Source organism: Streptomyces sp. NPDC015032, from assembly GCF_043080425.1.
GTDB lineage: Bacteria > Actinomycetota > Actinomycetes > Streptomycetales > Streptomycetaceae > Streptomyces.
In genome coordinates this window covers 1-57,671 of the sequence record NZ_JBIBVN010000034.1, presented here as the reverse complement: position 1 = coordinate 57,671, position 57,671 = coordinate 1, and the positions used below count along the sequence as shown (strand labels likewise).

Annotated in this window: 46 protein-coding genes, 10 tRNA genes, 1 other RNA gene and 1 riboswitch (1 of these 58 running past the window's edge); of the genes, 20 read left to right on the top strand and 37 right to left on the bottom strand. The window is 70.4% G+C overall.

Going from position 1 to position 57,671, the window contains the following annotated elements; all coding sequences use genetic code 11:
• On the top strand, positions 1–681 hold the 3' end of the coding sequence (locus ACF08M_RS32645) for a PrsW family intramembrane metalloprotease (protein WP_392188869.1). It extends 987 nt beyond the left edge of the window; 681 of the gene's 1,668 nt are visible here — the last part of the coding sequence; its start codon lies off the left edge, out of view; it ends in the stop codon at positions 679–681.
• Between the two features lie 174 nt (positions 682–855).
• Here the strand turns inward: ACF08M_RS32645 and ACF08M_RS32640 are convergent, their stop codons facing one another.
• The 6 genes from ACF08M_RS32640 to ACF08M_RS32615 all read right to left on the bottom strand — a co-directional run bounded on the left by ACF08M_RS32640 (position 856) and on the right by ACF08M_RS32615 (position 7,021).
• On the bottom strand, positions 856–1,800 hold the full coding sequence (locus ACF08M_RS32640) for an aldo/keto reductase (protein ID WP_392188868.1): 945 nt from the start codon (positions 1,798–1,800) through the stop codon (positions 856–858).
• Between the two features lie 323 nt (positions 1,801–2,123).
• Entirely contained in the window at positions 2,124–3,281 is a 1,158-nt protein-coding gene (locus ACF08M_RS32635) for a M23 family metallopeptidase (protein WP_392188867.1), read from the bottom strand.
• 11 nt (positions 3,282–3,292) lie between these two features.
• Positions 3,293–3,445: riboswitch (cyclic di-AMP (ydaO/yuaA leader) on the bottom strand.
• Between the two features lie 281 nt (positions 3,446–3,726).
• Positions 3,727–4,890, bottom strand: a complete 1,164-nt coding sequence (locus ACF08M_RS32630; RefSeq protein WP_392188866.1) for a PP2C family protein-serine/threonine phosphatase — start codon at positions 4,888–4,890, stop codon at positions 3,727–3,729.
• A gap of 220 nt (positions 4,891–5,110) precedes the next feature.
• Positions 5,111–5,184 (bottom strand) — tRNA-Met (locus tag ACF08M_RS32625).
• Between the two features lie 204 nt (positions 5,185–5,388).
• Positions 5,389–6,588 carry an SPFH domain-containing protein gene (locus tag ACF08M_RS32620; protein ID WP_392188865.1) on the bottom strand — a complete coding sequence of 400 codons (1,200 nt, stop codon included), beginning with the start codon at positions 6,586–6,588 and terminating at the stop codon, positions 5,389–5,391.
• 211 nt (positions 6,589–6,799) lie between these two features.
• Positions 6,800–7,021, bottom strand: coding sequence for a hypothetical protein (locus tag ACF08M_RS32615; RefSeq protein WP_392188864.1), 222 nt, complete (start codon positions 7,019–7,021; stop codon positions 6,800–6,802).
• Positions 7,022–7,282: 261 nt separating this feature from the next.
• Between ACF08M_RS32615 and ACF08M_RS32610 the strand changes: the two genes are divergently transcribed.
• Together ACF08M_RS32610 and ACF08M_RS32605 are read left to right on the top strand one after the other, a co-directional pair.
• Positions 7,283–7,693: an SHOCT domain-containing protein gene (locus tag ACF08M_RS32610; protein WP_392188863.1), complete on the top strand. Its 411-nt coding sequence runs from the start codon at positions 7,283–7,285 to the stop codon at positions 7,691–7,693.
• A gap of 270 nt (positions 7,694–7,963) precedes the next feature.
• Positions 7,964–9,358 (top strand): FAD-binding oxidoreductase, encoded by a 1,395-nt coding sequence (locus ACF08M_RS32605; protein ID WP_392188862.1) that lies wholly within the window; start codon positions 7,964–7,966, stop codon positions 9,356–9,358.
• Positions 9,359–9,742: 384 nt separating this feature from the next.
• Here the strand turns inward: ACF08M_RS32605 and ACF08M_RS32600 are convergent.
• The 4 genes from ACF08M_RS32600 to ACF08M_RS32585 form a co-directional block, all read right to left on the bottom strand.
• Positions 9,743–9,815: transfer RNA gene (locus tag ACF08M_RS32600), tRNA-Lys, on the bottom strand.
• Positions 9,816–9,896: 81 nt separating this feature from the next.
• Complete coding sequence (locus tag ACF08M_RS32595; RefSeq protein WP_392188861.1) at positions 9,897–11,438, bottom strand: amino acid permease; 1,542 nt, start codon at positions 11,436–11,438, stop codon at positions 9,897–9,899.
• Positions 11,439–11,637: 199 nt separating this feature from the next.
• Positions 11,638–13,842 (bottom strand): DEAD/DEAH box helicase, encoded by a 2,205-nt coding sequence (locus ACF08M_RS32590; protein ID WP_392188860.1) that lies wholly within the window; start codon positions 13,840–13,842, stop codon positions 11,638–11,640.
• Between the two features lie 1,036 nt (positions 13,843–14,878).
• Positions 14,879–15,229, bottom strand: a complete 351-nt coding sequence (locus ACF08M_RS32585; RefSeq protein WP_392188859.1) for a metallopeptidase family protein — start codon at positions 15,227–15,229, stop codon at positions 14,879–14,881.
• A 204-nt stretch (positions 15,230–15,433) separates the two neighbouring features.
• Here ACF08M_RS32585 and ACF08M_RS32580 point away from each other — a divergent pair.
• The 3 genes from ACF08M_RS32580 (at position 15,434) to ACF08M_RS32570 (ending at position 15,718) form a co-directional block, all read left to right on the top strand.
• Positions 15,434–15,506: transfer RNA gene (locus ACF08M_RS32580), tRNA-Glu, on the top strand.
• Between the two features lie 38 nt (positions 15,507–15,544).
• Positions 15,545–15,619 (top strand) — tRNA-Asp (locus ACF08M_RS32575).
• Positions 15,620–15,641: 22 nt separating this feature from the next.
• Positions 15,642–15,718 (top strand) — tRNA-Phe (locus ACF08M_RS32570).
• A 38-nt stretch (positions 15,719–15,756) separates the two neighbouring features.
• Here ACF08M_RS32570 and ACF08M_RS32565 read toward each other — a convergent pair.
• From ACF08M_RS32565 to ACF08M_RS32555, 3 genes are all read right to left on the bottom strand, one after another.
• Positions 15,757–16,605, bottom strand: a complete 849-nt coding sequence (locus ACF08M_RS32565) for a cytochrome c biogenesis CcdA family protein (RefSeq protein WP_392188858.1) — start codon at positions 16,603–16,605, stop codon at positions 15,757–15,759.
• The gene (locus ACF08M_RS32560; RefSeq protein ID WP_392188857.1) at positions 16,602–17,447 is read right to left on the bottom strand and encodes a DsbA family protein; all 846 of its coding nucleotides are present in this window, start codon (positions 17,445–17,447) and stop codon (positions 16,602–16,604) included. The genes ACF08M_RS32565 and ACF08M_RS32560 overlap by 4 nt, the downstream gene beginning before the upstream one ends.
• 64 nt (positions 17,448–17,511) lie before the next feature.
• Complete coding sequence (locus ACF08M_RS32555) at positions 17,512–17,943, bottom strand: hypothetical protein (RefSeq protein WP_392188856.1); 432 nt, start codon at positions 17,941–17,943, stop codon at positions 17,512–17,514.
• A gap of 157 nt (positions 17,944–18,100) precedes the next feature.
• Here ACF08M_RS32555 and hrpA point away from each other — a divergent pair, with 157 nt between their 5' ends.
• From hrpA to ACF08M_RS32540, 3 genes are all read left to right on the top strand, one after another.
• Entirely contained in the window at positions 18,101–22,066 is a 3,966-nt protein-coding gene (hrpA, locus tag ACF08M_RS32550; protein WP_392188855.1) for an ATP-dependent RNA helicase HrpA, read from the top strand.
• A gap of 159 nt (positions 22,067–22,225) precedes the next feature.
• A tRNA-Asp gene (locus tag ACF08M_RS32545) sits at positions 22,226–22,300 on the top strand.
• A 136-nt stretch (positions 22,301–22,436) separates the two neighbouring features.
• A complete protein-coding gene (locus tag ACF08M_RS32540; RefSeq protein ID WP_392188854.1) occupies positions 22,437–22,682 on the top strand; it encodes a DUF6274 family protein in 246 nt (81 codons plus the stop codon).
• A 567-nt stretch (positions 22,683–23,249) separates the two neighbouring features.
• On the opposite strand, the gene bldC is transcribed toward ACF08M_RS32540, so the two are convergent.
• The gene (gene bldC / locus ACF08M_RS32535; RefSeq protein ID WP_003949541.1) at positions 23,250–23,456 is read right to left on the bottom strand and encodes a developmental transcriptional regulator BldC; all 207 of its coding nucleotides are present in this window, start codon (positions 23,454–23,456) and stop codon (positions 23,250–23,252) included.
• 518 nt (positions 23,457–23,974) lie between these two features.
• Positions 23,975–24,820: a hypothetical protein gene (locus ACF08M_RS32530; RefSeq protein WP_392188853.1), complete on the bottom strand. Its 846-nt coding sequence runs from the start codon at positions 24,818–24,820 to the stop codon at positions 23,975–23,977.
• Between the two features lie 176 nt (positions 24,821–24,996).
• Between ACF08M_RS32530 and ACF08M_RS32525 the strand changes: the two genes are divergently transcribed.
• Together ACF08M_RS32525 and ACF08M_RS32520 are read left to right on the top strand one after the other, a co-directional pair.
• Positions 24,997–26,103: a Leu/Phe/Val dehydrogenase gene (locus ACF08M_RS32525; RefSeq protein ID WP_392188852.1), complete on the top strand. Its 1,107-nt coding sequence runs from the start codon at positions 24,997–24,999 to the stop codon at positions 26,101–26,103.
• 317 nt (positions 26,104–26,420) lie between these two features.
• The gene (locus ACF08M_RS32520) at positions 26,421–26,678 is read left to right on the top strand and encodes a DUF3073 domain-containing protein (protein WP_392188851.1); all 258 of its coding nucleotides are present in this window, start codon (positions 26,421–26,423) and stop codon (positions 26,676–26,678) included.
• Between the two features lie 257 nt (positions 26,679–26,935).
• On the opposite strand, the gene purM is transcribed toward ACF08M_RS32520, so the two are convergent.
• From purM to purS, 7 genes are all read right to left on the bottom strand, one after another.
• Positions 26,936–28,009, bottom strand: a complete 1,074-nt coding sequence (purM, locus tag ACF08M_RS32515) for a phosphoribosylformylglycinamidine cyclo-ligase (protein WP_392188850.1) — start codon at positions 28,007–28,009, stop codon at positions 26,936–26,938.
• Between the two features lie 60 nt (positions 28,010–28,069).
• Entirely contained in the window at positions 28,070–29,596 is a 1,527-nt protein-coding gene (gene purF / locus ACF08M_RS32510) for an amidophosphoribosyltransferase (protein WP_392188849.1), read from the bottom strand.
• A gap of 696 nt (positions 29,597–30,292) precedes the next feature.
• A complete protein-coding gene (locus ACF08M_RS32505; protein ID WP_392188848.1) occupies positions 30,293–31,093 on the bottom strand; it encodes a sterol carrier family protein in 801 nt (266 codons plus the stop codon).
• A gap of 202 nt (positions 31,094–31,295) precedes the next feature.
• Positions 31,296–31,934, bottom strand: coding sequence for a TetR/AcrR family transcriptional regulator (locus tag ACF08M_RS32500; RefSeq protein WP_392188847.1), 639 nt, complete (start codon positions 31,932–31,934; stop codon positions 31,296–31,298).
• A 119-nt stretch (positions 31,935–32,053) separates the two neighbouring features.
• A complete protein-coding gene (gene purL, locus ACF08M_RS32495; protein WP_392188846.1) occupies positions 32,054–34,303 on the bottom strand; it encodes a phosphoribosylformylglycinamidine synthase subunit PurL in 2,250 nt (749 codons plus the stop codon).
• Positions 34,300–34,980 carry a phosphoribosylformylglycinamidine synthase subunit PurQ gene (gene purQ / locus ACF08M_RS32490; protein WP_392188845.1) on the bottom strand — a complete coding sequence of 227 codons (681 nt, stop codon included), beginning with the start codon at positions 34,978–34,980 and terminating at the stop codon, positions 34,300–34,302. Before purQ ends, purL begins: the two co-directional genes overlap by 4 nt.
• Positions 34,977–35,237, bottom strand: coding sequence for a phosphoribosylformylglycinamidine synthase subunit PurS (purS, locus tag ACF08M_RS32485; RefSeq protein WP_037695153.1), 261 nt, complete (start codon positions 35,235–35,237; stop codon positions 34,977–34,979). Before purS ends, purQ begins: the two co-directional genes overlap by 4 nt.
• 393 nt (positions 35,238–35,630) lie before the next feature.
• On the opposite strand from purS, the gene ACF08M_RS32480 reads away from it, so the two are divergent.
• The 8 genes from ACF08M_RS32480 (at position 35,631) to ACF08M_RS32445 (ending at position 40,437) form a co-directional block, all read left to right on the top strand.
• Complete coding sequence (locus ACF08M_RS32480) at positions 35,631–35,966, top strand: Lsr2 family protein (protein ID WP_392188844.1); 336 nt, start codon at positions 35,631–35,633, stop codon at positions 35,964–35,966.
• A 183-nt stretch (positions 35,967–36,149) separates the two neighbouring features.
• A tRNA-Gly gene (locus tag ACF08M_RS32475) sits at positions 36,150–36,221 on the top strand.
• A gap of 98 nt (positions 36,222–36,319) precedes the next feature.
• Positions 36,320–36,392 (top strand) — tRNA-Gly (locus tag ACF08M_RS32470).
• A 171-nt stretch (positions 36,393–36,563) separates the two neighbouring features.
• A complete protein-coding gene (locus tag ACF08M_RS32465; RefSeq protein WP_392188843.1) occupies positions 36,564–37,565 on the top strand; it encodes an ABC transporter ATP-binding protein in 1,002 nt (333 codons plus the stop codon).
• Positions 37,562–38,383, top strand: coding sequence for an ABC transporter permease (locus tag ACF08M_RS32460; protein ID WP_392188842.1), 822 nt, complete (start codon positions 37,562–37,564; stop codon positions 38,381–38,383). Before ACF08M_RS32465 ends, ACF08M_RS32460 begins: the two co-directional genes overlap by 4 nt.
• A 13-nt stretch (positions 38,384–38,396) precedes the next feature.
• Entirely contained in the window at positions 38,397–39,734 is a 1,338-nt protein-coding gene (locus ACF08M_RS32455) for a sensor histidine kinase (RefSeq protein ID WP_392188841.1), read from the top strand.
• Positions 39,731–40,342, top strand: a complete 612-nt coding sequence (locus ACF08M_RS32450; RefSeq protein WP_392188840.1) for a response regulator — start codon at positions 39,731–39,733, stop codon at positions 40,340–40,342. The genes ACF08M_RS32455 and ACF08M_RS32450 overlap by 4 nt, the downstream gene beginning before the upstream one ends.
• A 22-nt stretch (positions 40,343–40,364) precedes the next feature.
• Positions 40,365–40,437: transfer RNA gene (locus ACF08M_RS32445), tRNA-Gly, on the top strand.
• Between the two features lie 86 nt (positions 40,438–40,523).
• Here ACF08M_RS32445 and ACF08M_RS32440 read toward each other — a convergent pair.
• From ACF08M_RS32440 to ffs, 6 genes are all read right to left on the bottom strand, one after another.
• Positions 40,524–41,438, bottom strand: a complete 915-nt coding sequence (locus tag ACF08M_RS32440; protein WP_392188839.1) for a phosphoribosylaminoimidazolesuccinocarboxamide synthase — start codon at positions 41,436–41,438, stop codon at positions 40,524–40,526.
• A 180-nt stretch (positions 41,439–41,618) separates the two neighbouring features.
• Positions 41,619–43,082, bottom strand: a complete 1,464-nt coding sequence (locus ACF08M_RS32435; protein ID WP_392188838.1) for a N,N-dimethylformamidase beta subunit family domain-containing protein — start codon at positions 43,080–43,082, stop codon at positions 41,619–41,621.
• A gap of 322 nt (positions 43,083–43,404) precedes the next feature.
• Positions 43,405–45,324, bottom strand: a complete 1,920-nt coding sequence (locus ACF08M_RS32430; protein WP_392188837.1) for a hypothetical protein — start codon at positions 45,322–45,324, stop codon at positions 43,405–43,407.
• A 389-nt stretch (positions 45,325–45,713) separates the two neighbouring features.
• Positions 45,714–46,964 carry a phosphoribosylamine--glycine ligase gene (gene purD / locus ACF08M_RS32425; protein ID WP_392188836.1) on the bottom strand — a complete coding sequence of 417 codons (1,251 nt, stop codon included), beginning with the start codon at positions 46,962–46,964 and terminating at the stop codon, positions 45,714–45,716.
• 164 nt (positions 46,965–47,128) lie between these two features.
• The gene (locus tag ACF08M_RS32420; RefSeq protein ID WP_392188835.1) at positions 47,129–49,300 is read right to left on the bottom strand and encodes a DNA polymerase III subunit gamma and tau; all 2,172 of its coding nucleotides are present in this window, start codon (positions 49,298–49,300) and stop codon (positions 47,129–47,131) included.
• A gap of 74 nt (positions 49,301–49,374) precedes the next feature.
• Positions 49,375–49,469, bottom strand: an RNA gene (gene ffs / locus ACF08M_RS32415) — signal recognition particle sRNA small type.
• Positions 49,470–49,601: 132 nt separating this feature from the next.
• Between ffs and ACF08M_RS32410 the strand changes: the two genes are divergently transcribed.
• A tRNA-Ser gene (locus ACF08M_RS32410) sits at positions 49,602–49,689 on the top strand.
• Between the two features lie 64 nt (positions 49,690–49,753).
• On the opposite strand, the gene ACF08M_RS32405 is transcribed toward ACF08M_RS32410, so the two are convergent.
• The 9 genes from ACF08M_RS32405 to ACF08M_RS32365 form a co-directional block, all read right to left on the bottom strand.
• Positions 49,754–51,031, bottom strand: coding sequence for a tyrosine-type recombinase/integrase (locus tag ACF08M_RS32405; RefSeq protein ID WP_392188834.1), 1,278 nt, complete (start codon positions 51,029–51,031; stop codon positions 49,754–49,756).
• A gap of 96 nt (positions 51,032–51,127) precedes the next feature.
• A complete protein-coding gene (locus ACF08M_RS32400) occupies positions 51,128–51,337 on the bottom strand; it encodes an excisionase family DNA-binding protein (RefSeq protein WP_392188833.1) in 210 nt (69 codons plus the stop codon).
• 184 nt (positions 51,338–51,521) lie between these two features.
• Positions 51,522–52,727 (bottom strand): DUF3631 domain-containing protein, encoded by a 1,206-nt coding sequence (locus ACF08M_RS32395; protein WP_392188832.1) that lies wholly within the window; start codon positions 52,725–52,727, stop codon positions 51,522–51,524.
• Positions 52,724–53,071 (bottom strand): hypothetical protein, encoded by a 348-nt coding sequence (locus tag ACF08M_RS32390; protein ID WP_392188831.1) that lies wholly within the window; start codon positions 53,069–53,071, stop codon positions 52,724–52,726. Before ACF08M_RS32390 ends, ACF08M_RS32395 begins: the two co-directional genes overlap by 4 nt.
• The gene (locus tag ACF08M_RS32385; protein ID WP_392188830.1) at positions 53,068–53,982 is read right to left on the bottom strand and encodes a bifunctional DNA primase/polymerase; all 915 of its coding nucleotides are present in this window, start codon (positions 53,980–53,982) and stop codon (positions 53,068–53,070) included. Before ACF08M_RS32385 ends, ACF08M_RS32390 begins: the two co-directional genes overlap by 4 nt.
• A gap of 88 nt (positions 53,983–54,070) precedes the next feature.
• Positions 54,071–54,241: a hypothetical protein gene (locus ACF08M_RS32380; protein ID WP_392188829.1), complete on the bottom strand. Its 171-nt coding sequence runs from the start codon at positions 54,239–54,241 to the stop codon at positions 54,071–54,073.
• 20 nt (positions 54,242–54,261) lie between these two features.
• Complete coding sequence (locus tag ACF08M_RS32375; protein ID WP_392188828.1) at positions 54,262–54,822, bottom strand: hypothetical protein; 561 nt, start codon at positions 54,820–54,822, stop codon at positions 54,262–54,264.
• Positions 54,823–54,846: 24 nt separating this feature from the next.
• Complete coding sequence (locus ACF08M_RS32370) at positions 54,847–55,041, bottom strand: hypothetical protein (RefSeq protein ID WP_392188827.1); 195 nt, start codon at positions 55,039–55,041, stop codon at positions 54,847–54,849.
• Between the two features lie 256 nt (positions 55,042–55,297).
• Entirely contained in the window at positions 55,298–57,463 is a 2,166-nt protein-coding gene (locus ACF08M_RS32365; RefSeq protein ID WP_392188826.1) for a hypothetical protein, read from the bottom strand.
• Between the last annotated feature and the right edge of the window lie 208 nt (positions 57,464–57,671).

Here is a 57,671-nt window from a genome sequence, read left to right as displayed (position 1 = left end):
CCCGCCTATGCGGCGGCCGGCTGGCTGACCCCGGCCGAGCCGCTCGCCCTCTCCTCGATGCGGGCCCGCGGCATGGCCCGCGACGCGGCACGCCAGCGACACGCGGCGGCGGCCGGGGGAATCCGGGTGGGTCCGTACGGACCGGGACACTGGCCACCACCGTACGCGCCGGTGTACGAGCCGGGACACGGACCCGGGCACGCGCCGGGACACGCGCCGGCATACGGACCCGGATACGGACCGGGGCACGGATACGGGCCGGGGCACGGATACGGGCCGGGGCACGGATACGGGCCGGGGCACGCCCCGAGGCGCGGGCCATCGGCCCAGGTCAGGGCTCATGTCGCAGCGCAGGCCAAGGCCCATGGCAGGGCCGCCGCCCGCGCCGTCGCCGAGTACGAATCGTTCGCGACCTCACTGGCCTCGCTGCGTCGGCAGGCCCGCCGCGGGAGCGCGGGCCCGGACTTCGCCGAGCGCGAGCTGGAGCTGCTGCACCATCTCTGGCAGCGCCGGAACGTGGCCGCTCCCGCCCTGACATACGCGGCGCAGGCGACGGGCCGCCTGCGCCCCCATCGCTTGCCGCCGGCCCCGCACGCCTACCCGTTCCCGCCGCACATGCAGCCCGGCGGGAACGCGTACAACCCCTACCTGAACCCGCACCGGCCACCGCCCCCGCAGTAGAGCCGTTCATGGGCACGGAGAGCGCCCGGGGAACACAGCTCTCCCGGGGCGTTCACAAACAGTCGACCGCGACCACGATCGATGGACGGCCGCCTGTACTCGTACTCGTACCGATGCTGGTGCTCTCGCCCGTGCCAGTGCTCGTGCCCGTGCTCGTGCTCGTGCTCGTGCTCGTCAGGCGGATGCCTCGGTGAGTTCCGCCAGTTCCTGCTCGGTCAGCCGGAGATCCGCGACGGCCACCAGCGCGGGCAGCTGCTCGACCGTACGGGCCGAGGCGATCGGCGCGGCGACGGTCGGCCGGGACGCGAGCCAGGCCAGCGCGACGGTCGCGACCTCGGCGTCGTGCTCCCGGGCGACCTTGTCGAGCGCGGCCAGGACCTTCTGCCCCCGCTCCGACTTCAGGTACTCACCGGCCTTCTCGGCGCGGGCGCTCTCCACCGAAGCACCCGGACGGTACTTACCGGTGAGGAAGCCGGAGGCCAGGGCGAAGTACGGGACGGCGGCGAGCCCGGCCCGGGCCGCCGTGTCCTGGAGCTCGCCCTCGTACGTGTCGCGCGAGACCAGGTTGTAGTGCGGCTGAAGGGCGATGTACCGGGCGAGCCCCTCACGCTCCGAGAAGTCGAGGGACGCCTGGAGTCGCTCGGGGCTGATGTTGGAAGCGGCGATCTCCCGGACCTTGCCCTCCTTCACGAGCTCGTCGAGGGCGGTGATGATCTCCTCGACCCGGACGGTCTCGTCGTCGAAGTGCGTGTAGTAGACATCGATGTGGTCGGTGCCGAGCCGGCGCAGCGACTCCTCGGCCGCGGCCTTGATGTTCGTGGCGGAGAGCCCCTTGTACGAGGGGTGGGCGCCGACCTTGGTGGCAACGACGATGTCGGAGCGGTTGGAGCGGGCCGCGAGCCACTTTCCGATGACGGTCTCCGACTCGCCGCCCTCGTTGCCCGGGATCCAGGCGGTGTAGGCGTCAGCGGTGTCGACGAAGTTGCCGCCCACTGCGGCGTAGGCGTCCAGCACCGCGAACGACTGCGCTTCGTCGGCGGTCCAGCCGAAGACGTTGCCGCCGAGGGCGAGTGGGAAGACCTCGAAATCGGAAGAGCCCAGCTTACGAAGAGAAGTCATAAACGGGTCAACGGATTCCGGCGGCACCACTATTCCGACGGGCCGACCGCTCCGACGGGCCGACCTCCCCGGTGGGCCAGCCACTCCGGCGACTGTGCCGCTCCGGCGGCTGTGCTGCTCCGCCAGACCGGCAGTCCCGACATCGGGAAGGCCCGGCAGACCGGCAACCCTGACATCGGGAAGGCCCGGCAGACCGGCAGCCCTGACGTCGGGAAGGCCCGGCAGACCGGCAGCCCTGACGTCGGGGGGAGCGTCAGGGCTGCCGGGGTTCGGCGGCCGGCGAATTGGCTCGGATCACGCGGGCCGGGAAGGTGGCCTGCGGATCAGGGGTTGAGGCCCTTGCCGCGCAGCCAGGCCATCGGGTCGATGCCCGTACCGTCGGAGGTGTGGACCTCCAGGTGGAGGTGCGGGCCGGTCACGTTGCCGGTCGCGCCGACCCGGCCGATGGTCTCACCGGTGGTGACCTTCTGACCGACGCTGACGCCGATGGAGGACTGGTGGCAGAACCACACCTCCGTACCGTCGTCGAGCTCCAGCACCGTGCGGTAGCCGTACGAACCGGACCAGCCGGCCGACTTGATGGTGCCGCCGTGCACGGCCTTGATCGGCGTACCCGTCGGCGCGGCGAAGTCGAGGCCGGTGTGGTAGCCGGAGGACCACATCGAGCCGGCCTGGCCGAAAGTCGAGGTGACTGTGTAGGAGGAGGTCGGAATGGCATAGCTGGCGGCGAGCTTGGCGAGCCGCAGGGCCTCGGCCTTCTTCTTGGCCGCTTCCTCCGCCTTCTTCTTCTCGGCGGCGACCTTGGCCTCGGCGGCGTCCTGCTGCTTCTTGGCCTCGGCGGCGGCCTGCTCCGCGGCCGCCTTCTCCTGGGCTGCCTTCGCCTCGGCGTCGGCGGCGTCCTGCTGCTGCTCGGCCTGCTGGAGGATGCGCGCGCGGAGCGCCTCGCCCGCGTCCGCCGTGCCCTGTTCGGCCTCGGTGGTGGTGAGACCGGCGGTGGTGAGCGGCGCGGCCGCGGCGGCGGCCGCGGCCTTTTCGGCTTCGGACTCCTCGGAGAAGAGAGAACCCACGCCCGGAAGGGACTTCGCGTCGGGGAGGTTGTCCGCGATGGAGTCGGGAAGGGAGATGGAGACCGGCGGCTTGCTCTGCGCGGTGGCCATGCCGCCCGCACCGACCGCTGCGATGACACCGACCCCGAGCACCGTGGAGCTGCGGGCAAGTCCGTTGCGCTGCTTGGCGACGCGGTGCTTGCCACGTACGGGGCGGACGGACTCCTCGGTGGGGTTCCACTCGTCCCGGCCCCGCTCGGGCTCGCCATTGCCGTCGGCGCGGAATTCGCTGCCGAACCCACCGGCGAAGTCGCCGCCCGGCTCGGTGCCGTAGGCCGTTCCCGTCGCAAAAGTGCCGTAGTCGGTTCCAGTACCGGAACCGAAGTCGGGGCTGAACCGAGAGGGGGCCTCGGGGGCAGGCTTGTTGGACGCCACGGGGGCGCACTCCTTTCCTTCCTTCTCGCCTACCGGGTTAGCTGACGGGTTCGGAGCAGGAAGGTCTCCTACGGGCCCCTCCGTCTCTCACAAGACGCAGGCATCCGATTCACCCCATGTAGGTGGTTCCCCGGTTCCCTTGCGGGATTCGGCGCTCGCGCACGGTGCCGCCACTGACGACGGCTGGGACGACCGCGCTGCGTTATCGAACGTTAATAGACACCCGGGCCTGATTCCAAGCCGTTCCCACTGATCGTTCACGTCTTTGGCCTGGACTTTACGGGACACAATCGGGCGGATCAGTACGAGTTGATCGGGGCTCAGCCATTACTCAGATTCTGACGTTGCGTCAAATGTTATGCGGAGCGGCGTCCTTCGGTTACGTACGGTGGCATCCCCCGTCCGAGGTCGCGCCCGGCTCGCACCGGGTTCACGCCCTCGCCCGTCACATCTCTTCCAGACCCACGATCGTCACGGTCCTGCGCCGGTCCGGCTGCCCCTCCGCAGGACGTACGACCGCGAGCAGCGCCATGTCGTCGGTCGTCTCACCACCGGTATACAGCCGTACGTCATCGGTCAGCGCGGACAGCAGCTCCTCGGGCCCCGGGAAGATCCGCCCCCGCAGCCGGGCCGCCGGGTCGTAGAAGACGCCGTCGGCGTCCCGCGCCTCGGAGAGGCCATCCGTGTACAGGAGCAGAGTCGTTCCCGCCGGCAGATCCCACTCATCCGCCCGGTCCGGCCACACGCCCAGGTCCATCCCGAGCGGCAGCGCGGGCACCGTGGGCCCCAGCACCTCCAGCGCCCCGTCGGGGTGCAGCAGGATCGGCTCGGGATGACCGCGGTTGACGATCCGCACCCGGGACCCTCCGGACGGGATCTCGGCCAGCACGGCGGTGATGAAGCCCTCGACCGCATCGAGCCCGCCCCGCCGCGTCCCCTCCCGCGCCAGCGCCCGCTCCAGCCGCTGCGCCACGCCCTCCAGCGACCGCTCCTGCTCGGCCGCCTCCCGGAACGCCCCGATGATCACCGCCACCGACTCCACGGCGTCCAGCCCCTTCCCCCGCACGTCCCCGACGACCAGCCGCACCCCCTGCGGGGTGTCCGTCACGGCGAACAGGTCACCGCCGACGAACTCGTCCGCCTGCGCCGCCTCGTACCGCGCCGCCACATGCAGCCCGCCGATCCGGTCGGACGGCTTCGGCAGCACCGCCCGCATGGCCGTCTCCGCGATGACCCGCGCGGAGGCCAGCTGCTCATTGCCCCGCCGCACGACCCCGTTGATCACGACCGCGAGGACCGAGACGGTGGCCAGGGTGAGCAACTCGATCAGCGGCACGACCTCCGGCAGCGTGCCGCTGTACAGCCGCAGCGCGACGACGGCCAGCATGGAGGCGGCACCGGTGCAGATGGTCCTGGACAGCGAGAAGAACGGCGCGGCGATCAGCGGCGCCGCCACGAACAGCGGAACGGCGGTGAAGGTCGGCGGCGTGAGGAGATCGAACACCAGCCCGCCGAGAATCATCAGAGCGGGCAACGCGCGGACGAACCGCCGCGTGCGGGTGCCGCCGCCCTCGGCATGCCTGCCGCGCCGCTTCAACCGCTTCCACACCTGTGGTCTCCTGCCCGGTACGCGCGCGGCTGCGGACGGTACCGCGCCCCACCCCCAGGCTCACCGGAGCGGAGTCGCGCGGCGACTCCTCATCGGCCAATGGGGGTACGTACGTGGCACAGCTCACACACCGCCCGGACCTGCTCCTTCGTGGGCCGAGGGGTCAACTGGAACGAGTCAGGCCCAGCACGCTGTATGCGTGCCGGGCCTGACTCTTCAGTAGCGGGGACAGGATTTGAACCTGCGACCTCTGGGTTATGAGCCCAGCGAGCTACCGAGCTGCTCCACCCCGCGTCGGTGAATACAACTGTACGGCATGCGCGGCGGTCTCATGACCACGGGGCGAATCATGGCCGCCCGATGCCCACCGATGCCCGCCGGGAACCTGCCCGGCGCCCGCCCGTCACCCAGCGGCCGGTCCGTGCGCCTCCGCCCCGCGGCCCCTCCTCGCCTCCTCGCCTCCTCGCCTCCTCGCCCTCCTTCTCGCCCCCGCCGTTCTCAATTCGTCTCGGTGATACGGGGCGCGACCTTCCCGTCGACCGCCGGGGACTTCACAGGGTTCGCGCCCCGTTGCAGGGAGTGGAGGATCGCCAGCCCCTGGCCGACCACGCCCGCCGCCATCTCGTTGACGCCACTGGTGCCGTTCAGAACGGTGAGGTCGGCTCCCGACATGCCCCGGGCGGCCGCGTCGGCCAGGGCGGGCAGGTTCTCGACGATGCGGTTGGCCGCGATGAGTTCCTGGTTGCCGTCGCGCAGCGAGGCGGCGCGCGCGCTGTTGGCGTCGGCCTGCGCCTGGGCGAGGGTCCGCTCGGTGTACGCGTTGCCGTCGGCCTCGAACTTCACGCGGTCACGGGCCGCCTCCGCAAGAGTGCGCTGCCGGTACGCCTCGGCGTCCGCCGGACGCCGTACCTCCCCTTCGAGCCGTTGCGCGGCAAGCCCGGCCTGCCGCTCCGCCAGCGCGGTCTGCTCCTCGATGACCTCCTGCGAGGCCTTGGCCTGGGCGAGCGGTCCGGCCTGCGCGGCGCGGGCGTTGTACTGCTCGGTCTCGGCGAGGAATCCGGCCCGCTTGATCGCGGTGTCGCGTTCGTACTCCGCCTTGAGCGCGGCGGCCTGCTGCTCGCGCTGGCTGGCCTCCTGGTCGGCCTTGGCCTCGGCGATGCGGGCCTGGCTGGCGACTGCGGCGGCATGCGGGGCGGCGAGGTTCTTGATGTAGCCGGTGGCGTCGCCGATCTCCTGGATCTGGAGGGCGTCCACCACGATGCCGAGCTTCTCCATCTCGCCGTGGCTGCCCGCGATGACCTCCTGGGAGACCCGGTTGCGCTCGCGGATGATCTGCTCCACGGTCAGCCCGCCGACGATGGAACGCAGGTGGCCCGCGAAGATCCGGCCGGCGAGCTCCTCCATCTGCTCCTGCTCGGTCAGGAAGCGGCGCGCCGCATTGGCGATGGACACCGCGTCGTCGCCGACCTTGAAGACGGCGACGGCCCGGACGTTCAGGCGGATGCCCTGCTGCGTCACGCAGTCCTCGGTGATCTCCGCCTCGCGCAGCGCCAGGGAGAGCATGCGCGCCTTCTGCTTCACCGGGAGCACGAAACTGCCGTGGCCGGTGACGATCCGGAACTGGGTGTCCGTCGTCTGCCCCTTGGAACCGGATATGAGCATCGCCTCGTTGGGGGCGGGAACGTGCCAGAAGAACATCGGAAGACTCCTGCCGTACGTGTCTCTCACGCGGGTGCGTGAGTGCTCGACATGGGTACGCGAGCGCTCGACGCGCGTACGCGGACGTCCGACGCGGGTACGCGAACGTCCGACGCGGGTGCGTCACTTCCTCGGCATCGATACGTCACCGCCTCGCGCAGGTATGTCACTGCCCGGCGCCCGCAGGACCGCTCGAAGTCCCCGCATCGCCTCAGGGCGGCAGAGGCTCCACGATCACGCCACGCGCCGAGACCGAGTCGACGACAACGACGCGTACGTCCCTGTCGATCGACGTCGCCGACCATGCGGTGTAGGCCTCGGACCCACCCCGCACGGCCACCAGCACTTCCCCCGGGCCACCGACCGGGATCGGCACGGTGACACGGCCGATCGCTCCGACCGGACTCCGGGCGGACTCATCTGCCGTGTGCATGTGCCCTCGCGAGCGTCCATGCGCAGGTCTGCTCACACTGCCGCTCACGCCGCTTCTCACGCCGTTTCACGAACACGGGGCGACCCCGCCTCCTGGAGGCCTGAGCCTCCCGGGCCTCCCTCGACGTTCCCACGGTACTCCGCACGCGCGACGGAGGACGGCCGGAGACCACCCGGAGGCAAGGCCCGAGATCTGGTGATATGACTGATTTACCAGTCTGCCAGCCGACGCGATGAACTCGCGGTGCTCAGGGAGCCGACCGTGGACAACTACCCCCTGCTCAACCTCTTCTGGACCATGCTCTGGTTCTTCCTCTGGATCATGTGGCTGTTCCTGCTCTTCAAGGTCGTCGGGGACATCTTCCGCAGCGACGACCTGGGGGGCTGGGGCAAGGCGGGCTGGCTCCTCGTGGCCCTGCTGCTGCCATACATCGGCGTCCTGCTGTACGTGGTCGTGCGCGGCAAATCCATGGGGAAGCGGGACATCAAGGAAGCGCAGGACCGTGAGGCGGCCTTCAAGGCGTACGTCCGGGAGGCCGCCGGCACCTCCGGGGCGAACGCCCCGAAGGAGGGCAGGCACGTCGACGACCTGGCGAGACTCGCCGAGCTCAAGGACCGGGGCGCCATCACGGACGAGGAGTACCAGCGGGCAAAGACGAAGCTCCTCGTCTGAGCGAGCGCCACCCCTGCCCCGTGCCGTGGGGTCTGTGCGTCCCCGGGCCCGTGAGGTCCGTGGCGCGCATGCCGCTCCTCACCCTCTGGGCGGCGAACTGGCGCAGCACCCGGACTGCGGGGACGCTTGAATCATCAGGCCGGGGTGACCGCTTCCGCCCCGCGGTTCCCGGGGCCGGAGCGCCGGCACACCGCCGCGTACCCCAACGGCCCGGCGGCGAGGCCCGGCAGTGCGCGGTTCCCGGTCGGCGTGCGAGGAGAGGGCCGGACCATGAACGGCAACGGCACCACGCTCGAAACCCCGGACGAGCTGAGGAGGGTGCTGCGCGGGCCCGTCATCGGCCCCCGGGACCCGGAGTACCGCGACGCCCGCACGATCTACAACGCCATGATCGACAGACGTCCGGCAGCCGTGGTGCGGTGCAGCGACGCGGCGGACGTGATGGCCGCGGTCGATGCCATCCGCGACAAGGGGCTCGTGCTCGCGGTCCGCGGCGGCGGACACAGCGGTTCCGGCCTGTGCCTGGTGGACGACGGCGTCACCATCGACCTGTCGCCCATGCGCTGGGCGCACATCGACCCCGCGGCCCGTACGGCCACGGTCGGTGGCGGCGCCACGCTCGGCGACCTCGACCACGCCGCCCACGCCTTCGGACTGGCCACCCCCGCCGGAATCCAGTCGACCACCGGTGTCGGCGGCCTCACCCTCGGCGGCGGCCACGGCCACCTCACCCGCAGATACGGCCTGACGGCCGACAATCTGCTGGCCGCGGACGTGGTCCTGGCGGACGGCACCGCGGTGACGGCGAGCGGCACCACGCATCCCGACCTGTTCTGGGCGCTGCGCGGCGGGGGCGGGAACTTCGGCATCGTCACATCCTTCACGTTCCGGATGCACCCGGTGGACACCGTGGGCGTCGCCATCACTCTCTGGCCGGTCGACCGGACCCCCGACGTGCTGCGCTGGTACCGCGACTTCCTGCCGGCGGCCCCCGAGGACCTGAGCGGCTTCTTCGCCGCGCTCACCGTGCCGCCCGGTCCTCCGTTCCCGGAGGAGATCCACGGTCAGCGGATGTGCGGGGTCGTGTGGTGCTGGACGGGCGGTCCCGCCCTCCTCGAAGCCGCCCTGAAACCCGTCGGCGAACCCGGCCCGCCCGCCTTCCACTTCATGACGCCGATGCCCTATCCCGCCCTGCAGTCCATGTTCGACGAGCTGCTCCCGGCCGGCCTGCAGTGGTACTGGCGCGGCAACTTCTTCGACCGGATCACCGACGACGCCATCGCCGTACACGCCAAGTACACCGAGAACCTCCCCACCGACCTGTCGACCACTCACCTGTACCCGGTCGACGGCGCCGCCCACCGGCCGGCCCCCGACGACACCGCCTGGGCCTACCGGGACGCGGTCTGGTCCGGCGTCATCGCGGGCATCGACCCGGACCCGGACAACGCCGGGAAGCTCAGGCAGTGGTGCGTCGACTACTGGGAGGAGCTCCACCCGCATTCGATGGGCGGTACGTACGTGAACTTCATCGGCGCGGGCGAGACCCCGGACCGGGTACGCGCCACCTACCGCAACCACTACGACCGCCTGGCGGCCGTCAAGCGCACCTACGACCCCTACAACCTCTTCCACAGCAACCAGAACATCGAACCGGCGGCCTAGCGCGGACCGCGCCCCTGCGGCGCGAACAGGCCCGGCGGCCGGTGGCGTTGGGCCGGGAATCCTCCGGGCGAGGCGCAGACCGATGACGACGTCTCCGTGGGCCCCGGAGACGGCCTCCGCCCACCGTGAGACTCCCCGGACCGCCACGAGTTCACCTGTCACGGCTCATCGCTCCCGCCGGGGAGATCGTCGCCCCTCACCGGTCCGGCGAAGCGCCGCCGTACAGCTACAGCCCTGATGTCCGGTCCGCCACAGTCCCGCCCCGAAGGGGGTATCCGCTCGCGCACGAGGTCCAAAACGACGGAGGTAGCGCCCCGACCGGCAGAAACCGGTCGAGGCGCTCCCCAGCAGGTCAGAGGGGGTTTTCCCCCTCGCCGCCGCACGTAGGCCGTGTGGGACTCGAACCCACAACCAACGGATTAAAAGTCCGCTGCTCTGCCAATTGAGCTAACGGCCCTCGGCGAATCACCCCTGAGCATAGCCCGCCGCGGCCCGGCCGCCGATCGGGTATCGGTTACCGGGCCCGGTCGTGACGGAATCAGCGGTGGGATCGCAGGGGACGGGCGGGGTCCTCCACGGTGATCGTGCGTTTGTGATCCGGTTCGAGGAACCAGTGCCTCGCCGACACCAGCCACCACGTCGTCGCGAACCCCAGGACCACCAGGACTGCGACCGGGGCGTAGTTGAACGTCTCCCAGGTGACCGGTGAGAGCTGCGGCAGCATGAAGAGCACCGTGATGATCAGGACCCAGGTCACCGCGACGATGCCGATCGGGCGGGACCAGCGGCCCAGGTGCCAGGGGCCCGGGGTGAAGTCGTCGCCCCGGAGCAGCCGGAGCAGGGTGGGGATGACGTAGGCGATGTACAGGCCGATCACCGCGATCGAGGTCACCGCCGCGTAGGCCGTGACGTTGATCAGATAGGGGAGGCCCAGGGCCAGAGCGCCGATGGCGGCGAGCCAGACCGCGGCGACGGGGGTGCGGGTCCGGGGGCTGACCGTGTGCCAGACGCGGGAGAAGGGCAGGGCCCCGTCGCGGGAGAAGGCGTAGATCATGCGGCTGTTGGCCGTGACGGACGCCATACCGCAGAAGAGCTGGGCGCCGATCACGACCAGCAGCAGAAGCTTGCCGGTGGTGGCGCCGAGGGCGTCCAGGAGGATCTGGGCGGGCGGGGCGTCGGTCGGGGAGTTCAGCGCGCCGTCGTACGACTGGATGGCGAATGTGAAGCCGAGGAGCAGGACGAAGCCGGCGATCCAGGAGGTCCAGATGGACTGGACGATGCCGCGCGGGCCCGCCGTGGCCGCGTCGTGGGTCTCCTCCGTCATATGGGCGGAGGCGTCGTAGCCGGTGAAGGTGTACTGGGCCATCAGCAGACCGATCATCACGACGTAGAAGCTGCTTCCCCAGCCGGTGTTGTTCACGAACTCGGTGAAGACGAACGACGCGGACTGGTGCGAGTCCGGTACGAAGGTCAGGGCGCCGACGATGACGGCGACGCCGATCACGTGCCACCACACACTCACGCTGTTCAGGATCGCGACGATCCGGACGCCGAAGGTGTTGAGCAGGCCGTGCAGCAGCAGGATCACGGCGAAGAGCAGGATCGTACGGGTGGGAGTGACCCGGAAGTCGAACTGGAGGTTCAGGTACGCGCCGAGGAACGACGCCGCCCCGAAGTCGATCCCGGCCGTCACGGCGACCTGGCCGAGGACGTTGAACCAGCCCGTGAACCAGGCCCAGGCCGCCGCCGAGCGCGGCGGGGCCAGCCGGTGGGCCCAGAAGTAGAGGCCGGCGGAGGTCGGGTACGCCGAACAGATCTCGGCCATCGCCAGGCCGACGAACAGCGTCATCAGGCCGACGCCGACCCAGCCCCAGGTCATGACGGCGGGACCGCCGGTGTTCATGCCGAAGAGGTAGAGCGTGAGGCAGCCCGAGAGCACCGAGATGATCGTGAACGAGACGGCGTAGTTGGAGAATGCCGACATCCGGCGGGCGAGGACCTGGGTGTATCCGAGCTCGGCGAGCCTCGCCTCGTCGGATCCGGGCGAACTCGGGGGTGGTGCCGGGGAGTTGGTTGTCATGCCCCCAGCGATTCCCCCACCGGGGGTGCGGCATGTGCCGGATCCCGTCCCAAATGATGGCTCCTTGCCCTGCCGCGGTTCGCAGGGCGTGCCCCATGCAGCTGCGAACGTGCCCCGTACGGCTGCGAAGAAGAGCGGGCCCGTCCGTGAAGGACGGGCCCGCTCTCAACAGACCCTCAGCAGGTCATGGTCACCGCACTCAGCCGTTGCGCTTCCAGCGCGGCTTGTCGTCACGGCGGCCGAAGGAGCCGGTGCCGGTGCCGGTGCCGCGGTGGTCGTCGCGGCGGCCGGTCGGACGGTCGCCGCCGGAACGGAAGCCACCGGACGGACGGTCGTCACGACGGTCGCGGTTGAACGGGCGGTCGCTGCCGCCGGAGCGGAAGCCACCGGACGGGCGGTCGTCACGACGGTCGCGGTTGAACGACGGACGGTCGTTGTCGCGGCGGTCGAAGGAACGGCCACCGCGGTCGTCACGGCGGTCGTTGGAACGGAAACCGCCCGAGGGCCGGTCGTCCCGACGGTCGCGGTTGAAGGACGGACGGTCGTTGTCGCGGCGGAAGCCACCCGACGAACGGTCGTCACGGCGCTGGAAACCACGGTCACCACCGCGGTCGTCCCGACGGTCGCGGTTGAACGACGGACGGTCGTTGTCGCGGCGGAAGCCACCCGACGAACGGTCGTCACGACGCTGGAAACCACGGTCACCACCGCGGTCGTCCCGACGGTCGTTGCCACCGCGGTAGCCTCCGCGGTCGCCGCCGCGGCTGTCCCGGCGGTCGAAGTTGCCGCGGTCGTCGCGACGGTCGTCACGTGCGGCGGGCTGCGCCGGTACGGAGACGGCGGCCTCGATCGCGGCCTCCGCCTCGGCGACGGCCTCGGCCACCGCTGCCTCGGGGTCGTCGCCCCGCTCGCGCGCGGCGCGGGCCACGAGGCGGTCGGCCTCCTCGCGCAGCTCACCGGCACGGCGCTGGACGCGCTCCAGCTGCCTGGTCAGGTCGGCGACCTCGCGCTCGGCCTGCTTGGCGGCGTTGTTCGCGGAGTCGGCCTGGACCTCGGTCAGCGAACGGGCGCCGGTGATCTCGGCGACCTCCGGGTCGAAGGCGCCCGCGCCGCCCACGATGTGACGCGAGGCGTCGACGCCCGCGTCCTCCATCAGGCGGAAGATCTGACGGCGCTGGTGCGGCAGCGCCAGCGAGACGACGACACCGGACTTGCCGGCCCGGGCGGTACGGCCCGAGCGGTGCAGGTAGTCCTTGTGGTCGCCGGCCGGGTCCACGTTCAGCACCAGGTCGATGCCGTCGACGTGGATACCGCGGGCGGCGACGTCGGTCGCGACGAGCGCGTTGACGTAACCGTCCTTGAAGTCCGCGAGCACCCGGGTACGGGCACCCTGCGTCATGCCGCCGTGCAGCGCGTCCGCCTTGACGCCCGCCTCGACGAGCTGCTCGGCGATGCGGTCGGCGCCCAGCTGGGTGCGGACGAAGATGATGGTGCGGCCCTTGCGGGCGGCGATGGCGGAGGTGACCGGCGCCTTGTCCTTCGGCTTCACGACGAGGACGTGGTGCGTCATGGTCGTGACGTTGCCCTGGGCGCTGTCGACCTCGTGGCTCACCGGGTTGTCGAGGTAACGCTTGACCAGCGTGCCGATCTCGTTCTCCATCGTGGCGGAGAAGAGCATGCGCTGACCGCCGACCGGAACCTGGTCGAGCAGCTCGGTGACCTCGGGCAGGAAGCCCAGGTCGGACATCTGGTCGGCCTCGTCGAGGACGGCGACCTGGACGTTCTCCAGGGAGCAGGCGCCCCGGTTGATGATGTCGCGCAGCCGGCCCGGGGTGGCGACGAGGATGTCGACACCGCGCTCCAGCGCGTAGATCTGGTTGCCCATCGACGTACCGCCGCAGACGACCTTCATCTTCAGGCCGAGCACGTCGCCGTACGGCTGCAGCGCGTCCGCGACCTGCATCGCGAGCTCACGGGTCGGGGTGAGGATGACCGCGCGGGGCTTCTTCTTCTCGGTGTGGCCACCGGCCAGCGTGGCCAGGGTCGGCAGACCGAAGGAGAGGGTCTTGCCGGAGCCGGTACGGCCGCGGCCCAGGATGTCCTTGCCGGCCAGGGCGTCCGGGATGGTCGCGGCCTGGATCGGGAAGGGCGCGGTCACACCGTTCTGCCCGAGCTTGCGGACGATGCCCTCGGGCAGGCCCAGGTCGGCGAAGGTGATGGACGACCCGGTGTCCGCGTCGTCATCCGCGTCGACGGCGGAGCCGTTACGGGCCTGCTCGGCACGGGGCGCGTCGCCCTCGGCGGAGGCGGCGGACTCGGCGACGACGGCCTCTGCGGCCTCGATGAGCTCGTCGTTCTCGACGTTCTCGGGCATGACGGTGTGGTCAGAACTGGAAATTGACATGCGAAATGCGAAACCTTCCGGAGTCTCGGCACGCGCCCGTAACTCCGTGATTCGCAATTTCGACCGCCTCAATGCGGTCCAGCCACGGCAAGGGAGAGTACGCGCCACACGGCGCGCTTCTGTTTCGGCGCCGGGCAATGGGATCAAACGATCTACCACCATACGCACTCCCCCCCACATCGCGCAAACCGCTCTCCCCCGGCCCCTGGCTACACCGGCCCCACCTGTGGTGATACCTCCGGCGTCCGCAGCAGCGACGACCCCCTCGGCATCCTCATCGCTCCGTGGCGGAACTGAGCCGCCGACGAGGCGGACGGCTGCGGCGACGGCTCCGAAGGCTCCGGTTCCGGCTCCGGGGAGGCGGGCGGCTCGGGGGTGGCCGGTTCGGACGGCTCCGGGGATTCGGGCCGCTGCGGCCCCCCGGGGCTCGGTTGCGAGGCCGAGGGCGCGGGCAGCCCGCCACCTCGCGGCCCCGAATCGCCCTGCTCACCCGATTCACCCCGATCGCCCGGCTTCGCGCCGGGGCGTGCGCCGCGGGGGGCGCCCGAAGGGTCCCCGGAGCCGCCCGGCTCCGGGGATTCGGCGGCCTCCCGCTCGGAGTGCGCCTCGGCACGGCCGCCACCGGTGCGGGCGGCGCCCGTCCCCGCCACGGTGCCGCCGTCCGGTCCGGACCCGTTCCCCTTCGGCCCGGACGACGGCGTCGGCTCCGGTTTCCCTCCGTCGTCGCCGACGCTCATACAGCCTGTGGACGCGGCGACCGTCACTGCGATGACGGCCGCCCACCGGACGGGGGCGGGGAACTGGCGCACGGGAGGCACCTCCGGGGAACGAGGAAGGGCGGGCGGTACGGGACACGCGAGGAGACGGACGGAGACGGGGGGACACCGTGCCCAACTCCCGTCGCCCCGCCGGGGACACGCCCCGCCTCCGGCCCGCACATCACCCGCACACCACCCGCACCGCGCCCACCCGTCCACGAAACGCCCGCACCGCGCTCGCGCGGCACGCACGGCGCCCACGCGGCACACACGCGCGCTCATCCGTAGCCGAGCGCGTGCAGCCTCTCGTCGTCGATGCCGAAGTGATGGGCGATCTCGTGGACGACGGTGATCTCGGTCTCGGCCACGACGTCCTCGTGCGACTCGCACATCCGCAGCGTGGGCCCGCGGTAGATGGTGATCCGGTCCGGCAGCACCCCCGCGTACCACTCGCCGCGATCGGTCAGCGGCGTGCCCTCGTACAGCCCGAGCAGCTCCGGATCACCCGGGTCCGGTTCGTCCTCGACGAACACCGCGACGTTGTCCATCAGCCGCGTCAGCTCCGGCGGGATCCGGTCCAGCGCCTCGGCGACCAGTTCTTCGAACTCTTCGCGCGTCATCTCCAGCACCCGGCCATTGTCCCGTAAGGCCGTGCGGTGCGCCCCGGGCCGCACCGCACGTACGACCGCCTCGCGCCCCCTCCCCCACCTCTCCCCCACACCCCCTCACACCCGCCCCGCGACCTCGCCGTAAACCGTTTTGGCGATACCTGCTGCCATCCCATATGCTTCTCACGTCCCCGACGCGCTGGAAAGCGCGCAGGTGGGCCCTTAGCCCTCATCGTCTAGTGGCCCAGGACGCCGCCCTTTCAAGGCGGTAGCACGGGTTCGAATCCCGTTGGGGGCACGCATTAACGTGTGCGAGACTTGTCTCGCACATTGCTTGGTCCTGTGGAGCAGTTTGGAGTGCTCGCCACCCTGTCAAGGTGGAGGCCGCGGGTTCAAATCCCGTCAGGACCGCTGCAGCCCTAGTGAGCTGCGTGGCTGGGTAGCTCAGTTGGTACGAGCGATCGCCTGAAAAGCGATAGGTCGCCGGTTCGATCCCGGCCCCAGCCACCACCCGAAGGCCCCGTCCACCGGACGGGGCCTTCGTCGTATCAGGCTTCTTCCCGGTCGGCCGAGTTCGCCACCCGGCCGCGCCATGCCCGCACCGCCAGGGCCAGCAGCACCACCGCGACCACGGCCACCAGCACCATGGCGTCCGTCACGTGCTCGCCGATGCGCTGGGCCCACCGCTCGACGGCGAACGAGTCGTCCACGTCCAGCAGCCCGGGCAGCGCGGTCGTCCCGTCGTATACGAGAAACAGCGCGCCGAGTCCGATGAAGAAGAGTCCCGACAGCAGCGTCGTGGTGTGCAGCTCGAAGCGGCCGAGCCGGAAGGTGCGACCGCGCAGCCAGGCCCGGCGGCCCAGGTCGAAGCGTTCCCAGAGCAGGGCGAGCAGAAAGAGCGGGACGGCCATGCCCAGGGCGTAGACCGCGAGCAGCAGTCCGCCGTAGACCGGGCTGCCGCTGACCGCCGCCACGGTGAGGACGCTGCCGAGGATCGGTCCCGCGCAGAAACCGGCCAGTCCGTATACAGCGCCCAGCGCGTAGACGGACACGGCGGTGGTCGGGCGGATCCGGCCGCTGAGGGCGGCGATCCGGCGCGAGGCGAAGCCCAGGCCCACGATCTGCGCGATGCCGAGCGCGATGATCAGCCACCCGGCGCCGAGGACGAGCGCGTCGCGGTGGCTGTAGAAGAGCCGTCCGGCGTACGAGCCCGCCGCGCCGAGCGGCACCAGGGTGGTGGCCAGGCCGGCGTAGAAGATGCCGGTACGGGCCAGAAGCCGTGAGGTGGAGTCGATGGAGTACGCGAAGAACGCGGGCAGCAGCAGCGCGCTGCACGGGCTGACCAGGGCGAGCAGCCCACCGAGGAAGGCCGCGAAGTAGCCGATGTCAGGCGTCATTTCGTGCCGCCCTCGGCGCCCCGGGCGTTGCCGTCGCCCTTGGCGTCCTCGGTGGTGCGGGCCTTCTCGGCCGCCGCCTCGATGGCCTGGGTGAAGGTCTCCATCGGCTGGGCTCCGGCGATCGGGCGGCCGTTGATCAGGAACGAGGGGGTGGAGGTCGCCCCGATCCCGTACCCCTGTTCCTGGTCCTTGCTCACCGCGGCGGAGGCGGCGGAGCTGTCCGCGTCGCGTGCGAACCGGTCGAGGTCCGCGACGCCCGCCTGCTCGGCGAGCTCCTTCAGCCGGTCCTTGCCGAACCCCTTCTCCTTGGCCCCCTCGGCGTAGGCGGCACGGTGGAACTGCCAGAAGCGGCCCTGTTGTCCGGCGGCCCAGGCGGCGCGGGCGGCGGCCTCGGACTCGGCGCCGAAGATCGGGAAGTTGCGCCACTCGATGCGCAGGGTGCCGTCGTCGACGTACTTCTTCACCAGGGCGGGTTCGGTGTCGCGGGCGAACTTTCCGCAGTAGCTGCACTTGAAGTCGGCGTACTCGATGAGGACGACGGGCGCGTCCGCCCGGCCCTGCGCGAGCTTGTCACCGGCGTCGCGGCGCGCGAGCTTCGCCAGCTCCGGGTAGACACCGGCGTCCGGATCGGTGGTGGCATCGGCGCCCGAGGAGGGCGACGAGGACGAGGAAGACGACTCGGACGACGCGGACGAGCCGGAGTGGTCGGGGGCGGTGGCCCGGTAGGAGACGAAGCCGAGCAGCGCCGCGGCGAGGACGACTCCGGCACCGTAGATCAGCGGCTTCTTGGACGACGCGGTACGCGACGCCTTGGACTTGGGCTTGGGCTTGGACGTGGACATGCGTGACTCCGTGCTGGCGATGCGGGCGGGAGGGAAGAGGAACGGCCGGAGGAGCGGCGGCCGTCTACACCCTCAGTACGGAGAGCTCGACCGGAGTGGGCGCGGCGGACGCGGGGCCGCGCAGCCTTATCCGTACGGGCGGATGGACCGGTCCCTGTCCGGTGGCGGCGGGCAGGCCCCACTCGGCGAGGCCGGGCGCCTGGTCGTACGCCGCACGGGCCCGGCCCGGCAGGGCGGGCTCGCCGCCGCCGCGCTTCCCGCCCTTGCCGCAGCCCGGAGTCTTGTGCTGGTCCACGGCCGGGGCGGCGGCCGGGGCGGGGTCGTCCGGAAGGGCCGCCCTTGCGGGGCCGGCCCCGGCGGCCATGGCAGTCGCCCGCCCGCCGTCGCCGTTCCCCGCGGTCACACCCGCGACAGCCGTCGCCGGTCCGCAGAACAGCCCCAGTACGACCGCGAACAGCACCATCAGGCAGCACCACTGCGTACGGGACACGAACACGGCGACCGGCCTTTCCGGACGGGGGACGACGGTTGGTCAGCTGCCCGAAATGGTACGTGCTGTGATCCCGCGGCCCCGCGCAGTGCCGGTCAGGTGACCGGGACCGCACGAAATGCGTTCGCCGTTCGCCGCGCCCGGGTGCGATCCTGGGACCCGTATGTCTACTTCCTTCGCTGATCTCCAGTACCGGCTCGGACAGCTCTCGCTCCGCGATGCGCACCGGCTCGGCCGCCGTCTCGAAGGGGCGCGCCGGATCCGCAAGCCCGAGGCCCGCCAGTCCGTGCTGGACGAGATCGCCACCGAGGCCGGAAAGGCAGCCGAGCGGCTCGCGCTGCGTGCCGGGCGGATGCCCGCCGTGTCGTACCCGGAGCAACTCCCGGTCAGTCAGAAGAAGGACGAGATCCTGGAGGCGATACGCGACCACCAGGTCGTGATCGTCGCCGGGGAGACCGGCTCGGGCAAGACCACGCAGATCCCGAAGATCTGCATGGAGCTGGGACGCGGCGTCCGGGGCATGATCGGGCACACCCAGCCGCGCCGGATCGCGGCCCGTACGGTCGCCGAGCGCGTCGCCGACGAGCTGAAGACGCCGCTGGGCGAGGCGGTCGGCTGGAAGGTCCGCTTCACCGACCAGGTGAACCCCGACGCGACGTTCGTCAAGCTGATGACGGACGGCATCCTGCTCGCCGAGATCCAGACGGACCGCGAGCTGCGCGCGTACGACACGATCATCATCGACGAGGCCCACGAGCGGTCGCTGAACATCGACTTCCTGCTCGGCTATCTGGCCAGGCTGCTGCCCAAGCGGCCGGACCTGAAGGTCGTCATCACGTCGGCGACGATCGACCCCGAGCGGTTCGCCCGCCACTTCGGCGAGGCGCCGATCGTCGAGGTCAGCGGGCGTACGTACCCGGTCGAGGTGCGCTATCGTCCGCTGCTCGAAGGAGACGCCGAAGACTCGGCCGACTCCGACCGCGACCAGATCACCGCGATCTGCGACGCCGTCGACGAGCTCCAGTCGGAGGGGCCGGGCGATGTCCTGGTCTTCCTCTCCGGCGAGCGCGAGATCCGCGACACCGCGGACGCGCTGAACAAGAAGAACCTCCGCCACACCGAGGTCCTCCCCCTCTACGCCCGTCTCTCGCACGCCGAACAGCACCGCGTCTTCCAGCGCCACACGGGACGCAGGATCGTGCTGGCGACCAATGTCGCCGAGACCTCGCTGACCGTTCCCGGCATCAAGTACGTGATCGACCCGGGCAACGCCCGGATCTCCCGTTACAGCCACCGCACCAAGGTCCAGCGGCTGCCGATCGAGCGGATCTCACAGGCCAGCGCCAACCAGCGCAAGGGCCGCTGCGGCCGTACGTCGGACGGCATCTGCATCCGGCTGTACTCCGAGGACGACTTCCTGACCCGCCCGGAGTTCACCGACCCCGAGATCCTGCGTACGAACCTCGCCTCCGTCATCCTCCAGATGACCGCGGCCGACCTCGGCGATATCGAGAAGTTCCCCTTCATCGACCCGCCGGACCACCGCAACATCCGCGACGGCGTCCAGCTCCTCCAGGAGCTCGGCGCGCTGGACCCGGAGGAGAAGGATCCGAAGAAGAGGCTCACCCAGCTCGGCCGGAAGCTCTCCCAGCTGCCCGTCGACCCGCGCCTGGCCCGCATGGTCATCGAGGCCGACCGCAACGGCTGCGTCCGCGAGGTCATGGTCATCGCGGCGGCGCTCTCCATCCAGGACCCGCGCGAGCGTCCCTCCGAGAAGCAGACGCAGGCCGATCAGCAGCACGCCCGCTTCAAGGACGAGACGTCGGACTTCCTGGCGTTCCTGAATCTGTGGCGGTACATCCGTGAGCAGCAGAAGGAGCGCGGCTCGTCCAGCTTCCGCCGGATGTGCAAGCAGGAGTACCTGAACTTCCTGCGCATCCGCGAATGGCAGGACATCTATACGCAGCTGCGCACCGTCGCCAAGCAGATGGGCATGCACCTGGAGGAGCCCTCGGCGGACCTGGCCGCGCCGGAGCAGGCGGTGCACACCTCGCTGCTGGCGGGGCTGCTGTCGCACATCGGTTTGAAGGACACCGAGAAGAACGAGTACCTGGGTGCCCGCAGCGCCAAGTTCGCGATCTTCCCCGGATCGGCGCTCTTCAAGAAGCAGCCGCGGTTCGTGATGTCGGCCGAGCTGGTCGAGACCTCCCGGCTGTGGGCGCGGGTCAACGCCAAGGTCGAACCGGAGTGGATCGAACCGCTGGCCCAGCATCTGCTGAAGCGCACCTACAGCGAGCCGCACTGGGAGAAGGACCAGGCGGCGGTGATGGCGTTCGAGCGGGTCACGCTGTACGGGGTACCGATCGTCGCCCAGCGCAAGATCAATTTCGGCCGTATCGACGCCGAGACCTCCCGTGATCTGTTCATCCGCAACGCCCTCGTCGAGGGCGACTGGCGGACGCACCATCAGTTCTTCCACGACAACCGCAAACTCCTCGGCGAGGTCGAGGAGCTGGAGCACCGCGCCCGGCGCCGCGACATCCTCGTGGACGACGAGACGCTCTTCGACTTCTACGACCGGCGCATCCCCGAGCACGTGGTCTCCGGGGCGCACTTCGACTCCTGGTGGAAGCACAAGCGCCGCGACGAGCCGGACGCGCTGGACTTCGAGCGCTCGATGCTCATCAACGAGAAGGCCGGGGCCGTCACCAAGGACGACTACCCGGACTCCTGGCGGCAGGGGAAGCTCAAGTTCCGTGTCACGTACCAGTTCGAGCCCGGCGCGGACGCCGACGGCGTGACCGTCCACATCCCGCTCCAGGTGCTCAACCAGGTGACCGCGGAGGGCTTCGACTGGCAGATCCCGGGCCTGCGCGAGGAAGTGGTCACCGAGCTGATCCGCTCGCTGCCCAAGCCGGTCCGCCGGCACTACGTTCCCGCCCCCGACTACGCGGGCAGGTTCCTGGACCGGGCCGTTCCGTCCGCCTCCGGCGGCCCGGTGTCCCAGCAGGAGCCGCTGCCGGTCACGCTGGCGCGGGAGCTCCAGCGGATGGTCGGCGTCCCGGTCGCTCCCGACGACTTCGACCTGACCCGCGTCCCGGACCACCTGAAGATCACTTTCCGGATCGTCGACGAACGGCGCCGGAAGGTGGCCGAGGACAAGGACCTGGAGGCGCTGAAGCTCCAGCTGCGCCCCAAGGCCCGTCAGGCCCTCTCCAAGGCCGCCGCGGCCACCGCGGGCCCCTCGGGCGAGTCCATCGAGCGTTCGGGCCTCACGGACTGGACGATCGGGACGCTGAACCGGGTCTTCGAGACACGCCGGGCCGGGCAGCCGGTCAAGGCGTACCCGGCCCTCGTCGACCAGGGCGGGACCGTCGCCGTACGGCTCTTCGACACCGAGGCCGAGCAGCAACGGGCGATGTGGCTCGGCACCCGGAAGCTGATCATGCTGAACGTGCCGGTGAACCCGGCGAAGTTCGCCTCGGACAAGCTGACGAACCAGCAGAAACTGGCCCTGTCCAGCAATCCGCACGGCTCCATCCAGGCACTCTTCGAGGACTGTGCGACGGCGGCCGCCGACCGGTTGATCGGCGCGCACGGCGGCCCGGCCTGGGACGAGGAGTCGTTCCGGAAGCTGTACGACAAGGTGCGCGCCGACCTCGTCGCCCTGACCGAGCACACGGTCAAGCAGGTCCAGCAGGTGCTGGCCGCGTGGCAGGCCTGTGAGCGGCGCCTCAAGGCCACCAACAGCCTGGTCCTGGTCAACAACGTCGCCGATGTGCGGGACCAGCTCGCGGCCCTGGTGCCGCCGGGCTTCATCACCACGACCGGGTTGCGCAGACTGCCCGACCTGATGCGCTACCTGGTCGCCGTGGACCGCCGGCTCCAGCAGATGCCCACGGCCGTCCAGCGCGACACCACGCGCATGGAGAAGGCCCACGAGATGCAGGACGAGTACGCCTGGCTGCTCGAACAGATGCCGCAGGGCAGGCCCGTGCCGCAGGAGGTCCTGGACATCCGCTGGATGATCGAGGAGCTCCGGGTCAGCTATTTCGCCCACGCCCTGGGGACGGCCTACCCCGTCTCGGACAAGCGGATCATGAAGGCGATCGACGCGGCGGCCCCGTGAGACGGCCCGGGCCGTAGCTGTGCGCGGTCCGTGCCGGAGGCGCACGGGCCAAAGGCCCGGACCGTAACGGAGTCACCACCTTCGGTGAGGTCGACCGGACCCTCTGACCTGCTGTACAGTCTGTCTTCGCAGCCAGCCGCAAGGCAGCAGCGAAAACCTGGTCCTGTGGAGCAGTTTGGAGTGCTCGCCACCCTGTCAAGGTGGAGGCCGCGGGTTCAAATCCCGTCAGGACCGCAGTATCGAAAGCCCGGATCCTTCTGGATCCGGGCTTTCGCGCGTCTTGACTCCGGCAACTGCCGACGAGTACTCAGGCAGCAGGGCTGCCCCTGTTCCTCTGCGCGGGGCGGTGGTCCACCGGGAGGTGGCGCGCATGACGACATCGGCCGGACACGAGACCCGCGCGCTTCTGCGCGCCCATCTGGCGGCCGCTTCCGGCTTCCGCCACCTCACTCGCCACTGCGCGGTCTGCCATCGGCTCCTGCGGCTCGCCACGGAGCCCCTGACGGCCTCCCGGACCCCTCCCCCGCCCGACCCGCCACCCGATCCGCCGGAGCCGTACACGCGGCGCGGGGACGGCGCCTCGGAAGCCCAGGACGAAAGTCCCTCGACCGGGTGACCAATGGCGGAGCGACCCGCTTCCCGAAAGTGGCAGGCTCGCCCCTGACAAGACTCATGCACTGTGACGGGAGTCACTGCATGAGTTTTGCCGAGGGGTGACCTTACGCCCTTCCTACAACTAGTGAATTTAATATGTGCAATTGCACCACTCGGACGGGGTCACCGCGGAACCTTCCATACCGTCACGGCCCGGCCTCCCCGGGGCGGTCGGGAACAGTCCCGCACAGACCCGCTCAAGCCCGCGCGGCACTCCGCCCGGAGCCAACCGGACGCCCGGTTTCCAACGGCGCCGGAGCCGCTTCGCGGGGCACGGGTTCCGAGGCCGCAGAACGACGGCGAAGACCCCGGGGCGGCCGCGAAGAACCCGCGGCGGCGAGGGTTCGGGGCCGTGAGGGCACAAAAAAAGACCGCGCTGGACCCGGCGGAGTCCAGCGCGATCGAATGACGCACCCATGGCACAGGTATGGCGCCCGTTGGGGCGGGCGCCCGTCATGTGGAGCTATGGGCGGGCTTGTACGGGTTGGGGGACCCGAATACCCGGTTGTGGTGCGGCGACAGGGGTGTGTCAGGCCTCGCTGCGCTGCTGCGGAATACCCGCAAGCAGTGCGCGGACCTCTGCCTCGCGGTACCGGCGATGTCCACCGAGCGTGCGGATGGACGTGAGCTTGCCCGCCTTGGCCCAGCGGGTCACCGTCTTCGGGTCCACGCGGAACATCGTGGCAACCTCAGCCGGGGTCAGCAGCGGCTCGGCATCAGGGGTGCGAGCGGTCATGAGCGGCCTCCTCGGGAGAACCGAACCATCTCGGTTCTTTCCTCTAAATTCTGCACCTTGACCCACGTTGCCCGAAATGGCAGACGTGGGCCGAGTCGGTTATAGGACGAACGGCTTGTCCTCGGCACTACAACTACACCATCCGTCCAGCCACGTCGGCCAAACCGATGGAATTGCCCTCCCAGGTGTTCATCAGCGACGGAAGCCGATGGACCATGCCATAGCGGACAGTCACACCCCTGTGACGATCAGTCACAGAATGATCAGGAGTCGTCGGACCCCCATAGCGTGCAATGCTGAGCGATCCGCCCTCAGTTAGACGGATGGAGCCCTCCCCGGACTCCTTGTCCTATTTTGGCACGAGGAGTAGGGAAGGGCGCAAGGGCCCCGTTAGTGCTATCCATCACGCTTGAGGCAAAGGCCCGGTTCGGGACGTAGGTCCTGCGGCCACTGCGGTACCCTTCCGCCTCTTTGTACGCGTCACACCGGCCAGAGGTTCAGACGCGGACGGGGCCTCGTCAGTTCGCGAATTGACGGTCTCTTACCGCCCGCCAGCGCTGCGCCAGCCGCCCGTACGCCTCACTCGCCCCTTCCGTGTCGCCGGCCCGCAGCGCCGCGACGCCCTCGGCCACATCGGCGGCCGACCGGTCCCCGGCGAGCTGGTCCGCCGGGAGCGCGTGCACCAGACCGCCGTAGTCCAGTTCGACCAGAGCGCGGGGGTGGAATTCCTCCAGCCAGCGCCCCACCTCCACGAGCCCCTCGGTCAGCGGGCCTTCGTCCACGGTCTCGCGCAGCGTCTTCAGCGTCCGGGCCAGCCGGCGCCGGGCCTGGACCATCGGCGTCCGGTAGCGCAGCACGGGCGGCTCACCGCCCTCGCCCGCCTCCGCGTACTCCCGCTCCTCGTCGCAGAAGAGCACGAACCAGCGCACCGGGACCTGCCAGACGGAGGTGAGGATCCAGGGCCTGGCGTCCGGATTGCTCTCCGCCCACCGCTCGTGGTCCGCGACCGCCTGCCCGCGCACCACCGGCGGCAGCACCGCGTCGAGCACCGGCCCCGGGAACATCTCCACCAGCTCGTCCAGCGCCAGCCAGCCGCGCAGCCTGGTCCGCCATGGACACACGCACAGCACGCCGTCCACCTCCGCGACGAACGCGTCCCCGCTCTCGTGCACCGGCACACCGACCGGCGGCGTGGCCACCAAGTCGGCCAGCGAGCGGCGCAGTTCGTCCTGGGCCGTGGGAATGCTCGAACGCCCGGCGTAGCCGGCCCAGTGGGCGCGCTCGGGCTCCGGGAAGGCGGCCAGCGGCTCGTACACCCGGAGGTAGGACGCGTAGGGGACGAGCACCGAAGACACCACCGACATGCAGCAAATCGTGTCATGCCCGTACTCCGCCGGGGGGTGATCCTCGGCACTGGAACAGATCTACGCCCGCGTAGGACTTACGCTCTTGCCCAGTCGGACCGGCCGTACCTGCCGGTCCACGGCCCTCCCCACCTTCAGGAGGGTCTTCCGCCGCTTCGTACTTGGGAGTCACCACAGTGACCGATGTGACCGGCGTGCCTGTCGATGTGCTGCGTACCCTGTTCCACTCAGATCAGGGGGGCCACGAGCAAGTCGTGCTCTGCCAGGACCGTGCCAGCGGCCTCAAGGCCGTCATCGCCATCCACTCCACCGCTCTGGGCCCGGCCCTCGGCGGCACCCGCTTCTATCCGTACGCCTCCGAGGAGGAGGCCGTCGCGGATGCGCTGAACCTGTCGCGCGGTATGTCCTACAAGAACGCCATGGCCGGTCTCGACCACGGCGGCGGCAAGGCCGTCATCATCGGCGACTCCGCACAGTTCGAGGGCGCTCGCAGGACGGAACTGCTGCTGGCCTACGGCCGGTTCGTGGCCTCGCTCGGCGGCCGGTACGTGACCGCCTGCGACGTCGGCACCTACGTCGCCGACATGGACGTCGTCGCCCGCGAGTGCCGCTGGACCACCGGCCGCTCCCCCGAGAACGGTGGCGCCGGCGACTCCTCGGTCCTCACCGCGTTCGGTGTCTTCCAGGGCATGCGGGCCTCCGCCCAGCACCTCTGGGGCGACCCGACACTGCGTGGCCGAAAAGTGGGGGTCGCCGGAGTCGGCAAGGTCGGTCACCACCTGGTCGAGCATCTGCTCTCGGACGGTGCGCAGGTCGTGATCACGGACGTGCGGGACGAGTCCGTCCGCCGTATCACCGGGAAGCACCCCGAGGTCGCCGTCGCCGCGGACACCGACGCGCTGATCCGTACCGAGGGGCTCGACGTCTACGCCCCGTGCGCGCTCGGCGGCGCGCTGAACGACGACTCCGTTCCGGCGCTCACCGCAAAGGTGGTGTGCGGCGCGGCCAACAACCAGCTCGCGCACCCCGGCGTCGAGAAGGACCTCGCCGACCGGTCGATCCTGTACGCACCCGACTACGTGGTGAACGCGGGCGGCGTCATCCAGGTCGCCGACGAGCTGCACGGCTTCGACTTCGACCGGTGCAAGGCCAAGGCGTCGAAGATCTTCGACACCACGCTGGCCATATTCGCACGTGCGAAGGAAGACGGCATCCCGCCGGCGGCCGCGGCCGACCGGATCGCCGAACAGCGCATGGCCGAAGCGCGCCGCTCCGCTTCGTAGCCGACGGTCACCGGGCGTCACGCGATGCCCTCACCGTTGCGCGGCCCCTGCGACCCGCCGACCGACGAGACAAGACTCACGCCGGTCGGCGGGTCGCATGCCAAGAAGAGGTTAAAATCGCAGTTGACCAGCGAGGACGGGGCTTCTCGCCGGTCCTCTTCCGGGGTGCGTGATGCGGGCGGCGTACCGTATGGCCGCGGAAGCAGGTACCGTTAAAGCCCTACGGGCACGGTCTCTCTACCGAGAGTCCGTCCTGAAACATGAACGCGTGTCAAGACTCTGGGGCCGTCGAGCCCCGTCACCGAGGGGGTCGAGCCATGGGGCGCGGCCGGGCAAAGGCCAAGCAGACCAAGGTCGCCCGCCAGCTGAAGTACAGCACCGGCGGGACTGACTTGTCGCGTCTGGCCAATGAGCTGGGCGCATCGCCTTCGAGTCAGCCACCGAACGCAGAGCCGTTCGAGGACGACAACGAGGAAGATGACCCGTACGCACAGTACGCGGATCTGTACAACGACGACGAGGACGAGGACGAGGACGACAAGTCCGGTCCGTCGTCCAAGCGCCGCGGCGCTTGACCTCGCACTGACACATCAACCCGGTCCGGGCCTGCCCCGGACCGGGTTCTGTGCTACCCCGTTCCGGATCCGGGCCACTCGGGCGGATGTTGCCGTCCTGCCCTGGACCCGTCTGTCCTGAACCGCCGGTCGACGACGGCGTCCGGCGCACGCCGGGCAACGGAACCCCGCCCGTGCGGCGACCGGGAACAGCGATCGAGGCATCGAGAACTTCGCAGGCCGGAGCGGCCACCGGGCGTCCCCGGTGGCCCTTCTCCTTAACGGGCGTACCCGCCCACCAGCTCCGCGCCCGAGACGTGCGACCCGCGTTCCGTGATCTCGCCCGCGACCCAGGAATCGACCCCGCGGTCGGCCAGCGTCGTCAGGGCCGCGTCCACGGACTCGGCCGGGACGATCGCGATCATGCCGACGCCCATGTTCAGCGTCTTCTCCAGCTCCAGCTGCTCGACCTGACCGGTCTTGCCGACCAGGTCGAAGACCGCGCCGGGGGTCCAGGTGGAACGGTCGACCCGGGCGTGCAGTCCGTCCGGGATGACCCGGGCCAGGTTGTTGGCCAGGCCGCCGCCGGTGACGTGGCTGAAGCCGTGCACCTCGGTCGTACGGGTGAGGGCCAGGCAGTCCAGCGAGTAGATCCTGGTGGGTTCCAGGAGCTCTTCGCCGAGCGTCCGGCCGAACTCCTCGACCTCGCGGTCCAGCGCCCAGCCGGCCCGGTCGAAGACCACGTGCCGGACGAGCGAGTACCCGTTGGAGTGAAGGCCGGACGACGCCATGGCGATCAACGCGTCACCCTTGCGGATACGTTCCGGGCCGAGCAGACGGTCGGCCTCGACCACGCCCGTACCGGCGCCCGCGACATCGAAGTCGTCCGGACCGAGGAGGCCCGGGTGCTCGGCGGTCTCGCCGCCGACCAGGGAACAGCCCGCGAGGACGCAGCCTTCGGCGATGCCCTTCACGATGGCCGCGACACGCTCGGGGTGCACCTTGCCGACACAGATGTAGTCGGTCATGAAGAGCGGCTCGGCGCCGCAGACGACCAGGTCGTCGACGACCATGCCGACGAGGTCGTGGCCGATGGTGTCGTACACGCCCATCTTCCGGGCGAGGTCGACCTTTGTGCCGACGCCGTCGGTGGCGGAGGCGAGCAGCGGACGCTCGTAACGCTTGAGGGCCGAGGCGTCGAAGAGTCCGGCGAAACCGCCCAGGCCGCCGAGGCCCGCGACCTCGGGGCGCTGCGTCTTCTTCACCCACTCCTTCATCAGCTCGACGGCACGGTCGCCGGCCTCGATGTCGACGCCCGCTGCCGCGTAGGAAGCACCTGTTGTCTCAGACATTGCCTGGGATCTTTCGTGTGGAGATACGGGGCTGGTGGCCAGAGGTGTACGGCTGGGCCGTCACGGTCGACGCAGCGCGTCGGACGCGGCGGTCGCCGCGGGGCCTGCCGCCAGCTCGGTCTCCAGCAGCTGCTTGCCGAGCAGCTCCGGGTCCGGCAGCTCCATCGGGTACTCACCGTCGAAGCAGGCGCGGCAGAGGTTCGGCTTGGCGATCGTCGTCGCCTCGATCATCGCGTCGAGGGAGATGTACGCGAGCGAGTCGGCACCCATCGACGTGCAGATCTCGTCGACCGACATGCCGTTGGCGATCAGCTCGGCGCGGGTCGCGAAGTCGATACCGAAGAAGCAGGGCCACTTCACCGGCGGTGACGAGATCCGGATGTGGATCTCGGCGGCCCCGGCCTCGCGGAGCATCCGGACCAGTGCCCGCTGGGTGTTGCCGCGGACGATCGAGTCGTCGACAACCACCAGACGCTTGCCCTTGATGACTTCCTTGAGCGGGTTCAGCTTGAGACGGATGCCCAGCTGGCGAATGGTCTGGGACGGCTGGATGAAGGTCCGGCCGACGTAGGCGTTCTTGACCAGACCGGCACCGAACGGAATGCCGCTGGCCTCCGCGTAACCGATGGCGGCGGGGGTGCCGGACTCCGGTGTCGCTATGACGAGATCGGCCTCGACGGGGGCCTCGGCGGCCAGCTTGCGGCCCATCTCCACCCGCGAGAGGTAGACGTTGCGCCCGGCGATGTCGGTGTCGGGGCGGGCCAGATAGACGTACTCGAAGACACAGCCCTTGGGCTTCGCTTCCGCGAAGCGCGAGGTGCGCAGTCCGTTCTCGTCGATGGCGACGAGCTCACCCGGCTCGATCTCGCGGACGAAGCTGGCGCCGCAGATGTCGAGGGCGGCGGACTCGGAGGCCACCACCCAGCCACGCTCCAGACGGCCGAGAACCAGCGGGCGGATGCCCTGCGGGTCACGGGCGGCGTAGAGGGTGTGCTCATCCATGAAGACGAGGGAGAAGGCGCCCTTCACCTCGGGGAGCACCTTCGGCGCGGCCTCCTCGATGGTGAGAGGCTTGCCGTCGTCGTCGGTCTGGCCGGCGAGCAGCGCCGTCACCAGATCGGTGTCGTTCGTCGCGGCGACCTGGGTGGCGCGGCCGTCCTTGCGGGGAAGGTCGGCGACCATCTCGGCGAGCTGGGCCGTATTGACCAGGTTCCCGTTGTGTCCCAGGGCGATCGAGCCGTGCGCGGTCGCACGGAACGTCGGCTGCGCGTTCTCCCACACCGAGGCACCGGTGGTGGAGTAGCGGGCATGACCGACCGCGATATGGCCCTGGAGAGATCCCAGAGACGTTTCGTCGAAGACCTGCGAGACCAGTCCCATGTCCTTGAAGACCAGGATCTGGGACCCGTTGCTCACTGCGATGCCCGCGGACTCCTGTCCACGGTGCTGCAGGGCATACAGTCCGAAATAGGTGAGCTTGGCGACCTCTTCACCCGGAGCCCAGACACCGAAGACGCCGCAAGCGTCCTGGGGGCCTTTCTCTCCGGGGAGCAGGTCGTGGTTGAGTCGTCCATCACCACGGGGCACGCCACCGAGTGTAGGCGAGATCGACCACTGGTCCGAATTCGGGATGCCCGGCCCGAGCACCATGGAAGCGCTCCCAGGGGTGGTTCGAAGGCCCGTCCGGTTGGTTACTGGGAGTGATCGTGCCCGAGGTGCCGACGGGGCGCGGGGCGGGGGCCGGAACGGCCACAGGGCGGCGGACGCCCGGACCAGCGGCCGGTTACCGGCTAGTTCCGGCCACTTGGTGGGCAGCGGTCGCCGGGGCGGACCGTGGCGCTCAGTGAGGCGATCGGTGCTCCGGCGCGACATCCGGCCGAACGCCCGTTTCGTGGCGAGCCTCACACCGGAGAGCCTGGTTCGCGTGCCTCTCAGGGGGATGCGGCGGAACGGTTCCGGGGGCCGCGGGCCGTGGAGAGCCGACGGGCCGACGGGCCGACGGGCCGACCGGGCCACCGCGGAGCCGGCGCCGCCGGCCGGGCCGCCCGCGGCGCTGGGCCCGTGCGCGCGGCCGTCTCAGAGCCTGTCGGGTGACCTTCGATCGGGTAGCGGACGCGGTCTGGTGCGTGCGATTCCAAGGCGCGCCGGGATGTCCTCGGTTGAGGTCTCCCCTGCTCGAACGAAGCTGAGAGCTTGGGGAAGGAGCTACTTGGGCATTTCGGCAACGCGGGAAGCGTGCGTGCCAGGGCGTGGCCGCCCGATCAGAGGTCACCCGACAGGCTCTCAGCCCATCAGGGGCAGCAGCGCGGCGAGATCGGCCCGCTCACCGCTGGCGCCGACTTTCGCCGCGTCGAGGGCCGACGCCCACTCCGTGCGCCCGGTCGCGAGCCGGATCCAGGTGAGCGGATCGGTCTCGACGACATTGGGCGGCGTACCGCGGGTGTGCTTGGGGCCCTGGACACACTGGACGACGGCAAACGGCGGGACGCGCACCTCGACCGAGCCGCCCGGCGCCTTCTCCGCGAGGGCGTCGGCGAGCAGCCGGGTACAGGCGGCGAGGGCCTGCCGGTCGTACGGGATGTCGAGACCGGCCGCCTCGTTCAGATCGTCGGTGTGCACAACGAGTTCGACGGTACGGGTGACCAGGAAGTCGGCCAGCCGCATCGTGCCGGCCCGGGTCGGCAGCAGCCGGTCCCCGGGGTCGCCGGGCACCAGCGCCTCGAACTGCCCGGCGACCTCCGCGTAGAGCGCGTCCGGATCGGGATGGCCCGCGGCCGTGGCCATGGTGTCCTCGGCGATGCGGGCGGCCCGGTCGGCGGTCGAGAACGGCCATGCGAGAAGCGTCAGGTCGGGCTTGGCCGGGGCCGGTTCGGGCAGCTCGAGACCACGGGTGACGTGCGAGAGCCCCATCGCCAGATGGACGGCCAGTTCGCGCACGGTCCAGTCCCCGAGCCGGGTCGGCAGCACGAGCTGCTCGGGCGTCAGTACGCGGACGGCTTCCCGGACGTGGGCGAACTGCGCCAGGACCGCGGCGCGGGTCCTGACCGGGTCGTAGCGTCGGGCTCGTTTCTGGGACGGCGGCATGGTCCAGGAGCCTAATGGGGACGGCGGCAGGGTCCAGGGGCCGCAGGGGTGTCCGGCGGACCTCGGCCGGACGTGGCCGGGCCGGGCTTCGGGGCCCGGCCCGGAGCCCGGCCGCCCCGTCGGAAATCGACGCCGGGAATCAGCGCCATGGATCAGCCCCGGGAATCGGCCTGAGGTTCAGCCCCGGGAATCGGACTGGGGATCAGCGCCGGGTGGCGAAGTCGCCCAGTCCCTTGTCGAGCAGGTCGAAGCCGCGCTCGGCGAGTGCGGCGGCCCCCGGCGCGACCGCGTCCGCCGGTTCCCCCGCGAGCAGCCGCAACTGGTTCGCGGAGATGAGGGAGTTACGGGTGGCGATCAGCTGGGCGGCCGCGATCCGGACGATGGACGGCTCCTCCCCCTCCTCGACCAGGACTTCGGCGAGCAGGTCGAAGGAGCGCATGGAGAACGCGTGGGCCCGGATGAGCAGCGACGGGGTCTCCTGGATCAGCCGGCGCAGCCCGAGCACCACCGGTGCGTCGCTCATTCCGACGGAGGGGTCACGGGCCTCGATGGCTGCCAGGAAGTGGCGCCGCACGGCGTCCGTGGCGGACTCGCCGTGGGCCCTGTCCCGTACCACCCGCGCGACATCGCCTATGTGCTCCGCCATGGGAGCGAGGACCAGGTCCTCCTTGCCGGCGAAGTAGTTGAAGACGGTCATCTTCGACACCTCGGCCGCTTCGGCGATCTCGGCGACCGAGACCTTGTCGAAGCCGCGTGCGGCGAAGAGTTCGGTGGCCGCGGACAGCAGACGGTGTCGCGTCTGGAGCTTCTTGCGCTCGCGCAGGCTCATCCCCTCAGTCATGGCTTCACTGTACCAGGATGAATATTGAGCCTATATTAATTCTTGACTCGATATATTTTTCAAACAAGGACTGCCCCGCCCGGGAACCGGGCGGGGCAGTCCTCCACAGCGGCAGTGCGTCAGGCGAGCAGACCCGGAATGGTCTCCTCGTGCGCCGTGCGCAGCTCGCTCAGCGGAATGCTGAACTCGCCCTGGATCTCGATCTCCTCGCCGTCCACGACACCGATGCGGGCGACGGGCAGACCCCGCGCCCCGCACATGTCGTTGAAGCGGAGCTCCTCGCTCCGCGGAACGGAGACGACCGCGCGCCCCGCCGACTCGGAGAAGAGGAAGGTGAACGCGTCCAGACCGTCCGGCACGACCAGCCGGGCACCCTTCCCGCCGCGCAGGCAGGACTCGGTGACCGCCTGGATCAGACCGCCGTCGGAGAGGTCGTGCGCCGCGTCGATCATGCCGTCGCGGGAGGCCGAGATCAGGATCTCGCCGAGCAGCTTCTCGCGGCCCAGGTCCACCTCGGGCGGCATGCCGCCGAGGTGGCCGTGGACGACCTCGGACCAGGCCGAGCCGCCGAACTCCTCGCGCGTGTCGCCCAGCAGGTAGAGGAGCTGGCCCTCCTCCCCGAAGGCGACCGGCGTACGCCGGGTGACGTCGTCGATCACACCGAGCACGGCCACGACCGGCGTCGGGTGAATCGCCGTCTCACCGGTCTGGTTGTACAGCGACACGTTGCCGCCGGTGACCGGGGTGCCCAGCTCCAGGCAGCCGTCCGCGAGGCCGCGGGTGGCCTCGGCGAACTGCCACATGACGTCCGGGTCCTCGGGCGAACCGAAATTCAGGCAGTCCGAGATCGCGAGCGGCTTGGCACCGGAGGCGGCAACATTGCGGTACGACTCCGCCAGCGCGAGCTGCGCACCGGTGTACGGGTCGAGCTTGGCGTACCGGCCGTTGCCGTCGGTCGCCATGGCCACGCCCAGGTTCGACTTCTCGTCGATCCGGACCATGCCGGCGTCCTCGGGCATCGCCAGCACGGTGTTGCCCTGCACGAACCGGTCGTACTGGTCCGTGATCCAGGACTTCGACGCCTGGTTCGGCGAGGCGACCAGCCTGAGGACCTGCTCGCGCAGCTCGGCGCCGTTCGCCGGACGGGCCAGCTTGCCCGCGTCGTCGGCCTGCAGCGCGTCCTGCCAGGACGGGCGGGCGAACGGGCGGTGGTACGTCGGGCCCTCGTGGGCGACGGACCGCGGCGGTACGTCCACGATCTGCTCGCCGTGCCAGAAGATCTCCAGCTGGGAGCCCTCGGTCACCTCACCGATGACGGTGGCGATGACGTCCCACTTCTCGCAGATCTCCATGAAACGCCCGACGTGCTGCGGCTCGACGATCGCGCACATGCGCTCCTGGGACTCGCTCATGAGGATTTCCTCGGGCGAGAGGGAGGAGTCGCGCAGCGGCACGGTGTCCAGCTCGACGCGCATGCCGCCGGAACCCGCGGAGGCCAGCTCGGACGTGGCACAGGAGAGCCCGGCGCCGCCGAGGTCCTGGATGCCCGCGACGAGCTTCTCCTTGAAGATCTCCAGGGTGCACTCGATGAGGAGCTTCTCCTGGAACGGGTCGCCGACCTGGACGGCAGGGCGCTTGGCCGGGCCGGTCGACTCGAAGGTCTCCGAGGCCAGCACCGAGACGCCGCCGATGCCGTCGCCGCCGGTGCGGGCGCCGTACAGGATCACCTTGTTGCCGGGGCCCGAGGCCTTGGCCAGGTGGATGTCCTCGTGCTTCATCACGCCGATGCAGCCGGCGTTGACCAGCGGGTTGCCCTGGTAGCAGGCGTCGAAGACGACCTCGCCGCCGATGTTCGGCAGGCCCAGGCAGTTGCCGTAGCCGCCGATCCCCGCGACGACGCCCGGCAGGACGCGCTTGGTGTCGGGGTGGTCGGCCGCACCGAAGCGCAACGGGTCCACGACCGCGACCGGGCGTGCCCCCATGGCGAGGATGTCGCGGACGATGCCGCCGACGCCGGTCGCCGCGCCCTGGTAGGGCTCGATGTACGAGGGGTGGTTGTGCGACTCGACCTTGAAGGTGACGGCGTAACCCTGGCCGACATCGACCACACCGGCGTTCTCGCCGATGCCGACGAGCATCGCGTCGTTGGCGGGAACCTTCTCGCCGAACTGCTTGAGGTGGACCTTACTGCTCTTGTAGGAGCAGTGCTCGGACCACATCACGGAATACATGGCGAGCTCGGCGCCGGTGGGACGGCGGCCCAGGATCTCGCGGATCCGGGCGTACTCGTCCTCCTTGAGGCCGAGCTCCTTCCAGGGCTGCGCGGTGTCCGGGGTTTCGGCCGCGTGCTTGACCGTGTCCAGGCTCATGCGTTGACCAGCTTCTTGATGATCGAGGTGAAGAAACCGAGACCGTCGGTACGACCGGTGCCGATCAGCGGCTCCACGGCGTGCTCCGGGTGCGGCATCAGACCGACGACATTGCCCGCGGCGTTGGTGATGCCGGCGATGTCGCGCAGCGAGCCGTTGGGGTTCATGTCCAGGTAGCGGAAGGCGACCCGGCCCTCCGCCTCCAGCTCGTCGAGCACGCACTCGTCGGCGACGTAACGCCCGTCCATGTTCTTGAGCGGTACGGAGATCTCCTGGCCCGCGGAGTAGTCCGAGGTCCAGGCGGTCTCCGCGTTCTCGACGCGCAGCTTCTGATCGCGGCAGATGAAGTGCAGGTGGTTGTTCTGCACCATCGCGCCGGGCAGCAGATGTGCCTCGGTCAGGATCTGGAAGCCGTTGCAGATACCGAGGACCGGCATCCCCGCCCGCGCGTTCTCGATGATCGTCTCCATGACCGGCGAGAAGCGGGAGATGGCTCCGGCCCGCAGGTAGTCGCCGTAGGAGAAGCCACCCGCCAGGATGACCGCGTCGACCTGGTGCAGGTCCTTGTCGCGGTGCCACAGCGATACGGGCTCGGCGCCCGCGACCCGTACGGCCCTCAGGCTGTCCTTGTCGTCGAGCGTGCCGGGAAAGGTGACGACTCCGATACGAGCAGTCACTTCGACTCCTCGGCCTTCTCCACCTTCACGGTGAAGTCCTCGATGACGGTGTTGGCGAGGAAAGTCTCGGCCATCTCGTGAATGCGACCGAGGGCGGCGTCGTCGACCGGCCCCTCGACCTCCAGCTCGAAACGCTTTCCCTGACGTACGTCCGCGATTCCCTCGAAGCCGAGACGGGGCAGTGCGCGCTGCACCGCCTGTCCCTGCGGGTCGAGGATCTCGGGCTTGAGCATGACGTCGACTACGACGCGTGCCACTGGCACTCCCGGTGGTGGTGTGGTGCGGCTGTTTCTCCGGGGGGTTCCCCAGACCCCCGCAGGTCCCCTCAGCGTACCTGGCCAGAAATTCTACGCGAGTAGATAAGGAGAGCCGTTGATCACGCCCAGATATCGACCGCGACAACACCTGAGGAAAGTCCTGCAAAAAAAATCCTCACCGGGGCCACACATAGAAGGCTGACACGCGGAGTTAATTGGATGGGCTTCACAATGCGGCACCCACCGCTGTACAAATGATTACCGGGGAATGCAGAATTGCCCCTAAACAGTCGACACCGGTCGACTCACATCCGCCCACATCCGCCTGACAGCCGGAAGGCCGGCATCAGCGCATGCCAGACGCGCCGATGCCGTAGGAAAGGACCGATATCCGTGGCTCAGCGCGTAGTGGTCACCCTCTTCGACGACATCGACGGGGGAGCAGCGACGGAAACGGTCACCTTCGCCCTGGACGGGAAGTCGTACGAGATCGACCTCAACCAGTCCAATGCAAAGAAACTGCGCAAGGCTCTGGCCCCGTACGTGACCGCGGGTCGAAAGCAGACAAATGCCAGTAAGCGCGGCAGGACCCCCGCTTCGTACCGGCACACCTCACTCGCACCCGACCCGGCGGCCGTGCGCGCCTGGGCCCACTCCCACGGGATGGAGGTGCCGGCTCGCGGCCGGATCCCCAAGAAGGTCTACGAGGCGTTCCGCGAAGCCAGTTGAGGCTCCGGCCCCCGAGGGCACGCCGACGGGCCGCCGGAGCATTCACGGTCGTGCGCCGCGAACGCTCCGGCGCACGCCTCGACGACACCCTGCGGCCACCGACTTGCGCTACACCCCCGCAGGTCGGCTAAAGTCTGGAGCACGCCGAGGGGCAAGGCCGAAAAGCCGAACCCCACGCAGCGTGCGGGTGTAGTTCAGTAGTAGAATATCCCCCTTCCAGGGGGAAGGCGCAGTGTGCAATTCCTGTCACCCGCTCTGCATCACTCTCGACGACCACTTCGGTGAATCGGGTAGAGTAGTGCTCGCACCGCTCAACAGATCTCCTTACACGGGGTACAATAGGCGGCAGCAATGCGGACGTGGCTCAGTTGGTAGAGCATCACCTTGCCAAGGTGAGGGTCGCGAGTTCGAATCTCGTCGTCCGCTCTTGATCGGTTTGTCAGAAGGCCCTGGTCGATATCGACCAGGGCCTTCGTCGTATTTCCGGACCCTGTTCTCCGCCTCGTGGTCCCTTGCCCGCGCGCTCATGACGTTTGTCATGAGCAGTGGTGACAGCTCGCACTGCTCACTGCGACGACCCGGCGGAAACCTGTAGGTATGACCAGCGAGGACATTCCCAGCAACCGAGCGGGCGGCGCCGTGGCGGACATCACAGCAGGTTCCGTGACCGGTCCCCGCACCGACTCCGTGATCGAGGCGAGCGATGTACGGCGGTGCTATGCCGGCGGCTTCACGGCCGTGAGCGGTGTCTCCTTCTCCGTGGCGCGCGGTGAACTCTTCGCGCTGCTCGGCACGAACGGCGCCGGAAAGACCTCCACCGTCGAACTGCTGGAGGGCCTGGCCCGGCCCGACGGCGGCACGGTGCGGGTGCTCGGCCACGACCCGTACCGCGAACGTGCCGCCGTCCGGCCCCGGATCGGAGTGATGCTCCAGGAGGGCGGCTTCCCGTCGGAGCTGACGGTCACCGAGACCGTACGGATGTGGGCGGGCTGCACCAGTGGCGCCCGGCCGACCGGCGAAGCACTGGATCTGGTCGGGCTCTCCCACCGGGCGCACGTACGGGTCAAACAGCTCTCCGGCGGCGAACGGCGCCGCCTCGACCTCGCGCTGGCCCTGCTCGGCCGGCCCGAAGTGCTGTTCCTGGACGAGCCGACCACCGGGCTCGACGCCGAAGGGCGTCGCGACACCTGGGAGTTGGTACGGCGCTTGCGCGACGACGGCCTCACCGTCCTGCTCACCACGCACTACCTGGAGGAGGCCGAGACGCTCGCCGACCGGCTGGCGATCATGCACAGGGGGCGGATCGTGACGGCGGGCACCACCGACGAGGTGACGGCGGCCCGCCCCGCCCGCATCCGGTTCGAACTGCCCGAGGGAGTACCGGCGGCGCGGCTTCCGCTGTCGCTGCCCGCCGCGGCCGACGGCAGCCGGATCGAGATCCGTACGCGGCGGCTGCAGGACTCACTGACCGAACTGCTGCTCTGGGCGCGGGAGTCGGGCGTGCAACTGCTCGGGCTCGATGCCCGGTCCGCCTCGCTCGAAGAGGCGTTTCTCGATATCGCGCAGAGCGCGGCGGAGACGGAGAAGGTGGCTGCGTGAAAACGACCACGACGACCAGCACGACCGGCACGGCTGGCACGACTACGGCGGCCGGCACGACGTGCCGGGGCCGGCTGACCGCCCTCGGGCGCGCCGAGGTCTCCCTGCTCGCGCGCAACCGGACGGCGATATTCGTCGCGCTGTTGATGCCCGCCGCCATGGTTCTGGCGATGAAGTCGACGCTGAAGCCGTCCGTTCTCGACGGGACCGGCCTGTCCGTCGCCGCGGCGGCGCTCACCGGCGGCATCGGTATCGTGCTGATCCAGGCCGTCTACATGAACCTGGTCTCGGCCTATGTGGCGCGGCGCGAGGACCTGGTCCTGAAGCGGCTGCGTACCGGTGAGGTCACCGACCGGGAGATCCTCATAGGGACCGCCCTGCCGTCGGTCGCGCTGGCTCTGGCGCAGACCGCGGTGATCGTGGTGGCGGGGACGGCCTTCTTCGGCCTCGCCGCGCCGCAGCGGCCCGAACTGCTCCTGGCGGGCCTGCTGCTGGGTCTGGTGCTGCTGGCGGCACTGGCCGCGGCCACCTCCGCGGTGACCCGCACCGTGCAGACGTCGCAGCTCACCACCCTCCCGCTGTTCTTCATCTCGATGATGGGCTCAGGGCTCTTCGTGCCGCTGGAGATCATGCCCGACCCGATGGCGTCGGTGTGCGAGCTGCTGCCGGTGACCGGGGTGATGACACTCGTGCGGACGGGCTGGCTGGGCGGTGCCGAGGGCTCCGACCTGCTCGTGGCCGCCCTGACGGGACTGGCCTGGACCGCATTCGCCGTGTTTGCTGTGCACCGTTGGTTCCGCTGGGACCCGCGACGCTGAGGAGGGACGTGCCGTGTCGGTGCTCGTACGGGGCTGGCGCCGCAGCTGGCAGAAGCGCAGCAAACTGGAGCGGATCGATCTGTACTCGCGGCTGACTCTCTCGGTGATGCCCTGGCTCTTCACCCTGTCGTGGCAGCTGGCCCCCTTCAGGTCGGACATCCGCCATACGCCGCTGCCGATCGCGCTGGGCTTGGCACTGCTGCTCGTCGGTCTTGCGCAGTGTCTGCTGAGCAACCGCAACGTGGCACTGTCGTACACCCACTACCTCGGCACCGCGGTCTTCCCCCGTCGGCGGCAGCTGCCGCCGCTGGTGCTGCTGCTGGTGAACCTGGGTTTGCTGGCGGCCATGGCCGGGGTTGACGGGATCAGCGACCCCGGGCTGCTCCTCATGACCATGAACGCGCCGGTGGCATTCGCGATAACGCAGACCCTGCTGGTCCCGGTCCGCACCTTCCTGATCCAGTCGTTCTCCGTCACCGCGCTGAGCGTCGGCGCCTTGGCCGCGGTCGGAGTGCGGGGCGGGACACTGGCCGGGGTGGTGCCGACTTCGCTCTTCGGCTGCGTGCTCGTCCTGATCTCGGTACGGCCCAGCGCCTGGAGCCTGGGCGTGATGTGGCAGGCCGAGGAGGCCCGGGATCTTCAGGCCCGGCTGGCGGTCGCCGAGGAGCGGCTGCGGTTCGGGCGGGACATGCATGACGTCCTGGGCCGGAACCTGGCCGTGATCGCGCTGAAGAGCGAGCTGGCGGTGGAACTGGCCCAGCGCGGCAGACCGGCGGCCGCTGACCAGATGGTCGAGGTCATGCGCATCGCCCGCGCCTCCCAGCAGGAGGTGCGCGATGTCGTGCGGGGCTACCGGGAGGCCGATCTGAGCACCGAACTCGTGGGCGCGCGCAGCGTGTTGCGGGCGGCCGGGATCGGGTGCGAGGTGGCGGGGGACGGCGGCGGCGAACTGCCCGCGCCGGTGCAGGCGGCGCTCGGCTGGGTGGTGCGGGAGGCGGCGACCAATGTGCTGCGGCACGGCGATCCGCGGCACTGCACCATCCGGCTCCGGGCTTCGGCGGACGCGGTGGTGCTGGACGTGGAGAACGACGGGGCGCCGCCGGCCGTCGCCGGACCGGGCGAATCGGGACCCGGCGAATCAGGACCGGGCGGCTCCGGGCTGGCCGGGCTGCGGGAGCGGCTTCGGGCACTCGACGGTTCACTGGACGCGGGTCCGGCGGGGAACGGTCTGTTCCGGCTGACGGCCACGATCCCGCTGGCACGCCCCGCCATGGCTCCAACCCCTGCCCCTGCCTTTCCGGTGGCTCCGCCGTCCCAGGCCCCCTCGTCCCTTCAGGAGGAACGACGATGACGGCGGTACGGGTGCTGCTCGCCGACGACGAGCATCTGATCCGGGGCGCGCTGGCCGCGCTGCTCGCTCTGGAGGACGACCTCGTGGTGGTCGCGGAGGCGGCGACCGGTCCGGAGGCGCTGGCCATGGCGCGGGCCCATCGCCCCGATGTGGCGGTCCTCGATCTGGAGATGCCGGGCGCCGACGGTGTGAGTGTCGCCACATCCCTGCGGGCCGAACTGCCCGGCTGCCGGACGATGATCGTGACGAGTCACGGCCGGCCGGGACATCTGAAACGGGCACTCGCGGCAGGCGTGCGGGCCTTCGTGCCGAAGACTGTCAGCGCCCGGCAGCTGGCCGGGATCATCCGCACCGTGCATGCCGGAAACCGTTATGTGGACCCGGAGTTGGCGGCCGACGCGATCTCCGCCGGGGACTCGCCGCTGACCACGCGCGAGGCCGAGGTGCTGGAATTGGCGGCCGACGGAGCACCGATCGCGGAGATCGCGGAGCGGGCGTCGCTGTCGCAGGGAACTGTGCGGAACTACCTCTCGGCGGCCGTCTCGAAGCTCGGGGCGGAGAACCGGCATGCGGCAGTACGTCTCGCACGCGAGCGCGGATGGGTATAGTAGGTCTCGCGCTTCGGCGCTTGCGGACGTAGCTCAGTTGGTAGAGCGCAACCTTGCCAAGGTTGAGGTCGCCAGTTCGAACCTGGTCGTCCGCTCGGTTCAGCAAGAAGCCCCCGGCCCTTCGGCCGGGGGTTTCTTCGTGTTTCAGGAGCGGGGCCCGTCCGGCCCCGGCGGGCAGGCCCTACTGCCAAGGCATACCGGTGAGGTGTTCGTACGCCTCCAGGTACTTCGCCCGGGTCGCGTCCACGATCTCCTGGGGCAGTGCCGGGGGCGGCTGCTCGCTCCTGCGGTCCCAGCCGGAGGCCGGGGAGGTCAGCCAGTCGCGCACGAACTGCTTGTCGTAACTGGGCTGGGCCCTGCCCGGCTCCCAGGTGGCGGCGGGCCAGAAGCGCGAGGAGTCCGGAGTCAGCACCTCGTCCGCGATGATCAGCTCCTCGCCGCCGTCGGCCGTGGGAGCGAAACCGAACTCGAACTTCGTGTCGGCGAGGATGATCCCGCGCTCGCGCGCGATGTCACGGGCCCTGCTGTACACGTCCAGCGTGGTGCGGCGCAGCTGGGCGGCGGTCTCCGCGCCGACCTGGCGGGCCACCTCCTCGTAGCTCACGTTCTCGTCGTGATCCCCGACGGCCGCCTTGGTGGCGGGGGTGAAGATCGGCGCCGGGAGTTCGGAGCCGTCGACGAGCCCCTCGGGCAGCGCGAGGCCGCAGACCGTGCGGGACTCGTTGTACTCGACGAGGCCGGAGCCGGTGAGATAGCCGCGAGCGACGCACTCGACCGGAACCATCCGCAGGGACCGGCAGATCAGCGTGCGGCCGGCCCAGTCCGCGGGGGCTCCGGCGGGGAGCTCCGTGGACAGGACGTGGTTCGGCACGAGATCGCTGAGCTGGTCGAACCACCACAGCGAGAGCCGGGTGAGCACCCGGCCCTTGTCCGGGATCTCGGTCGGCAGGACCCAGTCGTACGCGGACATGCGGTCGCTGGCGACCATGACGAGGTCGCCCGCCTCGTTCCGGTACAGGTCGCGCACCTTGCCGGTGTGGAGGTGGGTGAGCCCCGGGACCTGCACTGGCTCGGGCTTTTCTACAAATCCGGACACGCTGCCTCCGCGTAGGTTGATCCAGGAGTCGTTCCGATTCTCCCGTATCGGGGTGCGTTCTCCCGTATCGGGGTGCGGCGGAGTGGAGCGCGGGCGTCCGTGGCGCCGAGTGCCATGGCCCCGGTGGCACTTCTGGCCTGAGCCCCGAAGGCGCCTCGGGTGGCGCGCCTCAGGGACGTTTCAGGCGCGCTTGCAGATGCGGTCGAGGAGATTGGCGGTGGCGCCCTGGATGCGGGGGTCCACGTGGCCGGGGCGGTCCAGGGCCGGGGACCAGGCGAAGGTGCCGGAGGCGAAGACGAGTGCGCCGGACGGGGCCCGGTACAGGGAGGTCTCCTGGTGGCGCTTGACCCCTTCGCTGTCCAGGTACGGGGAGTGGGCGAGCAGGATGCGGCTCTCGTGCTCGGGGAGTGCGGTGCGTGGGAAGTACCGGTCGGCCTCGCCCGCGACCAGGCCGTCGATCTCATCGCCCTCACGGGCACCCGTCGCGTCCCACAGCCAGTGTTCGGCGTTCCGTACGACCAGTGGGTGCGGATCGGGGACCCGGCCCGCGTACTGGATACCGAGGAGCTGTTGCTCGGGGCGGTCGATCTCGCGCCAGAGGGCGGGCTTTCCCGGGCCGTGGCGCTTGCGGCAGGTGAGCAGCCGGTCCGGCACGCCGGACGGCGACGGGGAGAGACTCACCTGCCAGTACATGGTGTTGGCGGAGAGGAAGACGAGCGAGGTGCCGCTGTCGCGGGCGAGTTCGACGGTGTGGCGCATGGGCACCGACCAGTACTCGTCGTGGCCGGGGAAGATCAGGCCCCGGTAACAGCCCGGGTCGATCCGGCCCGCGTGCAGATCGCGGGTGTCCGCGTATGCGATGTCGTAGCCGTAGCGCTCGGCCCAACGGATGAAGTCGTAGGCATGACCGACATGGAGAGGCAGGCCCGCGCCCGCGTACGGGCGGTCGAAGGAGACGGTGACCGCCGCGTCCTCCTCGCCCAGAAGGCGGCCCTGCTCGTCCCAGGCGTGGTAGAGGCTGGCGCCGGTGTGACCGTCCTCCGGGTAGAGGTTGTACGCCTGCCAGGTGATGTCCGGCAGGACCAGCAGGAGATCGGCCGGGTGCGCGTCCCGGACCGTGAACGGGATGTGGGAGCGGTGCCCGTCGACCGTGGTGAGCACGGCGACGTACGCGCCGATCGACCAGTACGAGGGGATCTGCAGCCGCCAGGACTGCCACCAGTGGTGGCAGGAGACCGTGCGGTCGGCGGTGAGCGGGGCCGGCTGGACGATGCCGGAGATCCGGGGGCTCGTGGTGATCTTGGCGGCGCCGTCGCCCCCGTAGTGACCGATGCGGTAGATGTCCACGGAGAACTGCTGGGGCGGGTCCACGGTGATGTGGAAGTCGACCGCCTCGCCGGGGGCCGCGGCTCCCGTGGAGATGAAGCCCTTGATCTGGTTGTGCACATCGTCGGCCGTATGCGTGCCGCCGTCGGTGGAAGCGCGGGCCAGGGTGGGGTCCGCGTACCAGGGGACGACGTGCCCGGTGTCGTCGAAGTAGTTCTCACTGCCGCGCAGCCAGGGCAGGGGGCCCTGGCCGAAGGGATCGGAGACGGCGTGCGCGAGGGCACCCGACTCCCATCGACGAATCTGCTCCGCCCCCATACCGCTTCCCTCCCTCGGCTCCCCGGACAACAACAGTGAGACAACAGCTGGTCGTCACCGGTGACGGCCGACGGCGATGTGACCAGTGACCATCTCCGGCCGTGCGTCATCGGTGAGCCAACAGTGATGAGTCGACTGTCAGCGTCGATCCCCAGCACATCACATAACGCATGCAGTCCGTCACCGTTCGTCGCGAATTGACGTGAACGGAACGTATCCTTCCGGGTATTGAGGCGTGAAAGCCCCTTGCCGTGTCGCCCGCGACAAGGGTGGGGATGTTGTGGTCCGGCTCGGTCGTCGGGTCCGCCGACGGGTTCGTGGTTCAGACGAGACGGACGGGTTTGTCGGTGCGCACGCCGACCGACGCGAGCCAGGAACGCAGCGGTTCCGCGTCCCCGTCCTCGACCAGGCTGAGGACGGAGACGCCCAGATCCGCCCGGCGCTCGCCGTCGACCAGCAACGCGGGGCCGTCGAGCCAGTCGAGCCCGGGCGCCGCACCCGCCGTGTCGACGGCGGCACAGCACACCATCGCCGCGACGTGGTCGGCGAGCAGTTCGGTACCCGTACGGGGCGGCTGAAGCGGGAGGGGGCCGGGGCCCCAGATGTCCAGGACGTCCCCGCCCGCATGAGCGGCGCCGTGGGCGGCCGCCGGGCCGGGGGCCGCCGGGCCGGACGTGCCGCCGGGGCGGGGCCGTCGGGCCGCAGCCTCCTCGCGGGCCACCACGGCGCTGATCCGGGCCGCCAGCTCCTCGCCGCTGCCTCTCCGGCCCGCCAGATGCTCGACGACACGGGCCAGTGTGGGCAATCCGGCGTCGATGCCGGCGGCGTCAATATCGATGCCGGTGCCGGTGCCGGTGCCGGTGCCGGTGCCGGTGCCGAGAGGATCGGTGCCGAACCCCTTGGCGTCGAGAGGCTCGATGCCGGTGCCGCCGATGTGGTCGGCGTCGTTGCCGGCAGGAAACGCGGGCCTGCCGGAACCGGGCCCGGGGTCGTCGGTGGCCTGCGCGGGCGCCGTACCCATCGAGTCGAGGACATCGAGGACACGGAACAGGCGGGCGGCCTCGGCGCGCCACTTCCGGTCGACCACTTCTTCCGGATACTGCTGCCAGTCGACCGGCGACCAGTCGGGACCGGACTGCGCCGGGCCGCCGTGGAAGAGCCGGGCCGCCAGCAGCGACGCCGCCTCGTCGGCCGCGCCGGGCTCCTCCAGAAGGTCACAGGCGGGGCGTTCGCCCAGCCGCGAGGCAAATCCGTCGGCGAGCCGGTCGCGGCGGGAGAGCTCGGTGAGGGCGGATACGACGCCCGCGTCCAGCCGGGACGGCCAGCGGCCCATCTGCCAGGCGGGCAGCGCGACCCGGGTCAGCAGCCGGTCCCAGCCCGCGTAGGCGAGGCCGACCTGCTCCTGGGCGACGATCCGCAGACCGTAGTCCACACGCTGTGCACGGACCGACGCGGCGGCGGCGACACCCCGCTCCATCTCCGCGGCATGACCGCGACAGCTGCGCAGCAGCAGCCGGGTGATCCAGCCGATGAAGACGCGCGGCACCGAGCGCACCCCGGACAGCGGACCGGAAACGGGCACGGCCGCATCGGCGACCGCTCCGTCCAGCCCCCGTACGAAACGGCGCGCCGCGGCTATATCGGGATGCGCGGAGGAGCCCGTGCCGGCGACGACCGGGGCGAGCACCGCCCGTAGCTCCGCGACCCGCATCCACCACAGGAACGGCGAACCGATGACCAGCACGGGAGCCGCCTGGGCCCGGCGGCGGGACCGGCCCGCCTGCCACGCCCCTCGACCCGCTCCGGGGCCTGCCACGGGCTGTGCGGAGGGATGTGTGCGGTCCTCCAGCCAGCTGTCGCAGTCGGGCGTGAGGGCTATCGCCGAGGGCGCGGGAACTCCGAGCCGGTCGGCGAGGTCCCTGACCAGACGGTAGAGATCGGGAGCGGCTTCCTCGGCGAGCGGAACGGTCGGGCTCACCGCCGGCCTCGCCCGTACGATCGCCAGCGCGACCACCGCGGCGAGCAGGAGCACGACGACCGCACAGGCCGTCACGGCCCAGCGTGCCGTGTCCCAGCCGCTGCCGACGGCCAAACCCTCTGCGCCGGCGACGAGCAGCACGACAGCGACCGCCGCGGGCAGGATGGCCGCGGCGGTCGCTCTGCCGCGGATGCGCAGCAGAGCAAGAGCTCGGGCGCGCGCACTCTGCGCACCCAGCTCCTCACTTGCACCGGTATCGGACACGTCCGGACGTCACCCCCTCTGCCCCCGCAGCGGTGTTGTTCACTCCCCCACTGTGGCACCCGTCACTGACATCGCAATGCCAGTGGGCCAAGTGCCGGAATACCCGCGCCGCACCCTAGTTGGGGCCTCGGCGGGCGTCATCCGGATGGCTCAGCCGTCACTCGATGGAATGGCTTTGGGCAAAGGTGCTGGCGCGCCGCCGTCCTTGGGGCAAGGGCGCGTCAGCGGGTGTCGGCATCCGGTCCCGGGCTTTCGCGCCCGGCCCCGGCAGGTCCGGTTTCCAAGTGTCGGGTCCCGGGCTGTCCCGGGCTGTCCCGGCCGGGCCCGGACTCCCAGTCCCGGAGGCATCCGGATCCAGGCTCTCCGGCCCGGACCCGGCGCGCTCGGGCTCAGGCCTCCGCGGCCTTCTGGGCGATGTCCGTACGGAACTGCGAGCCGTCGAGCCGGATCCGGGACACCGCTGTGTAGGCCCGCTCACGGGCGGCGGCGAGGTCCTTGCCGGTCGCGGTCACGGACAGCACCCGGCCGCCCGCGCTGACGATCGTGTCGCCGTCCCGTCCGGTACCGGCGTGCAGGACGTACGCATGCGGGGCATCCTTCGCCGCCACGTCGTCGAGCCCTTCGATCGGGTCGCCCGTCCGCGGCGTACCCGGGTAGTTGTGCGAGGCGACGACCACGGTGACGGCGGCCTCGTCGCGCCAGGTGAGCGGCGGCAGCTCATCGAGGGTGCCGTTGGCGGAGCCCAGCAGGACACCGGCCAGCGGGGTTTTCAGACGGGCCAGGACCACCTGGGTCTCGGGGTCGCCGAAACGGGCGTTGAACTCGATCACCCGCACGCCGCGCGAAGTGATCGCGAGGCCCGCGTACAGCAGCCCGGAGAACGGCGTGCCGCGGCGACGGAGCTCGTCGACGGTCGGCTGGAGCACCGACTCCATGACCTCGTCGACCAGCTTGGGGCCGGCCCACGGGAGCGGGGAGTACGCGCCCATGCCACCGGTGTTCGGACCCTCGTCGTCGTCCAGGGCACGCTTGAAGTCCTGCGCGGGCTGGAGCGGCACCACGGTGGTGCCGTCCGTGATCGCGAAGAGGCTGACCTCGGGGCCGTCGAGGAACTCCTCGATGACCACGCGATCGCAGGCCAGCGCGTGGGCACGGGCCGCCTCGACGTCGTCGGTGACGACGACGCCCTTTCCTGCGGCAAGGCCGTCGTCCTTGACGACGTACGGGGCGCCGAAGGCATCGAGGGCGGAGTCGATCTCGGCGGGCGTGGTGCAGACATAGCTGCGGGCGGTCGGGACACCGGCTCCGGCCATCACGTCCTTGGCGAACGCCTTGGAGCCCTCCAGCCGGGCCGCCTCGCCGGAGGGGCCGAAGCAGGGGATGCCCGCGGCGCGCACGGCGTCGGCGACCCCGGCGACGAGCGGCGCCTCCGGGCCGACGACCACCAGTTCGGCGCCCAGGTCGGTGGCGAGGCGCGCGACGGCGTCGCCGTCGAGAGCGTCGACCGGGTGCAGTTCGGCCACCTCCGCGATTCCGGCGTTGCCGGGAGCGCAGTACAGAGCGGTGACGTCGGGGTCGAGGGAGAGAGAGCGGCACAGGGCGTGTTCGCGGGCGCCGCCGCCGATGACGAGGACCTTCACGAGGTGCAGCCTAGCCGCCGGTCCACGACGGCCTCGACGGACGGCCGCTCCGTGGACACTTCCGAGCACCCCGGCCGTCCGGTGCGGGCTCGTGCCCGGCCGACGGCGTCCGAACCACTCGTCGCTGCTCGTCGCTGCTCGTTGCTGCTCGTTGCTGCTCGTTGCTACTCGTTGGTGAACTCCTCCACGACCGTGGCGCCCAGTTCGCGGACGATGAGGTCGTGCCCGGAGAGCGCCGAGTCGACGAGATCCGGGTCGTCGGCCTCGGGGGTGTCGTCCTCGGGAGCGACCGGGCGCGGGGGCTCGGGCGCGGCGTACGACTGCGGTGCGGGCTCCGCGGCGGGTGCGGCATTCGGCTGCTGATGCGGGGCCGGTGCGGGCCGGGGTTCGTAACTCTGCTGGGGTGCGGGAGCCGGCCGCTGCGGTGGCGGCGGGGCGGTGGAGGGACGGCCGCCCCCGGTCTGCGGGGGCGCGCCCGCCCCGCCCGACGGGTCGACGATCGCCTCGATCTTCCACTGTGCGTTGAACCGCTCGGCGAGGGCCTGCCTCAGCACCTCCTCGCTTCCGCTGCTCGCGAAGTTGTCGCGCGCGCCCGCGTTCAGGAAGCCGATTTGGAGGGTGGTGCCGTCGAAGCCGGTGACCTGGGCGTTCTGGCTGAGCAGGATCCAGGTGAACCGGCGGCGGTTCTTCACGGCTTCCAGGATGTCCGGCCACATGTTCCGCACCTGGCCGGCGCCCTGCGTCATCCCGGGGCCCGGCTCGGCGGCGGGCACCGCTGCCGCGGGTGCGGCCTGCGCCGGGGCGGGGGCTGCCGCGGCCTGCGGGACCGGCGACTGGCCGGGGGCGGAAGCGGTCGGCCAGCCACCGGGGCGGCGGCCCGATTCCGGCGCGGCGGCGGTGGGCCAGGCACCGGGACGCTGCCCGCCCGCGGCAGGCGCCGCCGGGACCTCGGCCGCCTGCTGCGGGGTGATGGGCGCCACGGGCTGCGCGGTCGCCGGGGGCGTCGCCGCGGCAGGTGCGGGCGGCGGCGCGGGGGCCGGCGCCTCCCCCCGTACCGCCGCGCGCGCGGCGGCGGGCCCGGCGCCGGGCTGCACGGCAGGTGTGACGGGGGCGTGGGCCAGGGCCTCCGGCCCGGGTACGTACCCCATGGCGGGGCCCGTACCGGCGGTCGCGAAGGACGCGCCGCGCTCCAGCCGGTCGAGCCGGGCCTGCAGTGAACGCTCGTCGTCGAAGGCCGCGGGCAGCAGCACCCGGGCACAGATCAGCTCGACCTGAAGACGCGGCGAGGTCGCCCCCCGCATCTCCGTCAGCCCCTCGTTGACCAGGTCGGCGGCGCGGCTCAGCTCGGCGGCGCCGAAGACGGACGCCTGGGCCTGCATCCGCTCGACGACATCGGCGGGTGCGTCGATCAGGCCCTTCTCCCCGGCGTCCGGCACCGCGGCGAGGATGACCAGGTCACGCAGTCGCTCCAGGAGGTCGGCGACAAAGCGGCGCGGGTCGTTGCCGCCCTCGATCACCCGGTCCACGACCTCGAACGCCGCGGCCCCGTCGCCCGCCGCGAAGGCGTCCACGACGGAGTCGAGCAGCGAGCCGTCCGTATACCCGAGCAGCGAGGTCGCCATGGCGTATGTCACACCGTCGTCGCCCGCACTGGCCAGCAGCTGATCCATCACCGACATCGAGTCACGCACGGATCCGGCCCCGGCCCGCACGACGAGCGGCAGCACGCCGTCCTCGACGGGGCTGTTCTCCTTGGCACAGACCTCGGCGAGATAGTCGCGCAGCGTGCCCGGCGGAACCAGACGGAACGGGTAGTGGTGCGTACGCGACCGGATCGTGCCGATGACCTTCTCGGGCTCGGTGGTCGCAAAGATGAACTTGAGGTGCTCCGGCGGCTCCTCGACCACCTTCAGCAGGGCGTTGAACCCCGCCGACGTGACCATGTGCGCCTCGTCGATGATGTAGATCTTGTAACGACTCGACGCGGGCCCGAAGAACGCCTTCTCCCGCAGATCTCGGGCGTCGTCCACGCCACCGTGCGATGCGGCGTCGATCTCGATCACATCGATCGATCCCGGCCCGTTGCGCGCGAGGTCCCGGCAGGACTGGCACTCCCCGCACGGCGTGGGCGTCGGTCCCTGCTCGCAGTTCAGACAGCGGGCCAGGATGCGCGCGCTGGTCGTCTTGCCGCAGCCGCGCGGACCGCTGAACAGGTACGCGTGATTGACCCGGTTGTTCCGCAGTGCCTGCTGCAGCGGGTCAGTGACATGCTCCTGCCCAATGACCTCGGCGAACGACTCGGGGCGATAGCGGCGGTACAGCGCAAGGGACGACACACATACGAGGTTATCCGGGCGGACCGACAACCGGCCCCGGACCGGGACGAGCCGCCGCCCCGCACCCCGGAAACACAAGGGCCCCCCACGCACCCGCCAGAGCCGACCTACCCTTGCTGCCTTCCGGCCCTGGGGGAGTTCAGTCAGATAGCGCCACGTGAGGGGCTGGCCCCTACCTTAGCCGATCCCCGCCCCTCCCGGACCACAGCCCCACCCCCTGAACCACCCCGGACCCTCCCGAGCGGATGCTCGGGAGGAAGGGGTTCGCGAGCACTCCTCAACGTCTTGTATTGTTTGCCGCGGAGGATTCGCCTAGTGGCCTAGGGCGCACGCTTGGAAAGCGTGTTGGGGGCAACCCCTCACGAGTTCGAATCTCGTATCCTCCGCCATTGCTCTCACCGGGCAATACGTCGAAGGGCCCCACCGTTCGCGGTGGGGCCCTTCGACGTTCTCTCAGCCCTCGTTGTTCTGGTCTTTGTCCACAAGGCCGTTCGATGAGGGCCCCCAGATGGCGTCCGCGAGCTTCTGGGCCACGTCCTTCAGCATGGCGTCGGGCACATGCAGGTACCGCGCGCGCATCCGGTCGGACGTGCCCGCCTCCCACCCCATGATCTGGTCAATCACACGGTCCGGGACGCCAAGCAGCATGAGGACGGTCGCGGCGGTGTGCCGGGCGTCGTGCAGGCGCGCGTCACGTACCCCCGCATCGTTCAGCAGCCTTTTCCAATCGTGGTAGTCCGTGTTCGGGCTCAGCGGTCCGCCGAGCGGTTTCGTGAACACGTAGTCCGACTCGGTCCACAAGTTTCCGGCAGTCTTGCGCTCCCGGGCCTGGGCTTCCCTGTGCGTTCGCAGCATCACGACCAGGGGGCCCGGCAGGGGAACCGCACGGCGGCCGGCGCGCGACTTTGTGTTCTTCGTCTCGCGCCGCACCTGCTTGCGGTCCGGGCAGTACCCGGCCTTCCGGCCGCATGTATCTGCCTCCTTGCACCCGTGCTCGTACTTCGGGCGCAGCCGGTTCCGGCGCAGCTTCAGGTACTCGTGGTCCAGGTCCACGTCGACCCAGCGCAGCCCCAGCGTCTCCCCCTGTCGCAGACCGAGGGCCAGCGCCAGCATCCAACGAGCGCTGTTGCGGCGCTTGTTCACCTCGATCAGCAGGCTCTGCACCTCCTCGACCGAGTAGGGCTCGATCTCCTCCTCTGGCTCCTCCACCCGTGGCGGCTTGGCCAGAGCGGCGGCGTTCTTCGCGGCGTGGCCACGGCGGACCGCCTCACCGAGGGCGGTGCGGGCGGTGCGGTGAGCCTGGTGAGCCGTGGCTGCCTTGCTGCCGTTCTTCTGCATCCGGCGGTACAGGCTCTCCAGGTGCTCCGGCTCCAGGCGGTCGATACGGTGCTTGCCGAGGCCGGGTACGAGGTGCACGCGAACTGCTACTTCGTACCCGTCGTAGGTGTTCTCGCTGACGACGTCCTTGGCGATGTTCTCGACCCAGTGCCACAGCCACTTCTCGACCGTCCACAGCTTGCCAGGCTGCTGTGCGGTTCCCTGGTCGCGCTGCTTTTCCAGCCGCTTGACCTCTTCGGTCAGGGCGTCTTCAGAGGTGCGGGTGATGTGCCTGCGGTAGGGCTCGCCGTTGTCCTTGTAACCCATCGGCAACCGGGCGTGCCAACGGCCGTCCTTGCCAAAGTAGATGGCCGTTTCGCCATTGGCCCGGCGAGTTCGCTTCTTCTCCGCCACGGGCGGGATCTCCTTAAATCGGTGGGCAGAACGACCGGAGCGCCGCCCCAGCGGGGGCGGCGCTCCGGCGGGGGCGGCGCTCCGGTGTTGAGCTGGTCAGGCTGCGAAGCCCTCAGCGCGGCGGCGCGCGATGTACGCGGCCGGGGCGTCGGCAGGCACCCGGCGAAGTCGGCCGATCATCAGGGATTCCAGAGCCCCCGAGCGGATGAGGGTGAAGCAGGTGGTGCGGCCGATCTGGAGGCGGCGCGCGGCTTCCTCAACGGTGAGGAGAACGAGGGTGCTGTCAGCGTGAGCGAGATTGCTCATCAGGTAACTCCCTGTGAGTTGCCGGGGCCTCTTCGGCCCTTTCCTGTCAGGTCCGCTACTTCCGCTACCTCCGCTACCTCCCTGGTCAGGGGCGTGATCGTGGTAGCGGATAGGGGTAGCGGTAGCGGATGGGTGCCGCTACCGGCCTCACTTTTCGTGGTGTGGGGCCGGTAGCGGGTAGCGCTCAGGTAGCGGACGGGAAGAGTTCTGCCGCTACCGTTTCCGGGGCGCTGACCTGCGGGGTAGCGGAAGTAGCGGAAGTAGCGCCCCCTGCGGGGGGTAGGGGGCAGTAGCGCTGCCAGGCGTCGTGGAGATCGGCGGCGTAGTAGCCCTTGAGGACCGTTCCGGCCGTCTTGATGTTGCGGGCCTTGACCGGGGCGTTGTCGGTAGTCATGTACTCCGCGAGCATCTTGGCCAGGCCCCGGGAGTCGAGCGGCCGGCCGCTCATGTCGGCCCAGGGGGCTTCGTCCAGCGCGCACAGCCGGTCCAGGATGGCGACGGTCGGCATACGGTCGATGCCCGCCATGATGTGGTCGCGCAGGTCGGTCAGCAGGCGGATACCGAGACTGCCCTTGTCGTCAGCCCTGGCCGCGTTGACCAGCTCCACGCACGCCGCGCGGGCTCGCTCGGGCCAGTCGCCCCCGGCCGCGTCCGCGACGGAAAGCAGGGGTTCCCACACGTCGGCGGGGCGGTCGGTGACACCGTCGGGCATCTCGGGCCAGCGCCCGGCGACGTCCTCACGAACGGCGTCGGCCCACTGAGCGAGCCGGTCTCGCAGCGCGTGGCCCTCCACCTCGTGCAGCCGGGCCCGGAAGGGCTCGACCTTCTCGTTCCTGGCCCGGCGGCGCATGCGGATGATGACGGAGCGGGTCGTGATCGTGTCCGGCAGGTAGCCGAGCCCGCCGACCGCAACGGCGGTGTAGGAGGGGAACTCCACCACCGTCTGGTTGCCGCCGTCCCCGATGCACCGGTAAGTGACCCCGGAGCGGCGGTGTCCGGCGTTCAGGAACCCGCGCAGTTCCTCGTTGTCCCCAGCCTTGGGGCCGAAAATCGTGTCGATCTCGTCGAAGAGGATCGTCGGCCGCCCGGCCGGGTCGGAAACGGACCGGAAGAGAGCGGCGGCCCGGGCGTTCACCGCCAGCATCGGGCGGGGCACCAACGTCTCCACCACCTCCAGGGCCCGCGACTTCCCCGACCCCGGCTCCGGGGAGAGGAACGCCAACCTTGGCGTGGAGTCGAAGCAGTCGAGGAGGTGGGCGTGGGCGTCCCACAACGTGACGGCGACGTAGGCGGCCTCGCGGGGGAAGACGTTGAACCTGCGGTGGAACTGCTCGATCTCGTCGAGCAGGGCGGCGCCGTCGATGGACGGGGCGGGCGGTGTCGCGGTCATGACGCGGTCCTTTCCTCAGTGGTGCGCAGCGGGCAGAGGGCACGGTGGCGGGTGTGGTCGTCGATCAGGGCGAGCGCCTTGCGCTGACCTGCGGCGAAGAGCGAGCGACCGCACTGACAGGTGCTGGTCACGGTGGGCACGGCGCCGCGTGGGGCGGAGATGGTGAGCCATGCGATCGGGTACCGGCCGTCCCCGGCCTGCGGGTCAGAACCAGTAGGGACGGCCTTGCGGCCGACGTCCTTCGGCGCGCTACTGCCGGATGCGGCCGGGGTCGGTTCGGCGGGGCGGGGGCCGGTGGGGGTGGCGGGGAGGCTTTTCAAGGCGGGGTGGGGCCGGGTGGTCACGCTGCCTCCCGTGGCCGGCAGGTGCGGATGGACCAGTTCAGGGCGCTGCGGATCGTGGCGCGGCACTCGGCCGCGGGGAGTCCGGCCGCCTCCCCCGCCCCTTGAAAAGCCTCCTCAACCACGTGCCGGGGGAGGTCGCCCCATGCGACGAACCGCCCCACGGCGCGGGCGCTGCGGAGGAGTTGGGCGTTGCGGTCGCCCTCGGCGGCTCCGGCGACGGCGGTCGTCTCGCGCTGCAGGGCCACGTCGGCCACCCGCCCGCCGTTCCGGGCCGTGCTGACGCGGACCGGCGGGGCGGGATGGGACTCGGGGGTGAGTGCGTCCAGCAGCCATGAGGGCAGGGAGCTGACGGGGGCACCGTCAACGACCTCGTACGCACGCCCGTTGACGGTGCTGCCGCGGGCGACGACGTATCCGCCCCACGCGCGGGTGTCGATGAGCGGCCCGAGCAGGCCCGCGCTGTTGGTGAGCCGGGCACCGGGTGGGGTGGTGAAGTACAAGTGGTGTCCGCCGCTCGCGGTCCGGGTCCGGTAGGTGGTGGGGACGGGCTGCCCGGCGCGCTCGCAGAGCGCCTTGAAGGTCGTCACGCCGCAAGGCGTGTCCCCGTTGCTGTTCGGCTTGGGCATGTCGAGGTCGACGACGACCATCCCCGACGGGCCCGTCGCCAGACCCACGTTGAACGCCCCGGCGGCCCACGCGGCCCGGATCCGGTCGGGATCGGTAGTGGCCCGGTCCTCCCACTTCAGGTGACCGGTGGAACAGGGACCGGTGCGGGGGCAGGCGGCTTCGCCATGGAGGGCGGGGCGCTTGGTGCCGGAGCGGAGCGGGAAGACGTGCCAGCCGCGGGCGGCGGCGCCCAGGGCTGCGGTGAGCAGGGGTTGGTGTCGCCGGATGGGGGTGGGTTGAGTCATGCTGGATGTCTCCAGTTCTGTAGAGAGCGCTGGCAGGCAAGGGCGGCCCCGCGACTTTGGCGAGACGAGGGGGCCGCCCTTGGCGTAGCTACTCGCAGGTGCAGTCGGGGAATTCGCTGCTGCCGTCCGCGCCGCATCCGCAGCAGTGCGCGTACGGGTAGGTCTCGGAGTCGTCGGCGGGGTCGCAGAGGTCGCAGTAGAAGTACTCGTCCTCCTCGGCCTGGTCGTAGGCGTCGTGGTCGGTCTGGGTGTCGCTCATGGGCTGCTCTCGCTCTCGGGTTAGCCGTGGAAGTGGTTGCGCTTGAGCACGGCCTTGCGGATGTTCACGGTGGTTCCGGTCGAGCCGGTGGCGTGGCGGGTGCGGCGGCCCGCGAGGAGGAGCGCGGCCAGGACGGCGAGGACGGCGATGGACATGACGGCCTGACCGAGTGCGGCAAGGATGTCGTCGATGGCGGCGAGGCCGGGGGCGGCGGCGCCGATGCCGTATCCGGCGAGCGCGATGAATCCGCCGGAGGACAGAGCGAGCGCGCTGTACTGCCACACCCACCCCGGTACACCGGTCCTGGCCGGGGACTGCTGCGGGGCGGGGGCCGTGCGGCCGGTGAACGTGGAGGAGACCGGGGCGGCGGCCGGGGTGCTGGTCGGGGTGGTCTGGCTGGTGCGGGCCTCTTCTTCGCGGCGGATCAGGGACCAGACCCGGGCCATGTACAGCTCGTCGGAGAGCAGGTCACGTGCCTCGGCCGGGTCGATCGGTGTGCGGCTGGTGACGGGCGGCTGCTGCCGGGGCCTGTCGGCCGGGGTGGTCCAGTCGGTGGGGACGTAGTCGGTGTCGGTGGTCATGGCGGGCTCCTTCGGGCCTGGCGGTCAGGCGGTGATGTGGGAGAGGGCGGTGGCGATGCTGCTGAGGGCCTGGCGGATGGTGGGGGCGATGCCGGTGGAGGCGAGGAAGAAGCCGAGCAGGGCGGCGGCGAGGCCGGGGCCGAAGCGGAGGTAGCCGGTGCGCAGCAGGATCAGGACGACGATCAGCAGCAGGACGACGGCGGAAACGGTCAGGGCCATGGGGTCCTCACTTCGGTTCTTCGGTCACGGAACGTGGCAGCGAGCGGGGTGTGGTGTGGGAGTCCCACACCCCGGCCAGGAGGGCGCCCCGGAGGGGTTCTGGAGGGGCTGAGGGACGGTTTCGGGGCGGGTTTCTGTGGGACTCCCACACCCACCACATGCAGGTCAGGGACCACCACAGCCGTGTGGGACTCCCACACGGCTGTGGTGGGTCTGTGGTGGGGTGTCTGTGGTGGGCCCACCACAGACAGGTTGGTTACTGTCCGTCGCGGAGGTTGTAGGCGCGGATGGCGGCGGCGAGGGTCTCGACGAGGTAGCCGGGCTTGGACTCGTTGTCCTTTCCGGCGCGGACGGTGCCCTTGCCGGGGCGCTCGATGTCCACCTCACGCAGCAGCTTGCCCAGCTCGGTGCCCAGCACGAGAGAGTCCATTTCGAGGAGGGCGGCGAGGTCGGCGGTGTGCATGCGCCCCCCTGCGGCCACGACCGCGTTGTGTGCGTCGGCGAGGAGCTGGGGGACGGGGTTGGGCCGGTTCTCGGGGGTTCCGGCCTGCTGGATGACGCGGCCGAAGTCGGCCTGGATCACCGTGGCGTCGTCCCCGCCGCTCGGCGCGGCCGGGCCGGTGGTGCGGGCGGCGTTGAGCATGGTCGACAGCAGGTCGCTACCGACTCGCGGTTCGGACTGGGCCGGGGTGGTTGCGGCGACGATGCGGGGGGCGGGGGCGTTGTCGTCGTCTCCGGTGTCGGTAGTGCTGGTGATCGGGATGCCGGTGAGTTGGTTGATCGGGGGGTAGAGGGTGTCCATGTCGGTGTAGGGGATGGTGGTCGGGGCGAGCTTGTTGGCCTTGTAGAGGCGGGGCAGGATGCGGCCCCAGCGGCTGGCGTAGTACTCGCCGGGCTCCGTGTCGAGGAACACGGCTTCGAGCTTCGGCCGGCGGTCGGCGTAGGTGACGGACAGGGCCCGGATCTGCTTGGGCTTGATCCGGTACGCCTTGAACGCTGTCGGGTCGGAGACGACGTCCTCCTTGTCGGGGGAGGAGTAGAACCCGCAGCCGCGGTAGGGCGCCGACTTCGGGTTGATGCGGGCCCCGCCGGTCGGGAACAAGTGGCTGAGCTCTTCAGGGTCGGAGACGCGCATGCCGACCCGAACCCTGCTCTGCTTCTTCATGGCGGCGGTGATGACGTCCTGGGTGGCGCGCAGTCCGCAGATCACGACGCGGACGCGGACGGCGCGGCCGGTGTTGACGATGGTGTCGAGCTTGCGGAGCAGGACGGGCGGGAGTTCGGCGATCTCGTCGACAACGATCAGGACTTCGGGGAGGTCGTGGGTGACGGTGAGCTTGTCGTCCTCGGTGAGACGGTCCTGGTGCCCGGTCTTGCGGGCGCCGATCCCGGCGATGACGGTGTCACACAGGATGTGTGCTTCTTCGACGGTGTCGGCGGTCCAGTCGATCAGCGGCACCGTCGCGGTCCCGTCGACCGCCCAGGCGTGCAGCCAGGGCAGGGAGATCCCGGCGCCGGTGACGTCGATGTGCATCACCACCGTGTTGTTCGTGCGCAGCGCCCCGGCGTTGGCGACGTTGATCGTGTTCGTCTTGCCGGAGCCCACCTGGCCGACGACCAGGGCGCATTCGTCGACGACCGCGACCCGGGCTTCTTCCGCGTCGGGCTTGAGACCGAGCGGGATGCCGTCGTAGATGCTGGTGACGGTGGTCTCGTCCGGAGTGTCGGGCAAGTCAAGGTCCTTGGCCAGGACATCGACGGCGGTGACGCGGATGAGGGTCTGCCCGTAGACCTCGCCGTCGAGAATCTGGATGCCGCCGCCCTTGGGCAGCCGCAGGTCGACAGCCAGCTTGCGCACGGCGTCGGCGGGCAACTCTGGGGTGTCGGAGGGCATGCGGACGCGGACGGTGTAGCCGACGTCACCCTTCCACGGCCGCACCCCTTCGACCTCGTGGCCTTCGAGGCGGAAGAGGCGGTTCAGGCGGTCGTGCCATTCACCGGCCTGCTTGTTCGCCCATTTCTGCAGGCGCCTTTGGGTGCGTTCGGTGCGGGCGGTTTCCTCGGCGTGGACCAGGCCGCGGGCCAGGGTCATCCCGGCGGCGGTCCCGGCCGCCCACCATCCGGCGGAGGACCAGGTCAGGGCGGTGTGATCGGCCAGGGCGGTAGCGGTCCAGCCTCCGGCGGCGAGCCAGGCCGCGCACCGGGCGACGGTGTGGCCGGCGGGGCGGTGCTGGTAGAGGTCGGCCCCGGCCTGGGCGGCGGCTCCGGCCCCGGCGACGAGCAGGGCGTGGGAGGCGGGCAGGCCGGTGACCGCGCCGACGGTTGCGACGGTGTAGGCACCGCCCGCGACCAGAGCGGCGGAAGTGGCGGGCGAGTGGTTCCAGCCCCAGTCCAGGGCTGAGCGAGCGGACTTGGCAGCCATCAGGGGCTCCTTCGAGAAGACGAGCAAGGGGCGGGGGAAGTGGCGGGGGGGGGGGGGCCCCCGGGGGGGGGGGGGGCCCCCCGGGGGGGGGGGGGGGGGGGGGGGGGGTGGGGTGGGGGCCTCGGGCTGCGGCTGCGGCTGCGGCTGCGGCTGCGGGGACGGTTGGGGCGGGGGTGCGGGCTGGGGCGGGGGTGCGGGCTGGGGCGTG

Bases quoted from the DNA above. Each gene is read 5' to 3' on its own strand.
- ACF08M_RS32370 (WP_392188827.1), bottom strand. From the start codon at position 55,041: ATGGCCCTGACCGTTTCCGCCGTCGTCCTGCTGCTGATCGTCGTCCTG.
- ACF08M_RS32505 (WP_392188848.1), bottom strand. From the start codon at position 31,093: ATGCCGCCGTCCCAGAAACGAGCCCGACGCTACGACCCGGTCAGGACC.
- ACF08M_RS32395 (WP_392188832.1), bottom strand. From the start codon at position 52,727: ATGACCGCGACACCGCCCGCCCCGTCCATCGACGGCGCCGCCCTGCTC.
- ACF08M_RS32565 (WP_392188858.1), bottom strand. From the start codon at position 16,605: ATGACGCCTGACATCGGCTACTTCGCGGCCTTCCTCGGTGGGCTGCTC.
- hrpA (WP_392188855.1), top strand. From the start codon at position 18,101: ATGTCTACTTCCTTCGCTGATCTCCAGTACCGGCTCGGACAGCTCTCG.
- ACF08M_RS32500 (WP_392188847.1), bottom strand. From the start codon at position 31,934: ATGACTGAGGGGATGAGCCTGCGCGAGCGCAAGAAGCTCCAGACGCGA.
- ACF08M_RS32620 (WP_392188865.1), bottom strand. From the start codon at position 6,588: ATGTTCTTCTGGCACGTTCCCGCCCCCAACGAGGCGATGCTCATATCC.
- ACF08M_RS32540 (WP_392188854.1), top strand. From the start codon at position 22,437: ATGACGACATCGGCCGGACACGAGACCCGCGCGCTTCTGCGCGCCCAT.
- bldC (WP_003949541.1), bottom strand. From the start codon at position 23,456: ATGACCGCTCGCACCCCTGATGCCGAGCCGCTGCTGACCCCGGCTGAG.
- ACF08M_RS32560 (WP_392188857.1), bottom strand. From the start codon at position 17,447: ATGTCCACGTCCAAGCCCAAGCCCAAGTCCAAGGCGTCGCGTACCGCG.
- ACF08M_RS32380 (WP_392188829.1), bottom strand. From the start codon at position 54,241: ATGAGCGACACCCAGACCGACCACGACGCCTACGACCAGGCCGAGGAG.
- purL (WP_392188846.1), bottom strand. From the start codon at position 34,303: ATGAGCCTGGACACGGTCAAGCACGCGGCCGAAACCCCGGACACCGCG.
- ACF08M_RS32640 (WP_392188868.1), bottom strand. From the start codon at position 1,800: ATGACTTCTCTTCGTAAGCTGGGCTCTTCCGATTTCGAGGTCTTCCCA.
- ACF08M_RS32375 (WP_392188828.1), bottom strand. From the start codon at position 54,822: ATGACCACCGACACCGACTACGTCCCCACCGACTGGACCACCCCGGCC.
- ACF08M_RS32365 (WP_392188826.1), bottom strand. From the start codon at position 57,463: ATGGCTGCCAAGTCCGCTCGCTCAGCCCTGGACTGGGGCTGGAACCAC.
- purM (WP_392188850.1), bottom strand. From the start codon at position 28,009: ATGTCTGAGACAACAGGTGCTTCCTACGCGGCAGCGGGCGTCGACATC.
- ACF08M_RS32520 (WP_392188851.1), top strand. From the start codon at position 26,421: ATGGGGCGCGGCCGGGCAAAGGCCAAGCAGACCAAGGTCGCCCGCCAG.
- ACF08M_RS32400 (WP_392188833.1), bottom strand. From the start codon at position 51,337: ATGAGCAATCTCGCTCACGCTGACAGCACCCTCGTTCTCCTCACCGTT.
- ACF08M_RS32450 (WP_392188840.1), top strand. From the start codon at position 39,731: ATGACGGCGGTACGGGTGCTGCTCGCCGACGACGAGCATCTGATCCGG.
- ACF08M_RS32465 (WP_392188843.1), top strand. From the start codon at position 36,564: ATGACCAGCGAGGACATTCCCAGCAACCGAGCGGGCGGCGCCGTGGCG.
- ACF08M_RS32615 (WP_392188864.1), bottom strand. From the start codon at position 7,021: ATGCACACGGCAGATGAGTCCGCCCGGAGTCCGGTCGGAGCGATCGGC.
- ACF08M_RS32435 (WP_392188838.1), bottom strand. From the start codon at position 43,082: ATGGGGGCGGAGCAGATTCGTCGATGGGAGTCGGGTGCCCTCGCGCAC.
- ACF08M_RS32590 (WP_392188860.1), bottom strand. From the start codon at position 13,842: ATGTCAATTTCCAGTTCTGACCACACCGTCATGCCCGAGAACGTCGAG.
- ACF08M_RS32605 (WP_392188862.1), top strand. From the start codon at position 7,964: ATGAACGGCAACGGCACCACGCTCGAAACCCCGGACGAGCTGAGGAGG.
- ACF08M_RS32595 (WP_392188861.1), bottom strand. From the start codon at position 11,438: ATGACAACCAACTCCCCGGCACCACCCCCGAGTTCGCCCGGATCCGAC.
- ACF08M_RS32530 (WP_392188853.1), bottom strand. From the start codon at position 24,820: ATGTCGGTGGTGTCTTCGGTGCTCGTCCCCTACGCGTCCTACCTCCGG.
- ACF08M_RS32385 (WP_392188830.1), bottom strand. From the start codon at position 53,982: ATGACTCAACCCACCCCCATCCGGCGACACCAACCCCTGCTCACCGCA.